Annotated in this window: 41 protein-coding genes and 1 pseudogene; 24 read left to right on the top strand and 18 right to left on the bottom strand. The window is 40.8% G+C overall.

Annotation, left to right across the window (positions count from 1 at the left end):
• The first annotated feature begins 316 nt into the window (after positions 1-316).
• The 10 genes and pseudogenes from pdhR (at position 317) to ON073_RS09225 (ending at position 15,691) form a co-directional block, all read left to right on the top strand.
• Positions 317-1,063 (top strand): pyruvate dehydrogenase complex transcriptional repressor PdhR, encoded by a 747-nt coding sequence (gene pdhR / locus ON073_RS09180; RefSeq protein ID WP_274761587.1) that lies wholly within the window; start codon positions 317-319, stop codon positions 1,061-1,063.
• Positions 1,064-1,132: 69 nt separating this feature from the next.
• Positions 1,133-3,799, top strand: a complete 2,667-nt coding sequence (gene aceE, locus ON073_RS09185; RefSeq protein ID WP_274761588.1) for a pyruvate dehydrogenase (acetyl-transferring), homodimeric type — start codon at positions 1,133-1,135, stop codon at positions 3,797-3,799.
• A 12-nt stretch (positions 3,800-3,811) separates the two neighbouring features.
• Positions 3,812-5,701 carry a pyruvate dehydrogenase complex dihydrolipoyllysine-residue acetyltransferase gene (gene aceF / locus ON073_RS09190; protein WP_274761589.1) on the top strand — a complete coding sequence of 630 codons (1,890 nt, stop codon included), beginning with the start codon at positions 3,812-3,814 and terminating at the stop codon, positions 5,699-5,701.
• 232 nt (positions 5,702-5,933) lie between these two features.
• Positions 5,934-7,358, top strand: coding sequence for a dihydrolipoyl dehydrogenase (lpdA, locus tag ON073_RS09195; protein WP_010561735.1), 1,425 nt, complete (start codon positions 5,934-5,936; stop codon positions 7,356-7,358).
• A gap of 75 nt (positions 7,359-7,433) precedes the next feature.
• Positions 7,434-9,482, top strand: coding sequence for a TonB-dependent receptor plug domain-containing protein (locus ON073_RS09200; RefSeq protein ID WP_274761590.1), 2,049 nt, complete (start codon positions 7,434-7,436; stop codon positions 9,480-9,482).
• Between the two features lie 58 nt (positions 9,483-9,540).
• The gene (locus ON073_RS09205) at positions 9,541-10,212 is read left to right on the top strand and encodes a tRNA-uridine aminocarboxypropyltransferase (RefSeq protein ID WP_274761591.1); all 672 of its coding nucleotides are present in this window, start codon (positions 9,541-9,543) and stop codon (positions 10,210-10,212) included.
• Positions 10,213-11,010: 798 nt separating this feature from the next.
• Positions 11,011-12,012 carry a Fe(3+) ABC transporter substrate-binding protein gene (locus ON073_RS09210; RefSeq protein ID WP_274761592.1) on the top strand — a complete coding sequence of 334 codons (1,002 nt, stop codon included), beginning with the start codon at positions 11,011-11,013 and terminating at the stop codon, positions 12,010-12,012.
• Positions 12,012-13,719: pseudogene (locus ON073_RS09215) on the top strand (ABC transporter permease). Before ON073_RS09210 ends, ON073_RS09215 begins: the two are co-directional and overlap by 1 nt.
• Positions 13,712-14,770: an ABC transporter ATP-binding protein gene (locus tag ON073_RS09220; RefSeq protein WP_274761593.1), complete on the top strand. Its 1,059-nt coding sequence runs from the start codon at positions 13,712-13,714 to the stop codon at positions 14,768-14,770. Before ON073_RS09215 ends, ON073_RS09220 begins: the two are co-directional and overlap by 8 nt.
• A 15-nt stretch (positions 14,771-14,785) precedes the next feature.
• Positions 14,786-15,691 carry a Dyp-type peroxidase gene (locus tag ON073_RS09225; RefSeq protein WP_274761594.1) on the top strand — a complete coding sequence of 302 codons (906 nt, stop codon included), beginning with the start codon at positions 14,786-14,788 and terminating at the stop codon, positions 15,689-15,691.
• Positions 15,692-15,735: 44 nt separating this feature from the next.
• On the opposite strand, the gene ON073_RS09230 is transcribed toward ON073_RS09225, so the two are convergent.
• From ON073_RS09230 to argR, 3 genes are all read right to left on the bottom strand, one after another.
• Positions 15,736-17,031 (bottom strand): NosD domain-containing protein, encoded by a 1,296-nt coding sequence (locus tag ON073_RS09230; RefSeq protein WP_274761595.1) that lies wholly within the window; start codon positions 17,029-17,031, stop codon positions 15,736-15,738.
• On the bottom strand, positions 16,976-17,371 hold the full coding sequence (locus tag ON073_RS09235; protein WP_274761596.1) for a hypothetical protein: 396 nt from the start codon (positions 17,369-17,371) through the stop codon (positions 16,976-16,978). Before ON073_RS09235 ends, ON073_RS09230 begins: the two co-directional genes overlap by 56 nt.
• A gap of 201 nt (positions 17,372-17,572) precedes the next feature.
• On the bottom strand, positions 17,573-18,040 hold the full coding sequence (gene argR / locus ON073_RS09240) for a transcriptional regulator ArgR (protein ID WP_274761597.1): 468 nt from the start codon (positions 18,038-18,040) through the stop codon (positions 17,573-17,575).
• Between the two features lie 287 nt (positions 18,041-18,327).
• Between argR and mdh the strand changes: the two genes are divergently transcribed.
• Entirely contained in the window at positions 18,328-19,266 is a 939-nt protein-coding gene (gene mdh, locus ON073_RS09245) for a malate dehydrogenase (RefSeq protein ID WP_274761598.1), read from the top strand.
• A 108-nt stretch (positions 19,267-19,374) separates the two neighbouring features.
• On the opposite strand, the gene ON073_RS09250 is transcribed toward mdh, so the two are convergent.
• The 3 genes from ON073_RS09250 to rdgB all read right to left on the bottom strand — a co-directional run bounded on the left by ON073_RS09250 (position 19,375) and on the right by rdgB (position 23,020).
• On the bottom strand, positions 19,375-21,201 hold the full coding sequence (locus ON073_RS09250; protein ID WP_274761599.1) for a DUF885 domain-containing protein: 1,827 nt from the start codon (positions 21,199-21,201) through the stop codon (positions 19,375-19,377).
• 83 nt (positions 21,202-21,284) lie between these two features.
• Positions 21,285-22,421, bottom strand: coding sequence for a radical SAM family heme chaperone HemW (gene hemW, locus ON073_RS09255; RefSeq protein WP_274761600.1), 1,137 nt, complete (start codon positions 22,419-22,421; stop codon positions 21,285-21,287).
• Entirely contained in the window at positions 22,421-23,020 is a 600-nt protein-coding gene (gene rdgB / locus ON073_RS09260; RefSeq protein WP_446728521.1) for an RdgB/HAM1 family non-canonical purine NTP pyrophosphatase, read from the bottom strand. Before rdgB ends, hemW begins: the two co-directional genes overlap by 1 nt.
• 196 nt (positions 23,021-23,216) lie before the next feature.
• On the opposite strand from rdgB, the gene ON073_RS09265 reads away from it, so the two are divergent.
• Positions 23,217-24,896 (top strand): alkaline phosphatase, encoded by a 1,680-nt coding sequence (locus ON073_RS09265; protein ID WP_274761602.1) that lies wholly within the window; start codon positions 23,217-23,219, stop codon positions 24,894-24,896.
• Positions 24,897-24,953: 57 nt separating this feature from the next.
• On the opposite strand, the gene ON073_RS09270 is transcribed toward ON073_RS09265, so the two are convergent.
• The 4 genes from ON073_RS09270 to ON073_RS09285 all read right to left on the bottom strand — a co-directional run bounded on the left by ON073_RS09270 (position 24,954) and on the right by ON073_RS09285 (position 27,555).
• Positions 24,954-25,394, bottom strand: coding sequence for a DUF4426 domain-containing protein (locus ON073_RS09270; protein WP_274761604.1), 441 nt, complete (start codon positions 25,392-25,394; stop codon positions 24,954-24,956).
• A gap of 93 nt (positions 25,395-25,487) precedes the next feature.
• A complete protein-coding gene (locus ON073_RS09275; RefSeq protein ID WP_274761605.1) occupies positions 25,488-26,024 on the bottom strand; it encodes a YggT family protein in 537 nt (178 codons plus the stop codon).
• Positions 26,024-26,845: a pyrroline-5-carboxylate reductase gene (proC, locus tag ON073_RS09280; protein WP_274761607.1), complete on the bottom strand. Its 822-nt coding sequence runs from the start codon at positions 26,843-26,845 to the stop codon at positions 26,024-26,026. Before proC ends, ON073_RS09275 begins: the two co-directional genes overlap by 1 nt.
• A 23-nt stretch (positions 26,846-26,868) precedes the next feature.
• Positions 26,869-27,555 (bottom strand): YggS family pyridoxal phosphate-dependent enzyme, encoded by a 687-nt coding sequence (locus ON073_RS09285; RefSeq protein ID WP_274761609.1) that lies wholly within the window; start codon positions 27,553-27,555, stop codon positions 26,869-26,871.
• Between the two features lie 37 nt (positions 27,556-27,592).
• Between ON073_RS09285 and ON073_RS09290 the strand changes: the two genes are divergently transcribed.
• The 3 genes from ON073_RS09290 to ON073_RS09300 are packed head-to-tail and all read left to right on the top strand — an operon-like array spanning position 27,593 to position 30,699.
• Positions 27,593-28,642 (top strand): type IV pilus twitching motility protein PilT, encoded by a 1,050-nt coding sequence (locus ON073_RS09290; RefSeq protein WP_274761610.1) that lies wholly within the window; start codon positions 27,593-27,595, stop codon positions 28,640-28,642.
• A 15-nt stretch (positions 28,643-28,657) separates the two neighbouring features.
• A complete protein-coding gene (locus ON073_RS09295) occupies positions 28,658-29,788 on the top strand; it encodes a PilT/PilU family type 4a pilus ATPase (RefSeq protein WP_274761612.1) in 1,131 nt (376 codons plus the stop codon).
• 14 nt (positions 29,789-29,802) lie between these two features.
• On the top strand, positions 29,803-30,699 hold the full coding sequence (locus ON073_RS09300; RefSeq protein ID WP_274761613.1) for a hypothetical protein: 897 nt from the start codon (positions 29,803-29,805) through the stop codon (positions 30,697-30,699).
• Between the two features lie 8 nt (positions 30,700-30,707).
• Here ON073_RS09300 and ruvX read toward each other — a convergent pair whose 3' ends face one another.
• The 4 genes from ruvX to rsmE are packed head-to-tail and all read right to left on the bottom strand — an operon-like array spanning position 30,708 to position 33,499.
• Entirely contained in the window at positions 30,708-31,148 is a 441-nt protein-coding gene (gene ruvX / locus ON073_RS09305) for a Holliday junction resolvase RuvX (protein WP_274761615.1), read from the bottom strand.
• A complete protein-coding gene (locus tag ON073_RS09310; protein ID WP_274761616.1) occupies positions 31,148-31,717 on the bottom strand; it encodes a YqgE/AlgH family protein in 570 nt (189 codons plus the stop codon). Before ON073_RS09310 ends, ruvX begins: the two co-directional genes overlap by 1 nt.
• Positions 31,718-31,741: 24 nt before the next feature.
• Positions 31,742-32,701: a glutathione synthase gene (gshB, locus tag ON073_RS09315; protein WP_274761617.1), complete on the bottom strand. Its 960-nt coding sequence runs from the start codon at positions 32,699-32,701 to the stop codon at positions 31,742-31,744.
• A 54-nt stretch (positions 32,702-32,755) separates the two neighbouring features.
• Complete coding sequence (gene rsmE, locus ON073_RS09320) at positions 32,756-33,499, bottom strand: 16S rRNA (uracil(1498)-N(3))-methyltransferase (protein ID WP_274761618.1); 744 nt, start codon at positions 33,497-33,499, stop codon at positions 32,756-32,758.
• A 73-nt stretch (positions 33,500-33,572) separates the two neighbouring features.
• On the opposite strand from rsmE, the gene ON073_RS09325 reads away from it, so the two are divergent.
• From ON073_RS09325 to ON073_RS09335, 3 genes are all read left to right on the top strand, one after another.
• Positions 33,573-34,472: an ABC transporter ATP-binding protein gene (locus ON073_RS09325; protein WP_274761619.1), complete on the top strand. Its 900-nt coding sequence runs from the start codon at positions 33,573-33,575 to the stop codon at positions 34,470-34,472.
• Positions 34,465-35,481: an ABC transporter permease gene (locus tag ON073_RS09330; RefSeq protein ID WP_274761620.1), complete on the top strand. Its 1,017-nt coding sequence runs from the start codon at positions 34,465-34,467 to the stop codon at positions 35,479-35,481. Before ON073_RS09325 ends, ON073_RS09330 begins: the two co-directional genes overlap by 8 nt.
• Positions 35,482-35,564: 83 nt before the next feature.
• Positions 35,565-36,011 (top strand): globin family protein, encoded by a 447-nt coding sequence (locus ON073_RS09335; RefSeq protein ID WP_274761621.1) that lies wholly within the window; start codon positions 35,565-35,567, stop codon positions 36,009-36,011.
• Here ON073_RS09335 and ON073_RS09340 read toward each other — a convergent pair.
• A complete protein-coding gene (locus tag ON073_RS09340; RefSeq protein ID WP_274761622.1) occupies positions 36,008-36,904 on the bottom strand; it encodes a DUF350 domain-containing protein in 897 nt (298 codons plus the stop codon). The genes ON073_RS09335 and ON073_RS09340 overlap by 4 nt on opposite strands.
• Positions 36,905-36,976: 72 nt before the next feature.
• Between ON073_RS09340 and glnE the strand changes: the two genes are divergently transcribed.
• A complete protein-coding gene (gene glnE, locus ON073_RS09345; protein WP_274761623.1) occupies positions 36,977-39,766 on the top strand; it encodes a bifunctional [glutamate--ammonia ligase]-adenylyl-L-tyrosine phosphorylase/[glutamate--ammonia-ligase] adenylyltransferase in 2,790 nt (929 codons plus the stop codon).
• A 23-nt stretch (positions 39,767-39,789) separates the two neighbouring features.
• Here the strand turns inward: glnE and ON073_RS09350 are convergent, their stop codons facing one another.
• The 3 genes from ON073_RS09350 to tolC all read right to left on the bottom strand — a co-directional run bounded on the left by ON073_RS09350 (position 39,790) and on the right by tolC (position 42,885).
• Positions 39,790-40,359, bottom strand: a complete 570-nt coding sequence (locus tag ON073_RS09350; RefSeq protein ID WP_274761624.1) for a TcpQ domain-containing protein — start codon at positions 40,357-40,359, stop codon at positions 39,790-39,792.
• Positions 40,360-40,578: 219 nt separating this feature from the next.
• Positions 40,579-41,505 carry an LpxL/LpxP family Kdo(2)-lipid IV(A) lauroyl/palmitoleoyl acyltransferase gene (lpxL, locus tag ON073_RS09355; RefSeq protein WP_274761625.1) on the bottom strand — a complete coding sequence of 309 codons (927 nt, stop codon included), beginning with the start codon at positions 41,503-41,505 and terminating at the stop codon, positions 40,579-40,581.
• Between the two features lie 99 nt (positions 41,506-41,604).
• On the bottom strand, positions 41,605-42,885 hold the full coding sequence (gene tolC, locus ON073_RS09360) for an outer membrane channel protein TolC (RefSeq protein ID WP_274761626.1): 1,281 nt from the start codon (positions 42,883-42,885) through the stop codon (positions 41,605-41,607).
• A gap of 193 nt (positions 42,886-43,078) precedes the next feature.
• On the opposite strand from tolC, the gene ON073_RS09365 reads away from it, so the two are divergent.
• The 5 genes from ON073_RS09365 to ON073_RS09385 form a co-directional block, all read left to right on the top strand.
• Complete coding sequence (locus tag ON073_RS09365) at positions 43,079-43,702, top strand: NUDIX domain-containing protein (protein WP_274761627.1); 624 nt, start codon at positions 43,079-43,081, stop codon at positions 43,700-43,702.
• A complete protein-coding gene (locus ON073_RS09370) occupies positions 43,696-44,142 on the top strand; it encodes a DUF1249 domain-containing protein (RefSeq protein WP_274761629.1) in 447 nt (148 codons plus the stop codon). The genes ON073_RS09365 and ON073_RS09370 overlap by 7 nt, the downstream gene beginning before the upstream one ends.
• Positions 44,129-44,911 (top strand): metallophosphoesterase, encoded by a 783-nt coding sequence (locus ON073_RS09375; protein WP_274761631.1) that lies wholly within the window; start codon positions 44,129-44,131, stop codon positions 44,909-44,911. The genes ON073_RS09370 and ON073_RS09375 overlap by 14 nt, the downstream gene beginning before the upstream one ends.
• On the top strand, positions 44,893-45,459 hold the full coding sequence (locus tag ON073_RS09380) for a YqiA/YcfP family alpha/beta fold hydrolase (RefSeq protein ID WP_274761632.1): 567 nt from the start codon (positions 44,893-44,895) through the stop codon (positions 45,457-45,459). Before ON073_RS09375 ends, ON073_RS09380 begins: the two co-directional genes overlap by 19 nt.
• Before the next feature lie 101 nt (positions 45,460-45,560).
• On the top strand, positions 45,561-46,135 hold a 575-nt coding region (locus ON073_RS09385), incomplete at its 3' end, for an ATP-binding protein (RefSeq protein ID WP_274761633.1).

The raw sequence follows: 46,135 nt of genomic DNA on the forward strand, positions 1-46,135 counted from the left end.
TCACACTTCCATCTGGTCTGACCATTTTACTTTTTTATTCTTTTACCCTTTCTTCTGGTAAATTTTGTCTACCTTTATATTTGTTTTGCCATTAATACAAAGGCCAGTAACGCTTTTTACCTTACATTAACAATTAAAAATCTAGTCAAAATTGTGGCTTTGAATAGTTATGCCATTAATCTTGATAATTTTGACTATTCACCGTATTTCTGATAATTTGATCGCTAATTTTGGTATGACCAATTTACCTTTCGCAAATTTAACACTATATTTGTTTGATTAGGAACAGGAAAACAGAAGGTTACCTTATAAGCCTATGTCATTTAAGATAAAAGCAGCTAAGCTGTCGGATGTTATTTTAGAGCAACTTGAGAATATGATTCTTGAGGGCTCGCTTGCGCCTGGTCAAAAGCTACCGCCTGAACGCGAATTAGCAAAGCAATTCGAAGTCTCTCGTCCTTCTTTACGTGAAGCAATTCAAAAGCTTGAAGCAAGGGGCTTAGTTACCCGTCGTCAAGGTGGTGGTACTTATGTAAAAAATCAGCTCGAAGGTGGCATGACAGATCCGCTCTTTGATTTGATTTCGAAACACCCTGAATCACAATTTGATCTGCTTGAGTTTCGTCATGCATTAGAAGGCATAGCTGCATATTATGCAGCACTGCGCGGAACAGACACAGATTTTGAATATATTTCTAAATGTTTTGATGCCATTGCAACAGCTGATGATATTGAAACACAAGCTAAAATGATCAATGCCTTTCACTTTGCCGTAGCAGAAGCATCACATAACGTGGTGTTATTGCATTTGATCCGCGGTATGAAATCATTACTTGAGCAAAATATTCAGCAGAATTTAATGGTGTTAGTGCAAAAATCAGATGTTAAAACGCAGCTGGCAGAACACCGAAAAGCCTTATTTGATGCTGTGATTACAGGTGAACCAGATAAAGCACGTGATGCAAGTAATGCACACTTAGCCTTTATTGAAGAAGCTTTATTGCAAGCGGGTAAAGAGCACTCTCGTATTGAGCGCAGTTTACGTCGTTCGCAAAAAAATTAAACGATTTGAAACATAACTCGATTTATCTGTTAGGGATAAATTTGAATTTAAACATAAGGAACACTCCATATGTCTGAAGTCAATAAAATTGACGTTGACGCGTTAGAAACCCAAGAGTGGTTGCAGGCGCTTGAGTCAGTAGTAAAAGAAGAAGGCGTTGAACGCGCACAATTTTTACTTGAACAAGTTCTAGAGCAAGCACGTCTTGATGGCGTAGATATGCCAACAGGTATCACGACTAACTATGTGAATACTATCCCTGCAGATCAAGAACCTGCATACCCAGGTGACACTACAATTGAACGTCGTATTCGTTCAATCGTGCGCTGGAATGCGATCATGATCGTATTACGTGCATCTAAAAAAGACCTAGAGTTAGGCGGCCACATGGCGTCTTACCAGTCTTCAGCTGCATTTTACGAAATGTGTTTTAACCACTTTTTCCGTGCTCCAAACGAGAAAGACGGTGGTGATTTAGTTTATTACCAAGGTCACATTTCACCGGGTATCTACGCACGTGCTTTCCTAGAAGGTCGTTTAACAGAAGAGCAACTGGATAACTTCCGTCAGGAAGTAGATGGCAACGGTATCTCTTCATACCCACACCCTAAATTAATGCCTGAATTCTGGCAGTTCCCAACAGTTTCTATGGGTTTAGGTCCAATTGCATCAATCTACCAAGCGCGTTTCCTTAAATACCTAGAAGGTCGTGGCCTGAAAGAGACGAATGAGCAACGCGTTTATGCGTTCTTAGGTGACGGTGAGATGGATGAGCCAGAATCACGTGGTGCAATTTCTTTCGCTGCGCGTGAGAAGCTAGATAACCTATGTTACCTAATTAACTGTAACTTACAGCGTCTAGATGGCCCAGTAATGGGTAACGGTAAGATCATTCAAGAACTGGAAGGTCTATTCAAAGGTGCTGGCTGGAACGTAATTAAAGTTGTTTGGGGTGCTGGTTGGGATGCATTACTAGCGAAAGATACCTCTGGTAAGCTTTTACAGCTTATGAACGAGACAATCGACGGTGACTACCAAACATATAAAGCGAAAGATGGCGCATATGTTCGTGAGCACTTCTTCGGTCGTTACCCAGAAACAGCAGCACTTGTTGCTGATATGACTGATGATGAAATCTTCGCGCTTAAACGTGGTGGTCACGATACATCTAAGCTTTTCGCAGCTTACAAAGCAGCGCAAGAGACAAAAGGCCGCCCAACTGTAATCCTAGCTAAAACTGTTAAAGGTTACGGTATGGGTGAAGCAGCTGAAGGTAAAAACATTGCGCACCAAGTTAAGAAAATGGACATGACGCACGTTGAACATCTTCGTTCACGTCTTGGTCTTGAAGATTTGGTATCTGATGAGCAAATCAAAGATTTACCATACCTGAAGCTTGAAGAAGGCTCTGCTGAGTATGAGTACCTTCACTCACGTCGTAAAGCGCTTCACGGGTATACACCTCAGCGTTTACCTAACTTCACGCAAGCACTTGAGCTACCAACTTTAGAGCAGTTCAAACCACTACTTGAAGAGCAAAAGCGTGATATATCTACAACAATGGGTTATGTACGTGCGCTAAATATCTTATTAAAAGATAAAGGCGTAGGTAAAAACATTGTACCTATCATTGCGGATGAAGCACGTACCTTTGGTATGGAAGGTTTATTCCGTCAAATCGGTATTTACAACCCGCATGGTCAGAACTACACACCTCAAGACCGTGACATCGTTTCTTACTACAAAGAAGCAACATCAGGTCAGGTACTTCAAGAAGGTATCAACGAGCTAGGTGCAATGTCGTCATGGGTTGCTGCTGCAACATCATACTCGACAAATGATCTGCCGATGATCCCATTCTACATCTACTACTCTATGTTCGGTTTCCAGCGTGTTGGCGACATGGCGTGGATGGCGGGTGACCAACAAGCGCGTGGTTTCTTACTAGGTGCAACAGCTGGTCGTACAACGCTTAATGGTGAAGGTTTACAGCACGAAGACGGTCACTCGCACATTCAAGCGGGTACTATTCCTAACTGTATTTCTTATGACCCAACGTTTGTATTTGAAGTAGCAGTAATCCTACAGGACGGTATTCGTCGTATGTACGGTCCTGAGCAAGAAAACGTGTTCTACTACCTAACCCTAATGAACGAAAACTACGCACAACCTGCTATGCCAGAAGGTGCGGAAGAAGGTATTCGTAAGGGTATCTACAAGCTTGAAGAAAACGCTGGCGACAAAGCACACGTTCAGCTAATGGGTTCAGGTACTATCTTAAACGAAGTACGTAAAGCAGGTCAGATCTTAAGCGAAGAGTACGGCATTGGTTCAGATGTATTCTCTGTAACGTCATTCAACGAACTTGCTCGTGACGGTCAAGATGTTGAGCGTTTCAACATGCTTAACCCAACAAGCGATGCAAAAGTACCTTACATCACATCTGTATTAGGTGAGTCTCCGGCAATTGCTGCAACTGACTACATGAAGAACTATGCAGAGCAAGTACGTGCATACATGCCAAGCGCATCGTACAAAGTACTTGGTACTGATGGTTATGGCCGTTCAGACAGCCGTGAAAACTTACGTCGTCACTTTGAAGTAAATGCAGGTTACGTAGTTGTCGCTGCACTTACAGAGCTTGTTAAGCAAGGTAAAGTTGACGCATCAGTTGTTGCTGACGCTATCAAGAAATTTGATATCGACACAACGAAAACTAACCCACTATACGCATAAGAGGCAGATATAATGGCAATCGAAATTCATGTTCCAGACATTGGTGCAGATGAGGTTGAAGTAACTGAGATCCTAGTTAACGTAGGTGACACAGTTGAAGTTGATCAATCTCTTATCACTGTTGAAGGTGACAAAGCTTCAATGGAAGTGCCAGCTGCACAAGCGGGTACAGTGAAAGAAATTAAAGTAGCTGAAGGCGACACTGTTGCAACTGGTTCTTTAATTATGATTTTTGATGCTGCGGGTGATGCACCTGCAGCAGCCGAGCCTGAAGCACCAGCAGCCCCTGCGGCTGCACCTGCTCCAGCAGCGGCATCTGAATTAGTTGAGGTTCACGTACCTGACATTGGTGGTGATGAAGTTGAAGTAACTGAGATCATGGTTGCAGTAGGCGACGTGGTTGAAGCTGACCAATCAATCTTAAACGTAGAAGGCGACAAGGCTTCTATGGAAGTACCAGCACCATTTGCAGGTACTGTTAAAGAAGTGAAGGTTGAAGTTGGCGGCAAAGTATCAACGGGCTCGCTAGTATTCGTATTTGAAACAGGTGCATCAGCGCCAACAGCTGTTGAAGTGGCTCCTGCGGCAGCGCCTGCTCCAGCAGCGGCAGAAATTAAAGAAGTTCATGTACCAGACATCGGCGGTGACGAAGTTGAAGTAACTGAAGTCATGGTTGCGGTAGGCGATGTAGTTGAAGCTGACCAATCAATCTTAAACGTAGAAGGTGATAAGGCCTCTATGGAAGTACCAGCACCATTTGCAGGTACTGTTAAAGAAGTGAAGGTTGAAGTTGGCGGTAAAGTATCGACTGGTTCATTGGTATTTGTATTTGAAACGCAAGGTTCTGCACCTGCTCCTGTAGCAGCGGCTGCACCAGCTCAAGCGGCACCGGCAGCACCTGCGGCAAAACCAGCGCCAGCAGCGGCACCTGCAGCTTCAGCACAAAAAGATGAGTTTGTAGCGAACGATCAATACGCACATGCATCACCAGTTGTTCGCCGTCTAGCGCGTGAGTTTGGTGTAAACCTAGCACGTGTTAAAGGCACGGGTCGCAAGAACCGTGTACTTAAAGAAGACGTACAAAACTACGTGAAAGAGTTAGTGAAGCAAGTTGAATCAGGTCAGCTATCTAAAGGTAGCAATACTGGCGGTGGCGAGCTAAACCTAATTCCTTGGCCGAAAGTCGACTTTAGCAAGTTTGGTGAAGTTGAAGAGAAGAAACTTTCTCGTATTCAAAAGCTTTCTGGTGCAAACCTTCACCGTAACTGGGTACAGATCCCACATGTTACGCAATTTGACGAAGCTGACATCACCACGCTAGAAGCATTCCGTAAAGAGCAGAATGTACTGGCTGAGAAGAAGAAAATGGGCGTGAAGATCACTCCACTAGTATTCGTAATGAAAGCAGCGGCTAAAGCACTAGAAGAGTTCCCAACGTTTAATTCATCACTGTCTGAAGATGGCGAAAGCTTAATCCTTAAGAAGTATGTAAATATTGGTATTGCAGTAGATACGCCAAATGGTCTAGTTGTTCCTGTTGTTCGCGACGTGAACAAGAAAGGCATCATTGAGCTATCTCGCGAGTTAATGGAAATCTCTGGCAAAGCACGTGAAGGCAAACTAACAGCATCTGATATGCAGGGCGGTTGTTTCACTATTTCTAGCCTAGGTGGCATCGGTGGTACTGCGTTTACCCCAATCGTGAATGCACCAGAAGTTGCTATCTTAGGTGTGTCTAAGTCAGACATGAAGCCGAAGTGGAATGGTAAAGATTTTGAGCCGCGCCTAATGGTGCCGCTAAGCTGTTCATACGACCACCGTGTAATTGACGGTGCGTTAGCAGCACGCTTTACTGCAACACTTGCAGCTTACCTGAGCGACATTCGCCAGTTAGTAATGTAAAAATTGCAGCGAACGTAAACGCATAACTTCGGTTATGCGTTTTGTTTATAGCAAATAGTATTAATTGAACGAAATCTCTTGAAAATTGCACGACATATGTAAACGGCAATGCTAGAATTTCGCGCAATATTAATTTATCTGCCCAAAGTCTTGTTAATTGAGATAAATAGGCAGGAGTTTGGGTGATACAATTCTCGTATTATCCCGTTCGAATAACAGTTAAGGTAATAACATGAGCAACGAAATCAAAACTCAAGTTGTTGTACTAGGCGGTGGTCCTGGTGGTTACTCTGCAGCATTCCGTGCTGCTGATTTAGGTTTAGATGTAACATTAATCGAATCACGCAATACTTTAGGTGGTGTGTGCTTAAACGTAGGTTGTATTCCTTCAAAAGCACTTTTACACGTAGCTAAAGTAATTGATGACGCAGCTGAAATGGCGTCTCACGGTGTTACTTTCGGTGCTCCTCAAATCGACCTAGACAAAATCCGTTCATGGAAAGAGTCTGTAATTGGTCAACTTACTGGTGGCCTAGACGGCATGGCGAAAATGCGTAAAGTTAACGTTGTTAACGGTTACGGTAAATTCACAGGTTCTAACACAATTGCTGTTGAAGGCGAAAACGGTACAACTACGGTTACTTTCGATAATGCAATTATCGCAGCAGGCTCTCAGCCAGTTAACTTACCTTTCATCCCAGAAGATGATCGTGTAATTGACTCAACAGGCGCGCTTGAACTTAAAGACGTTCCTGAAAAGCTACTTGTATTAGGTGGTGGTATCATCGGTCTTGAGATGGGTACTGTTTACCGTGCACTAGGTTCACAAATCGACGTTGTTGAATTTGCTGACCAACTAGTACCAGCAGCTGATAAAGACGTTATCAAGATTTACCAAAAGTACGTTAAGAACAAGTTCAACGTAATGCTTTCTACTAAAGTGGTTGCAGTTGAAGCGAAAGAAGACGGTCTATACGTTTCATTTGAAGGTAAAAACGCACCAGCTGAAGCTGTTCGTTACGACAAAGTACTTGTTGCTGTTGGCCGTACACCGAACGGTAAACTACTTGACGCTGAAAAGGCGGGCGTAGCAGTTGATGAGCGTGGCTTTATCAACACTGATAAGCAAATGAAGACAAACGTAAACCACATCTTCGCGATAGGTGATATCGTTGGTCAACCAATGCTTGCACACAAAGCGGTTCATGAAGCGCACGTAGCTGCTGAAGTTATCTCTGGTAAGAAGCATTACTTCGATCCTAAGTGTATTCCTTCAATTGCATACACAGATCCAGAAATTGCGTGGGTTGGTGTAACTGAGAAAGAAGCAAAAGAACAAGGTCTTAAAATTGAAACTGCGGTATTCCCGTGGGCAGCATCTGGCCGTGCAATCGCTTCAGCACGTACTGAAGGTTCAACAAAGCTTATCTTCGATAAAGACTCAGGTCGCGTTATCGGTGGTGCTATGGTTGGTATCAACGCAGGCGAAATGCTTGGTGAAATCGGCCTAGCGGTTGAAATGGGCGCAGATGGTGAAGACCTAGCGTTAACAATTCACGCTCACCCAACACTGAACGAGTCAATCGGTCTTGCTGCTGAAATTTTTGAAGGTTCAATTACTGACCTTCCAAATAAAAAAGCAGTTAAAAAGAAGTAATCTAGTGCTTCTTTAGAAAAACCCAGCCAATGTGCTGGGTTTTTTATTGTCTATAATTAACTAAAAGCGCTTATTTTGGGTTTTAGTATGCGAGGCTTACCTAGTTTATCGTTAGTACTTTTTTGTTCTGTGGTGAATGGGGATGAAATTGATTTATATGATTTAAGTATTGATGAGTTATTGGTTGTTAAAGTTACAACCGCAACAAAAACTGAAACACCTCTCTACTTGGCTCCAGGCACTGTTAATGTATTTAACCAGCAGGACATTAGCGCGTTAGCTATACCAACAATTGCTGAGCTAGCTGATATTTCACCTAGTTATTCAACTTATAGTTTATATGGCGAGCGAATACTCACTACGCGCGGGCAAAAAGCAGGAAGTTTTGAAAATAATAAGCACTTAATGTTATTGGATGGTATTGAAATTAATCATGCCAGAGCGAATAAGGCACCTATTGAATATGAGCTGCCACTTTTCTTTGTTGACCAAGTTGAAATGCTCACAGGGCCTGCATCCTCGCTATACGGAGACGGTGCGTTTTATGGTGTTGTATCGCTAGTCTCTAAACCCAAAAGTAACTCAGCAAATATACTGCTACGCCATAATAGCCAAGATGGCGTTTTAGCAGGATTTCAGGCAACAACAGATTCCAAACTAGGGCAATCGAGTATCACCGTTAGTCGCTCTCATAAAGAATCGTCAGAACAATATGTAGGGCCTAACTTTTCTGAATTACAGCGTTATTATGATGAGCAGTCAGCCAGTATGGTTTATTTTCGCCATCAGGTGAATGATGAAAAATTTGGGAAATTGCGTTATGCATTCATAAGGTTAGCAAGAGATTCTGGTTTAGGTGAACATTGGCAAAATGATTATTCTGTTCCTGAAAACCAAATTAAATGGCGCACTCAAGTCAACTACTTACAATGGGTGTTGTCAATTAATGAGCAATTAAATCTGGACCTGAATTATAGTGAAAATAAATCGCTGGAATCTGGTTTGGCCGTCAATCTCAATCGAGCGCAAAAAATTGCAGGCAGTTCAGATACATTTGATCAGTATCATGTTGATGTTAAATCAAAAAAGGTGGAGTTAAACCTTAACTGGCAAATCAATTATAGTGATAACTTAATTGTTGGAGTTAACTCAGATTGGCGAGTTGATAGAGGTGGCTATTTTGCCTCAAATATCGCCCTTTCAAATGTAGATGAGAGTGCATTTAAGAAAGCGCGAGAAGCCTCCGAAGATGTAAAACTCTTAAGTTATTTAGCGCAGTATCAATTTACGCTTGAGGCACTGAAAAATAACTATTTTACATTGGGAGGACGATACGACAGTGGCGAATACAAAGAAGATAGTTTTGCGGTGTTTTCACCTCGAGCAAGTTGGGTGTGGTCTATTTCTGAAAGATTAACAAGCAAATTACTCTACAACACAGCATTACGTGCACCAGGACTAAAAGAGTATTTATTAAATGATGAGACCCGCAACTTTGTAGAAGCGCAAGCATTTGATGTTGATGGGGTATTATCAGAGATTTCAGCAAGTTTATCTCCCGAAGAATTTAGCTCAATTGAGCTTGCTCTCAATTATCAGCAAGATACATGGCAAGTAGGTGCGAACCTATTTTCAAACTTAACTGAGAAAGCGTTAGACGGGAAGCCAGTTGAATATCAAAATATGCAAGGTGAGATAATTAGGCGGAATTTGTTTAGTAACCGTTCCGATGAGTTAAGAATAAATGGTTTGGAGTTGAATTTTTCCTATCTTCTATTTGAAAACGTCTCGCTTTCAGCGTACGCGACCCAATTATTTTCTTCAGATACGCCGCAGGAAATAATTCAGGATTTACCAAAAAGGACATGGCAAATTAATGCAAATTGGTCTTTGGGTGTATTTAACTCAGTAATTATTTATCGCCACCAGTCGGATTATGAACACAGTGAATTCAACAACGCACAATTAGATTATGCATTAAAGGCGCAGCTAAGCAGTGATAGTTCTATCACATTTAAGGCGACTAATTTACTTGATGAAGAAACATTTTATCCTGTGTCGGGGGTAGCTAAAATACCTATGATGCAAAGAGCGTTTTCCGTGAATTTCAATTTTAATTTTTAACTAGAGTTTAATTGAAATTGCCTATAGACTGCCGCTTTTTATTTTTAATGGTATTGGTTTGAATAACTCCGTTTTAGCCTTAAGACAGAAACAAATTGCCGCAGCGAAGCGTGAATATAAGGCGCGTGGTTCAAAGTTATCGCGCTGTGAACATTGTTTGTTATCTGAAACTTTATGTATTTGCCATGGTATTGAAAAGGCAAATTGCGATGCTGCTGTTTGTTTGTTGATGTATCACAATGAGAGTTTCAAGCCATCAAATACCGGCCGTTTAATTGCGGATGTTGTGCCAGAAAACTATGCGTTTCGCTGGGATAGAACCGAGCCGGACTATGCACTTTTAAGTTTATTACAAAGTGATATTTACCAGCCTTTTATTGTTTTTCCTGAAGAGAATATGCCTGCTGAGCGAGTTGTAAAACAGGTTGAACGAGTCGCAGGCAAAAAGCCATTATTTGTTTTTCTTGATGGTACTTGGCGTGAAGCTAAGAAAATGATCCGAAAGAGTCCCTATCTTGACGGTTTCCCAATATTATCTATAAGCCCTGAAAAGCTTTCAGAATATCATTTGCGTGTTGCTGCGTTTGAACATCAATTGGGTACTGCTGAGGTTGCAATAATGGTGTTAGAGCTTGCAGGTGAGCTTGATGCATCACAAAAACTAGAGCGTCATTTTATAGATTTTAGAAATGCGTATTTAAAAGGTAAGCGCAGTAAATTAGTGCCGTAACAACACGATTAAAACTTGCGTGATAAACTTGGGCCATTGCAGAACCTAGCATGTTATTTTGCTGATTTTAGAAATGAGTAATTTCTTAAAAGGGAAGTGAGTTAAGTAATGCCTTAAATTAGCAACATTAGCTTGTTTAATTTATGTGAGTTAAATTTTAGACAAATAAAAAGCGCAGCTTAAAGCTGCGCCTTAACGGAATCTTTTTAGCATCCTGCTATGCAAATATGCGTTGTTTGTATAATTGCAATCCTTGATATCCTTATTTTGACGTGACTCGTCAATGAGCTAATTCCTTGCTCAGTCCATCAATCCAAATTACAGTCCTGTAAGAAAATCCTTTTAAGGTTCACATCCTGTAAACCATCAATTCCCTTGGCATCCTAGCCCAAATTCCATCTAGTAAATCCTACCAGCTCCTGCCGCTTACTAATCCTAAGTAAGGTCAATTCAGTCCATTTCCTTTTGACAGTGTTAATTTTAGAGAATTCGTTGTTGAAGAAAACTAGATAAATCACTTAAGGAATTTGTTTTATTACTGAAATACACTGAATTTAGAGGTTTAATCTATATAAAACAAACGCTTGGTGTTTTTGTGTGGGGTGGTGCAGAGATGTTTTTGAGAAAAGGATGACAGTTCTGTGAGATATATCTCACGAAAAAATTAGGCGATGTCGTTTTTGGTATTTTGTTTTAGTTAATTGACCTAATTTTAAATCAGCTCAATTTATTACTGTACATTCAACATCAGATAGATACAATTCAAGTGATAATACTTCTTATTTATGGTTCTTCAATATGAAAAAAGCAATCGCATTACTCGCGTTACTTGCAGCTGGTGAAGTTGCAGCAAAAGATGTTGTTAATATTTACTCGTATCGTCAGGGTTTTTTAATTGAGCCGATATTACAAGAGTTCACAAAAGAAACCGGTATTGAAACCAAAGTTGTATTTGCCAAAAAAGGCTTAATTGAAAAGCTTAAAAAAGAGGGTAAGTACACTAAAGCTGATATGGTGCTTACATCTAACTTCAGTGCGTTACTGCAATTAGAAGATGAAGGCTTAGTACAGCCAATTACCAGCGAAGTTGTTGAAAAGAATGTTCCAGCACAATTTAGAGATGACGAAGGCAGTTGGGTTGCGTTAACTAAGCGTGTTCGCAATGTTTACTCGTCTAAAGACCGTGTGGGCAAGCTGGACTCTCTAACATATGAAGATTTAGCAAAACCAGAATTCAAAGGCAAAATCTGCATGCGCTCAGGTAAGCACCCTTATAATTTAGGGCTGGTAGCTTCTATGATTGCCCACCACGGCGAAGCCGAGGCGCGTGAATGGCTGAAAGGGTTAAAAGCTAACTTAGCACGTAAGCCACAAGGTAATGACCGCGCACAAGTAAAAGCCGTTAAAGAAGGTCTTTGTGATATCGCGCTAGGTAACAGCTACTATTTTGGCAAAATGCTTAATGACCCAAAACAGGTGCCATGGGCTGAATCTGTATACATTAACTTCCCGAATCAGACGAATCGTGGTTCACATATTAACGTTTCTGGTGCGGTTTTAACCAAACACGGTAAAAACACGGCTAACGCGTTAAAATTAATCGAATTTATGACTGACAATAAAGCTCAGAATATGTATGCTTCTGTGAATATGGAATATCCGGTAAAACCGGATGTTGAAGTTTCTGAGTTAGTGGCGTCTTGGGGCAAATTTAAGGAAGATGCGCTGCCATTAACAAAGGTAAGTGAATACCGTCCATTGGCATTGAAGCTGATCGACGAGGTGAAATTTGATCTTTAATGCGCTTTAACTTCTCACTGTCTAAATGGCAGTTAATTGCTTATGCGACAGGCTTTTGCCTGTCGCTTCCGTTATTGTTCCTGATTTTTGAATCGTTTCAACCTGATACCGAGGTATTTGAGCATTTAAAACAGACCGTTTTGTGGGACTATACCTACAATACCGTGGTGCTTATTTTTGGTGTTTGTCTGCTCAGTAGCATCATTGCGCTGCCGCTTGCGTGGCTTTGTGCCTACAGTGATTTTCCAGGTAAAAAGCATTTCGAATGGGCGCTGATGTTACCATTAGCTATGCCTACCTACATTATTGCCTACGTTTATACTGATTTATTTGATTATGCTGGCCCTGTGCAATCATGGCTGCGTGCGGTATTTGGCTGGCAATCACCAGACGATTATTGGTTTTTCGATATTCGCACACTGGGCGGTGCAATGGTGATGATTGCGCTGGTGTTATATCCATATCTCTTTCTCATCTTTAAAACCGCGTTAAAAGAACAGTCATACAAACTTGTGCAAGCTAGCCAGGTGATGGGTTATTCGCCCGTAAAGAGCTTTTTTAAGGTGTCTATACCGCTTGGTCGAGGGGCTATAGCGGCTGCGCTCGCTTTAATCAGTATGGAAACTATGGCTGATTTTGCGACCGTTAATTATTTTGCTGTAAGCACCCTCACAACAGCCGTTTACGATACTTGGCTTGGTTACTACTCATTAACTGCTGCGGCTAAAATTTCTGGCATAAGTTTACGATACTTGGCTTGGTTACTACTCATTAACTGCTGCGGCTAAAATTTCTGGCATAATGTTACTGTTTTTATTTGTTGTGATTGGCGTAGAAAAGTTTAGTCGTCGTAATCAAGCTGTCTTTGAGCGTTCAGCTGGTGAAAATAATGGGCCATTGTATTACCTTTCAGGTACATCGGCTTGGGCTGCAACACTTTATTGTTGTTTAGTTTTATTTGCTGGTTTTTTGTTACCTATCTTAATTCTCGTTAATTATGCTGTGAGTTACTTTAGCCAAGCATGGAATAGTGATGCATTTTTGTATGCATGGCAAAGCCTTAAAATAGCGCTAATTGTAAGTGTAATTTGTGTTGCCTTAAGTGTGCTTATTAATTTTTATCAGCGCATTTCAAATTCTCGATGGGCTGCAATCCCAGGTAAAGTCTCGAGTACAGGCTATGCATTACCCGGTACAGTACTTGCCATTGCCGTGTTGTTACCGCTTACTGTGTTTGATGAAAAATTAAATATATTTGCTGAGTCAACGGGGTGGTTTGAAGAGCCTGGTTTAATTTTCAGTGGTACGCTGTTTGCGCTTATGTTTGCCTATGTTGTGCGTTTTTATGCCATCTCACAAGGTGCAATAGAATCGAGTTATGCGCGCATTTCGCCATCGCTTGATATGGCCAGCCACTCGATGGGGGTCAGTGAAGGAAAAACATTAAGACGTGTGCACTTACCGCTTTTAAAGCGAGGGATGTTAACTGCGGGCTTAATCGTATTTATCGAATGCATGAAAGAGTTGCCCGCGGCATTGTTACTTCGCCCATTTGACTTTGAAACACTGGCAACTTACGTCTATCAATATGTCAGTGACGAGCAATTAGAGCTGGCCTCGGTGTCGGCATTATTTATTGTTTTAGTTGGGTTAATCCCTTTATATTTAGTTAATAACACAATGGAAGCCAAAGCGTCTCATGAGTAATTTGTCGATTAACAATTTGGATTATAGCTACAATGGCAAACCTATTTTGAAGGATTTGTCATTGCAGGTGAAAGACAATGAAATTGTGTGCTTACTGGGTGCCAGTGGTTGCGGTAAAACAACCACACTTAAAGCTATTGCTGGGCTTTTAAAACCTAGCAAAGGAGATATTTCAATTGCACAAGTTGCGGTTAATGGTGAAGGGCTGTATGTGCCTCCACAAAAGCGCAATATTGGTATGATGTTTCAAGATTATGCGCTGTTTCCACATTTAACTGTTGAGCAAAATATTGCCTTTGGTCTTCATCAAGAAGGTACAGCCGTTCGAAAAGAGCGTGTTAAAGAGATGCTTTCGTTAATTAAACTGGATGAATTTGCAGAGCGTTACCCGCATCAACTATCTGGTGGTCAGCAGCAACGAGTTGCGATTGCCCGCGCTCTTGCATACAAGCCAAGTTTGTTATTACTCGATGAGCCATTTTCGAATATTGACCATCAAGTTCGCTTTCAATTAATTGATGATATTCGCCGTATCATTAAAGATCAGCAAGTCTCCGCTATTTTCGTTACCCATTCCAAAGAAGAAGCCTTCGCTTTCGCTGATAAATTAGCAATTATGGAAGAAGGTAAAATTGCCCAATTGGGCACGCCAGAGGCACTTTATCGCAAACCTGCAACCAAAGGCGTAGCGGCCTTTTTAAGTGCAGGTATATTTATTGACGCTGATGCACAGTCGGGCACGGAATTTAATACTAATTTCGGTACTATCAATTCACTGGAGCCGGTGATGAACGGACAGGGGGCGGTGTCAGGTAAAGGCTGCATTTATTTAAAACCTCAGTACCTATCTCTTAGTGCTGATGAGCAAGGGCAGGGCGAATTTGTTGCCAGCCGTTTTGTAGGCAATCGCTACTTGTGCCGTGTGAAATTAGATCAGCAAGAGCTCGAAGTACCGTGTGCGGAACATCAAAGTTATCAGCCTGGTCAGCGATTAGCTATTGATGTTAAGCCACATTTAGTTAATTATTTCGCCTATACTAATAAAAATTAAAATAGGAAGCTAAGTATGCCACAAGCGCAATCAGGAGTTTGTGCTGAAGCTAACTTGCATGGTGTTCATCTGTTTTTAAACGTATTAGATGGGCAAGAACTCAGTATTTCAGGCAAACTCGCGCGTATTCTTGATATTCAAGAACGCTTTGATCATGAGTTTTCTGAAGCACTTGTTTCATGTGTTGTAGCAATAGGCTCGCAATTTTGGCCGCATATTTATCCGAGTAAAATGCCTAAAACGCTCGCTGGCTTTCCCCAATTTGAACACCTTGAACACGCCACACCGTCAAGGCCGATTGATTTAATGATCCAAATTCGTGCTGACCGCCTTGATGTAGTGCATCTATTTGTGATGGAAGTGATTGAGCTACTCAGTGGCGATATTGAACTGATTGAGCAAGTTAAGTGCTTTCATTACTTAGATGGTCGTGACTTAAATGGTTTTATTTATGGTGTTGCTAATCCCCATGGCCGTAAAAAACAAACTGTGGCGCTGGTAGGCGATGAAGATTTAGCGTTTGCTGCAGGAAGTTATATTCATGTCCAGCGTTATCGATACGATTTAAAAGCGTGGCAAGAAATTTCTAAAGCAGAGCAAGAAGTGGTAATGGGACGTACTGCAAGTGCTAATCAAAAGGTGAGTTGTGCCCCTGAAAACAGCCACAGTCAACGTACAGAGCTTTATGACGAGCATGGCAATGCGCTATTTTTAAATCAAGGTATGCCCTTTGCTGATATTAACCAGCAGGGATTTTTATTTATTAGTTGCGCTAATAACGGTTATGCATTTCAAACGCTGTTAAAGCATCGTTTAGGCTATATTGATGATAATGGTCCTGATATGTGGCTGGAGTTTGCCAAAAGTGATTTTGGCGCAGCGTTTTTTGCACCTTCGGTGAATATGTTAAGAGAATTATAATTGAAAGATAAAGGAGCCTAATGGCTCCTTTCGAAATTTATTGCTTAGTCGCAGTTTAAGCTATTCAACAAGCCATCTGCGTATGTGAGTAGAATATCAGCATAACCTTCAGTTACTTTCTTACCTTTTTGCGCTTTAAGATGGGCGTTAAATGAGATTATTTTTTCTTTCGCGTCACAAAACGCTTGATCCTCAATTAAACGCATTGCGTGTTGAAGTTTTTTAGTGAATGGCGTTTGCATTTGTTTAGCAATATCGCCAGTTTCAACGCCTAAGTTCACCATATTAATTAGCTCATTCACATTATCTAAGCAGCCATCTTGATTCGCATCTGCACTACTAGCATCTTCTGAAGGGCAATTATCTAGTGAGTCTGCGATTCCATCACCATCAGAGTCGTTAGCAAATGCAACTCCATACGTCGAGAAATGTGCAATTGAAGCTTGGCAAGTGGCACTCATCAATAGATTGTCATTTACGCAGCTGCTATCAGGTAGTAATTGAAAAGTTTGCGAAAGCTCGTCATAAAGATAAATACCGAGTGCGGCAATTTGGTTCTCAGATAAGCTAGTTGTATCAACTACCAGAGTTAATGTGGCAGCTGGAGTGAAAGTTGTTCCTTCTGGGCCAAATGAATAGAGCACGACGGCTGTTCCGGCGCCATTACCAATCATGATCTCGGCATCTTCAATTGCTGAAGACTCTACGATAATGGTGGTGTCTTGTGCTAATGAGTTTGCTGGTACATTAAAGACTAATGTATTTTCTGAATTAGCGACTGTGCCACCTGTATTTGCAATAATTTCTTGCTCTGCTTCAGGTGGGGGTGTGGGTGTAACCCAAGCATTTTCATCCACCCAAGGAAGAAGGTCATATGGAGCATATGAGTTATCACAGATTAAATCTTTATTGGTATCATTGCAGCCTTCAGTAGTCTCATCAAAAGAGGAGTAGTAATTCCCAGCAAGTGGTAATGGTTTGCCTAATTCAAAGCTGCCATCAGAGAAGTAAAGCTCAATAAAATCTTTAAAGTTATTTCTATAAATAGCATTGTCGATACTACTAACAGAATAAAGTGGCATACCGATACTTTCAAAGGTGTTGTGCATCACTTCGTTGTTATCTGATTGTGCGTTGAAAAGTATTCCTTTTTCATTGAGCGCATTGTTTTGAGGTGTGAAATAATTTGCACTTATAACATTCTGAGTGCTAAAGCGCATAGTAATACCAGAACCATTTTCAGGAATATTAAGCGTATTATTTTCAATTAGGTTAGCGTGTGAATTAGATAGATTTAAGGCGCCATGAAATGCATTCGAAATGGTGACGTTTGTTGCCATAATTTTGATTGTCTGTTGATAAGATGTTTAAGTTTTCAATAGTGACATTGGTCGTTTGGTCTAGCGTGATGAGGCTTAACCAGAATGCATCTGGTGGCGATATTAGATTAAAGTTACTGCCATCGAGTGTGAAGTCATTAATATTTTGAATGTTGATATGTCCTTCAAAGCTTTGTGTCATGGTACAAGTGTTTGTCTCACTGCTCCATAGTCCGTTTAATTCTGCACACCCAGATACTTTTTCAGTGATGTTGACAGTTGTTGCAGATAGGTGCCAAGAACAGATTAATGAGAATATGAGGAACATTTGATATAACTTATTTTGACTCGCTGTATTCATTACTACCCCCTTATAAAAAGCCATGATGAATCGCGTGAAGGTGCAAGTTTAGTCGTAAATGATAATTTTTTAAGACTGACTTGGACTAACTAGAATGTGGTTATAAGCTGTGAACTTATGGCATGAATATACGGAGGTTTATTAGCAATAAATCGAAGAGATATTTGGTTTCAGTTGGGGTAACTGAAACCACGGGGGGGCTTATACAGTTTCAAATAAGTTTTTAACTTTCTCAAGCGTGACGTCAATTTCTGATATTTTGGCTGGTGCGATAAAAATCGTGTCATCACCTGCAATAGTACCAAGTACGCCGTCTGCTTTACCTAGCGAATCAAGTAAACGGGCAATAAGCTGCGCCGCACCTGGGCTGGTACGAATGATGATCATCATTTCGTTATGCATGATATCAATGACTAGTTGGCGTAGAGGGCTTTTTGCGGTTGGTACGCCCATTTCAGCAGGTAAACAATACACCATCTCTTGCTTAGCATTACGAGTGCGCACAGCACCAAACTTGCTCAACATGCGAGACACTTTACTCTGACTAATATTGTCAAAACCCATGTCTTTTAAGGCATCAACAATTTCACCTTGTGAACCAAAATTTTCTTCTTTTAAAAGGGCTTTGAATGCTTTAACCAGCGCTTCTTGTTTGTCTTGTATTTGCATGTGAACGGGCAGTTTAACCAATTGATGAACGTTATGCTAAATTCTACACAAGTTAAGGTGAATTGCATTAATAAAATCGTAATCTTAATTTAATTAGGGTTGAATAAATCTCAAGAAAAACCGGATTTTTTTAATTGATAGCGTTGTCAACTAATCGGGCTGTATAAAGTTTACAACTATGGTCGCTATTTATATAAAAAATGGCTGTTTTATTTGTTTTTATGCGCACTTTTCATTATCTTTATGGCACTTTTTTAAATACCTACCTCTAATCACGGAGAATTCACATGAAAGTTGCAGTTTTAGGCGCAGCTGGTGGTATCGGCCAGGCCCTTTCTTTATTACTTAAAACACAATTACCAGCTGGTTCTGATCTATCGTTATACGATGTTGCACCAGTTGTTCCAGGTGTTGCTGTTGACCTATCACATATCCCAACTGCAGTTAAAGTTGAAGGTTTTGGTAAAGACGATTTAGATGCAGCGTTAGTTGGTGCTGATATCGTAATCATTCCAGCTGGTATGCCACGTAAGCCAGGTATGGACCGTGCTGACTTATTCAATGTAAATGCAAGCATTGTTAAAACACTTGCTGAAGGCATTGTTAAAAACTGTCCTAAGGCGCTTGTAGGTGTTATCACTAACCCTGTAAACGGCACTGTACCAATCGTTGCTGAAGTATTCAAAAAAGCAGGTACTTATGAAGCTAACCGTGTATTCGGTGTGACTACACTAGACGTTATCCGTTCAGAAGCGTTCATCGCTGAACTTAAAGGCGTAGACGTTGCTTCTGTTAAAGTTCCTGTAATTGGTGGTCACTCAGGCACAACTATTCTGCCACTTCTATCACAAGTTGAAGGTGTTGAGTTCACTGCAGAAGAAGTTGAAGCACTTACTCCACGTATCCAAAATGCAGGTACTGAAGTTGTTAACGCGAAAGCGGGTGGCGGTTCAGCAACACTTTCAATGGGTGCAGCAGCTGCACGTTTCACTCAGTCTTTAGTTAAAGGCTTACAAGGTGAAGAAGGTGTTATCGATTACGCATACGTTGCTGTTGAAGGCGGTGACGCAGCTTACTTCGCACACCCTGTACGTTTAGGTAAAAACGGTGTGGAAGAAATCCTTTCTTACGGTGAGCTTAGCGCATTCGAAGAGAAAGCGAAAAACGATATGCTTGAAACGCTTAACAAAGACATTCAAGAAGGTATTGACTTCATCAACGGTTAATTCCGAGATAAGTTGTTACAGTAAAAAAGGCCGCAATTGCGGCCTTTTTTGTATCTTAATTGATAACAAATAAAAGGCGTTTTATACGCCTTTTATTTTTATCGCTTATTAACCTTGTTTGCTAGCAACCCAATCGTTTACAAAGCCTTCAAGAGTATTGAGTGGCACAGGGCCGCTCTTAAGCACAACATCGTGGAATTCACGAATATCGAACTTTTCGCCAAGTTGTTTCTTCGCGTTTTCACGTAGTTCAACAATCTTAATCATACCAATTTTGTATGCCGTTGCTTGTGATGGCATTACAATGTGACGCTCTACCATTTTAACGCCGTCTGATGTTGCATTTGGCGTGTTATTTACGTAGTAGTCGATACCTTGTTGGCGTGTCCATTTCATTGCGTGAATACCTGTATCCACAACTAAACGACATGCACGCCATAATTCCATTGCAAGACGACCAAAATCTGAATAAGGGTCTTCATACAAGCCCATTTCTTTTGGTACTAACTCTGAGTATAAGCCCCAGCCTTCAACGTATGCTGTGTAACCGCCAAATTTACGGAACTTAGGAATGCCTTCTAATTCTTGTGCAATAGCAATTTGCATATGGTGACCTGGAATACCTTCATGGTAAGCAAGTGCTTCCATTTGGTAAGTTGGCATCGCTTCCATATCGTATAGGTTGGCATAGTAAATACCTGGGCGCGAACCATCTGGTGCAGGTTGCTGATAAAATGCTTTACCTGCTGCTTTTTCACGGAATGCTTCTACACGTTTAACAATCATGTCTGCTTTTGGCTTAACGATAAATAGCTCATCAAGACGTTCTTTCATGTTGTCGATCATCGCTGTAGCATCAGCAAGGTACTTCGCTTTACCTTCTTCAGTGTTTGGCAAGTAGAACTGCTTATCCGTTTTCATGAATTCCATGAATGCTTTTAAGTCGCCTTTAAAGCCAACTTTATCTTTAATTTCACGCATTTCATCATGAATACGTGCAACTTCAGATAAACCAATTGCATGGATCTCTTTAGCTGTTAATTCAGTGGTTGTTGTGCGCGCTAATGCGTTGTTGTAGTAAGCTTCGCCTTCAGGGAACTTCCATGCACCATCGCGATTGTCTGCGCGAGATTCTAAACCAATTAAATAGCTAATAAGCGATTCATAAGCTGGACCTACTGATGCTTTTAGTGCTTTTGTAGCATCAGTTACAAGTGCATCTTTTTCATCTTGTGCGATTTCAAGCTTTGCCACTTTACGTTTGAAGTCAGCAAGTAAAGTTGAGTCTTCACCTGTGGTAAATGGTGCACCTTTTAAGATGTTTTTGCTTGAGTCAATTACATGCGGGAATACAAACTTAGGAGCAATAATGCCTTTTTCAGCACGTGTTTCTAAGTCTTTTTCAAGCTGTGTAAATACCGTTGGCACACCATTTAAACGTGAAATATACGCTTTAGCATCAGATACATCTGTAATTTGATGTTGGTTAATTAAAAATGCCGGGATCATCGAGTGTGTGCCGTACATCTGATTAACAGGGTAGGTGTGATGGCGCCATTTAAAGTCGCTAATAGTTTGCTCTAAGCCTTGTTCCATTAGGTCGTAGCTTACTTGTGTTGTCGCATCTAGTTTGCTGCGGTCAAATGCACGAAGCGTGATAAGGTCTTGCTTTGCAAGGGCTAAATTTTCTAGTGCACGTGCTTCAGAGCCATCATCCCATTTATCGTAGTCTTTTTTGATGCCCATATAGGTTTGATAAACTGGGCTGCGCATTACACCACGCATAAATACTTCTTCAAAGAACGCGTTAGCACGTTCACTTTCAGATTGTTGTTTAACTACTTCAGCAGTTGTATCTTGTGTTGTTGCTGGTGATTGACAACCAACTAAAAAAACAGAGCTGATTGCTGCTGCAATTAATGAGCGCTTAAGCATTGTGTTTTACCTTTATAGTTATGAAGTTTATAACGAAGTGATTAAACAAACGTTACTGTTTTGCATGGGTCGCTGCAACGACGTTACACAAATAATTGTAACAAGTCATTTAAAAAGCGGTGACCTTTTGCGGTAACTTGCCAGATATTGTCGTTTTGTTGCATTAATCCTGCATTTATTGCTTGATTTAAATTAGAACGCACCTGCTCAATAGGCAAGCCGGTTAACTCAACAAATTCGTTGATATTGAATGCCTCTTGCAAACGAAGACGATTCATAAAATATTCAAAAGGCAGTTCGTCAGCGTCAACTTGCCAACTATCAAACAGATACGGGCGGGTTAAATCCATATAACCTTTAGGGTGCTTAACCTTTACGGTGCGAGTAATTTGATTGCTGGCTAAGTCGGTTATTTTGCCATGAGCACCACAGCCAATGCCTAAATAGTCGCCAAAGCGCCAATAATTCAAGTTATGCTGACATTGAAATCCTGGTTTGGCATAACCTGATATTTCATATTGCTGGTAACCAGCATCGCTTAGTAATTGATGGCCTTGCTCTTGAATTTGCCATAAAGTTTCATCTTCTGGCAGCACCGGTGGTTTCGAGGCAAATTGCGTATTTGGCTCTATGGTGAGTTGATACCAAGAAATATGGGGAGGATTTAGTGCAATCACTTGCTTTAAATCACTAAGTGCATCATCAATGGATTGATCGGGCAAACCGTGCATTAAGTCCATATTGAAACTATTTAAACCAATTGTTTTAGCAAGTTTGGCAGCGTTAATAGCTTCATCAGCATCATGAATTCGACCAAGGCTTTTCAGTTTGTCTTGCTGCAGTGATTGCACGCCAATTGAAATACGGTTTACGCCAGCAGCACGATAGCCAATAAATCGCTCGGCCTCTACGGTACCAGGGTTGGCTTCTAAGGTAATTTCAATATTGTTGGCAAAAGGGATAAGGCGTTCGATGCCAGTAAGTAAATCTGAAATCGCTTTTTCAGTAAATAAACTGGGAGTGCCACCACCGATAAAAATACTTGTCAGCTTGCGCCCTTGCACATAACTTAAGTCAGTTTTTAAATCATCAAGTAGGTGCTGTACATAGGCAGATTCGGGAATATCCGATTTTAAACCATGACTATTAAAGTCGCAGTAGGGGCATTTTTGCACACACCAAGGAATATGGACGTAAAGGCTAAGCGGTGGCAGTTTCATTACAACGCCTTTAATTGTTCAAGTAATAGACTAAGTGCTTTTCCACGATGACTTAAGCTATTTTTGGTAGCTTTATCTAGCATTGCAGCGCTGCAGTTCATTTCTTTACTAAAAAACACAGGGTCATAGCCAAAGCCTTGCTCGCCTTGACGCTTAGTTAAAATCTCTCCTTGCCATACACCTTGGCAAATAATAGGGGTTGGGTCATCAGCGTGGCGCATAAGCACTAGTACACACCAAAAACGCGCAGTGCGGTTTGAGTTGTCACCAAGTTCGGCTAATAGTTTGTCGATATTGTCGGAGTCATTGGCATTTTCACCTGCAAAACGTGCGGAATAAATACCGGGTGCACCGCCTAGGGCTTCTACTTCAAGACCTGAATCATCTGCAATTGCTGGTAGGCCAGTTACTTTTGCGGCATGCCTTGCTTTAATAATCGCGTTTTCAATGAAGGTTGTGCCAGTCTCTGCAACTTCGGGTACATCAAATTCTGACTGTGCAATAACGTCAATATTTAAGCTTGCAAGTTTGTCGGCAAGTTCAGCTACTTTACCTTTGTTGCCAGTTGCCAACACAATTTTTTCAAATGTCATATTCATATCTGTATAGGGTGACTATTTACTTATTATACCAATTGCAAAGAGTGAATGCTTAGTAGATTTTTGAAATGTTATATAGTTACTTTTCAATGGGTTAGGTGCTGAGTGATTATTCTAAATGCCATAAATATGAAATCTTAGTTTAACAATTGGTGAGTAGGCTATCGCAAAATTTAATTCAAATGGGTACAAAATAATGAAAAAAACATGTGTCGCCCTAGCAATTGCTAGCTTATTCATGACGGGTTGTGGTTCAGACGACAAGGAAATTGTTGAAGTAATCAAAGAAGTTGAAGTGATTAAAGAGGTTGAAGTACCACCGGCCGTTGTTACTGAAGTAAAGAATGTAATTCTAATGATTGGTGACGGCATGGGTCCTCAGCAAGTGGGTCTGCTTGAAGAGTATGCACGCCGCGCACCAAACTCAACATATCAGAGCAAAAATGGTGTAACAGCACTGTCAAAATTTGCTAACCAAGGTGTTATGGGGTTATCACTCAATGCCCCTCACGGTGCTAATGGCAAGCTAGTTGTTGACTCAGCATGTTCTGCAACACAGCTAGCCACGGGTATGGCTGCAGGTTCCGAAATGGTTGGTCTTGACGACCAAGGTAACATTGTTGAAACCATCTTAGAAAAAGCGAAAAAAGCGGGCAAAGCGACAGGTTTAGTGTCTGATACACGTATTACTCACGCAACACCAGCGGCATTTGCTGCGCACCAACCTCACCGTTCACTTGAGCCTGAAATTGCAGAAGAGCTAATTGCTAGTGGCAGTGTTGATGTATTACTGTCAGGTGGAGCACGTGTATTTTTACCGTCTGATATTAAAACGGATACTGCCGATCGTGATGTAATGAAAGCGTTAGGTGCGCCTGAATCAGTTTATAAAAAATCAAAGCGTAGTGATGACCGCAACCTAGTAGTTGAAGCAAAAGAGCAATTTGGCTATGAAGTTGCGTTTGATAAAGCACAATTAGATGCAACTGAAACAACCAAGCTGTTAGGCTTATTTGCTAACTCAGGTATGGCAGATGGAATTGCATACTCTGCGTGTAAAGAAGCAAATAGCTGTTCGCAACCGTCGTTAAAAGAGATGACAATGAAAGCCCTTGATGTGCTTTCAAAAGACGAAGACGGTTTCTTCCTTATGATTGAAGGCGGTCAAATTGACTGGGCAGGTCACGCAAATGATGCAGGTTGGATGCTACATGAATTACTTAAGTTTGATGAAGCTGTTGAAGCTGTGCATGAGTGGGTAAAAGACCGTAATGATACATTAGTCGTTGTAACCGCTGACCATGAAACGGGCAGCTTTGGTTTTAGTTATTCTCGCTACAATATGCCTGAAGCGACAACACTTCCTGGCGATGGCATGCAAGGCCGTGACTATAAACCAAACTTCAACTTTGGTGATTTAAGTCATCTTGAAATGTTGTATAAGCAGTCAGGTACTTTCTACAACATGCTTGATATGGCTAATGCAGATTGGAATTTTGATGCGGCAACAGCAAATGATTGGATGACAGCTATCAATAATTACAGCGAATATAAAGTGACATTAGAAGAAGCTGAGAAAGTGGGTGAGCGCGAAAATAACCCTTACTACGATCCAGACCATAAATATCAGAGCGCAGATGTTACGCCAAAATTTGATGACTTTAACGAGTTCTACGTTTATGCAGATGAAGATCACACTGCAAAAATTGGTCGTGCTTTAGCGCATCACCAAAACGTTGTTTGGGGTACTGGTACGCATACAGCAGCGCCAGTTCCAGTATACGCATTCGGTCCTGAAGGTGTAACAAAGCAATTTTCAACCATGCAACATCACGTTGATATTGGCCAAAAAATGATGGCAGCACTTGGTTTATAATCAATTGCATATTAAAAAACCTTTTTTAATATTTTAACTAAAGTGTTTTATTCAGACTTAATCAACATAGAATTTTTGTTGAAACTTCAACACTTCCGTTTTGTTTTGTCCTTTAATATCAAGCTTGAAGCGATAAAGCTCTTCATTACTATAGCCAAGCTCGGCAATGTAATAAATGGCTTCACCATCAACAATCTCTTTAAAAGAGAGCTTTTCGGTATGCCCCAATAAGTTTTTAGCAGTGCCGGAAATTGTCACTTTTTGCGCTGCTTTACTTTTTTTATTAAGCACTGAAATATTGATAACAGCATTATAATTGCTTCGTTCAATGCCGTAATGCTGAGCTATTTTAGGTTGTAATACAGTTGAAGGAAATGCGATATAGTGGACTTGCCAATTGCCAAGCTCTTTATATTGACCACCTTGTTCGGTATTGGCGAAAACAGTTGTGGTTATAAATACACAACATGCTAAACAAAGTGAAATGAGGGTTTTCATAATTCGCCCCTTATATGGAAAAATTAATATTAGTATAGATGACAAAAAAGCCGCACTTTGCGGCTTTTTTATTCTACCTCAATTTATTGGTTTTTATCTAAATAAATCAAGGAATAGGATTTGTAAGAATTGTAATCCGATAATCAAGATAAGAATCGATAAATCTAACCCGCCAATCGGTGGGATAATTTTACGAATAGGGCGTAGCATTGGCTCTGTAAGCTGATGGAAAATGGCCTCAATCGGATTATAGCCTTGGCTTACCCAGCTTAAAATAGCGCGGATAATTAATACCCAAAATACTAAATTCAAGCCTTCTTTAATCACCGTAATTACGCTGCCAATAAGAACCGTTAATGGTTCTAATCCACCAAAAAATAACAGTGAAATTGTGACAATTTTTAATGCTGCGACGATTAAGGCAAGCATTAAGGAGGCTAAATCAAAGCCGCCTAGTCCGGGTATTACTTTACGAATAGGGTTGAGTAACGGGCTGGTGGCTTTTACTACAAATTGACTGAGCGGGTTATAAAAATCGGCACGTGCTGTTTGCAGCCAAAAACGCAGTAATACTACCATTAAATACAAGTCAAAAATGACTTCGACTAAAAATCGAAATGCATCATTCATTAGAATTCTAGCTCCATTTGTTGTGCACGAGCGATACACGCATCCATCGCATCGGCGACAGTTTGTGCTAAGTTTTGCTGCTCTAAATGCGCAATGGCCGCAGCCGTTGTGCCACCTTTTGAAGTAACATTAGCACGTAACTGACTGATTGATAAGTCAGGAGATTTTGCCACCATATCGCTAGCACCTACAGCCACCTGCTGTACTAATTGACGGGCTTGCTCGGCATCAAAACCAAGTGACATGGCTTTTTGCTCTAACGCTTCTAGAAATAAGAAAACATAAGCAGGTGATGAGCCAGTTACTGCAATGATATCGTTAATTTGCTCTTCTTTATCAAGCCACATGACAATACCGGTTGCACTGAATACTTCAGTTGCAAACTGTCTTTCTTCATCGCTCGTATTGTCACTAAATAACCCGCTAACGCCTTTTCCTTGAAGGCTTGGCGTATTTGGCATGCAGCGTATCATTTTAACCGGGTGATCTAACATTTCTTGTAAACGTGCAACTTTAATACCCGCAGCAACGGAGATAAACACTTTGTCTTGGTAAGCGATGCCAGAATCTTTAATTGTTTGACATAACGCTTCCATCATCTGTGGTTTAACCGAGAGCACAACAAAATCTGCTTGATTAATGGCTTGAATATTATCGCTAGTAACTTGAATACCAAAGTCATCGCCAACTTTAGCCAATTTCTCAGCATTGCGGTTGGTTGCGATAATATGATCTGGGCTGAAGCCACTGTTAACAAGACCGCCAATAATGGCGTAACTCATATTCCCGGTTCCAATAAATGCAATGGTTTTTTGTGACATAAGGACTCTCTTTTAGTGTTAAATTAGTTTCTTGGGCCGAAGATATCAGTGCCAATTCGCACCATGGTACTGCCTTGACTGATTGCAGCTTCAACATCGTTACTCATGCCCATTGAAAGCGTATCTATAGTTGGATATTGGGATTTTAATTCTGTAAAACAACCGTGAAGTTTGGCAAAGCTGGCTTGCTGCTCGCTGGTTGTTTCGCTTTTCTTCGGTATTGCCATTACACCACGCAGTACTAAATTTTCAGCATTGGCAACGAAAGAAGCTATTTCAGGTAACTCGTCAATTGTACAGCCTGACTTGGTTTCTTCATCATCAATGTTAATCTGGATAAGGACATTTAATTTAGCGATATTGTGCGGGCGCTGCTCATTAAGCCGTCTGGCAATTTTGATACGGTCAACACTTTGTACCCAATCAAAATGAGTTGCTACAAGTGCGCTTTTATTTGATTGAATAGGGCCGATAAAATGCCATTCAATATCGTTTAATTCAGATAACTCATTGATCTTATCTACGGCTTCTTGCACATATGATTCGCCAAATTGGCGCTGACCTGCATGGTAGGCTTCTCGGATTAAAGTACTAGGCTTTGTTTTGCTGACCGCCAATAAAGCCACTTTTTGCCCTGAAATGTGAGAATTTTTTATCGCTTTTGCGATTCTGTCATAGGCTATTTTAAGTCGTTCTGCTATTGTAATCATATAATTATTCAAAAAAGTAACTTAGTGGAGCAATCCAATGGACATTACTGAATTACTGGCATTCAGTGTGCAACATAATGCATCAGATTTACACTTGTCATCAGGTGTTTCACCTATGATCCGCGTTGATGGCGACGTAAGACGAATTAATATCCCCGCACTTGGACCAAAAGACGTAAACGGCTTAGTGTATGATATTATGAATGATAAGCAGCGAAAAGAATACGAAGAAAACCTAGAATGTGACTTTTCTTTCGAAGTTCCTAACTTAGCGCGTTTCCGTGTTAATGCCTTTAATTCAAACCGTGGTCCAGCTGCTGTATTTCGTACTATCCCAAGCACGGTTTTAACCCTTGAAGACTTAGGGTGCCCTGAAATTTTCAAAGATATTTCAAACAACCCGCGTGGTTTGGTATTGGTAACAGGGCCGACGGGTTCTGGTAAGTCAACCACGCTTGCTGCAATGATTGATTACATTAACGCTCACAAGCATCACCACGTTCTGACTATCGAAGACCCTATCGAATTTGTTCATGACAACAAGCAAAGCTTAATTAACCAGCGTGAAGTGCATCGTGATACGCACAGCTTTAACAATGCGCTTCGTTCAGCGCTTCGTGAAGACCCAGATGTTATTCTGGTTGGTGAATTACGTGACCTTGAAACGATTCGTCTTGCAATGACTGCAGCAGAAACGGGTCACTTAGTATTTGGTACACTTCACACCACCTCAGCACCAAAAACCATCGACCGTATTATTGACGTATTCCCAGGTGAAGAAAAAGACATGGTACGTTCAATGCTCTCTGAATCACTGCGTGCAGTAATCTCACAAACTCTTGTGAAAAAAGTAGGTGGCGGACGAATCGCAGCACACGAGATCATGATAGGTACACCAGCAATTCGTAACCTTATTCGTGAAGACAAAATTGCACAAATGTACTCGTCACTTCAAACGGGTGCATCGCATGGTATGCAAACGATGGATCAGTGTTTAGCTAATCTACTTAACCGCGGCTTAATCACACAGCAAGATGCTTATGCAAAAGCGCATGATAAGAATAACTTCGGAGCAGGCGCCCGATAGTTTGTAGAGGTATTTATGTACAATCTTGATCATTTTTTAAGACAAATGGTAGAGAATGAAGCATCGGATTTATTTGTTTCAACACATCTACCGGTAAGTGCCAAAATAAATGGTGAGTTACGTCCTATTGGCCAAGCTGATTTATCTGAAGATGAAGCACTTGCAATGGTTGAGTCGGCTATGACGGAAAAGCAAATTAAAGAGTTCCACGAAACTAAAGAGTGTAACTTCGCGATTGCACGTGATTCAGGTCGTTTCCGTGTATCCGCTTTTTGGCAACGTGATAAAGCGGGTATGGTTATTCGTCGTATCGTAACCACTATTCCTGAAGTACAAGACCTTGGCTTGCCGACAGTACTAACTGACGTGATTATGTCAAAACGTGGTCTAGTGCTGTTTGTGGGTGGTACAGGTACCGGTAAGTCAACATCACTGGCTGCGCTTTTAGGCTATCGTAACCGTAATCAACGTGGGCATATTTTAACCATTGAAGATCCAATTGAATTCGTACACGAACACCAAAAGAGCATTGTAACTCAGCGAGAAGTGGGGCTTGATACTGATAGTTTTGAGTCTGCGCTGAAAAGCTCACTTCGTCAGGCACCTGATGTTATCTTGATTGGTGAGATCCGCTCTCAAGAAACCATGGAATATGCATTGTCATTTGCTGAAACAGGTCACTTATGTGTGGCAACACTGCACGCCAACAACGCGAACCAAGCAATTGACCGTATTATGCACTTAGTACCTAAAGAAAAGCACGACAAGTTAAAGTACGATTTAGCACTTAATTTACGCGCTATTGTGGCGCAGCAATTAGTGCCTACCAGTGATGGCCATGGACGTGCAGCTGCCATTGAAATATTACTTAATTCGCCAATGGTGGCAGAGCTTATTAAACGTGGTGAGGTGGGTGCAATTAAAGAAACCATGTCTAAATCACGTGAAATGGGCATGCAAACATTTGACCAAGCGCTCTTTGATCTCTATCAGCAACACCGTATTAATTACGCGGATGCACTGCATCATGCTGATTCGCCAAATGATTTACGTTTGATGATCAAGCTGCGTAATAATGAACAGCAGGGTGCCGGCTTCTTACAAGGGGTAACTGTTGATGGTCTTGATGGAGATAAAAATCAGTAGTAAGTGAAGCGCCTATGTTGAAGTTATGCCGTTTTAAAGTTTTAGTATTCATTTTATTTAATCTGTTAACAGGTTTTGCTGCATATGCTGCAAAATCACCCAATGAGATTGATATGTATATCAGAGATGATGTGTATGTTGATTTTCAGGCGTTTGTTGCAGGTCGTGATGTGCATGAAATTACCTCTTTTACAGGTTATCGCATGCGCCGTGATGTAGTGGACATGGTGCTTGCTTTGCAAGCACTTAAACTCGGTGGCTTTAACAAAGAGTTTAACTATCAAGTTGGTAAAGTCACGCTCAGAAATACCAATATTTTAGAGCGTGGCAAACAGCTGCTTAGTTTTGATACTTACTGGTATGCTGATGCTGAAAAAATTACTGAATATGCTTATATCTCCGAACCTGTGTTTCGCAAAGGTGAATATTTAGCAGGCATTTTTGCGCACCCTGAAAACCGAAAAGTGTTTGCTATTGATAGCCTTGACGACTTCAGAAAATTCTCTTCAATTTCAACACCGCGTTGGCATGCAGATTGGGAAACTCTTAAGAGCTTGAAGCTTAAAAAGCTATACCAAGATGATGAGTGGTTACAGCAAATTCGCGCAGTCGATAAAAAGTGGGCTGATTTTGTTTTACTGCCTTTTATGCCTGCAGTAAATAATCGCTATAAATTGCACTCTCTTGAGCTATTGGCAGTGCCTGGCATCGCGCTCACATTTAACGACAGTCGTCATTATGTAGTGAGTAAACAACACCCTGATGGAGAAGCTGCGTTTGCTGCACTGCAAAAAGGTTTGGCTATTCTTGCCGAGCAAAAGCGCATTAAATCTGCGTATATTGAGGCGGGTTTTATTCCTGAAAAAGGCAGTGTAAAAGTGTTAAATAGCGAGTTGATAAATAAAGACTAAGCAATTGCTTAGTCTCCATAAAGGCTTTCAAAATAGCTTTCTAAGATAATTTGTGCTGACATACTGTCAACTTTCCCTTTGGCGAGATTGCGATAACCTCCGTGGTCAAATAAGCGAGCTTTTGCGTCTGCTGTGGTTAAACGTTCGTCTTGAACTTCAACGTTGTAACCAAACATGCCATGTAAACGTTTAGCAAACTTTTTCGCTTTGAACGTAACTTCTTGATTGGTGCCGTCCATATTTAGTGGTAAACCAACAATTAATAGGTCGGGTTGCCATTCATCGAGTATCTTCTTTAAATTATCCCAGTTAGGAATACCGTCTTTCGCGGGCAGAGCATTGAGTGCCGTTGCAGTTCCTGATATCTCTTGCCCTACAGCAATACCAATACTTTTAGTACCAAAATCAAAGCCCATAAAAGTGCGTTGACCTATTGGATTTTTACTCATTAAGCATGTCCTGAATAAAGCGAAAGCTTGTTTAAATCAATACCTAAACTTTCTATCGCTTTTTGCCAACGCATATGCGCTGGGGTGTTAAAAATTATTTCTGGGTCAGCTGGCACAGTAAGCCAGGTATTTTCAATTAACTCGCGCTCAAGTTGGCCAGGATCCCAGCCTGCATAGCCTAAGGTAATGAGAAATTGATCAGGTGCATCATGGCTCGTTAACTCATGCAATACATCTTTAGATGTGGTTATCATGATTTCAGAGCTGATGGCAGAGCTTGAGCTGTAACCTGGTTTGCTGCTGTGTAATACAAAACCGCGGTCGGTATGAACGGGTCCTCCAGACAAAACCGCAATACTGCTATTACTTGCCATTTTGTTATTTTCAATATCAATCTGGTCGAGTAATTCACCAACGGTTAAATTAGTTGGCTGATTGATAACAAGCCCCATTGCGCCCGATTCATCGTGTTCACAAATGTATGTCACACTATGTTTAAAGCGCGGGTCGGGCATGTTTGGCATTGCAACTAAAAAGGTATTTCGTAATGACTCGGTTTGCTTACTCATCGATTAGCACCTTTTGCCTTATCTTTAGCTTTTAGTATGCGCTAGTTTTTGCTCAATTGCGTCGAATAACTTACCAGTAATTGAAATATCATAAGCCGCTTCAATTTCCTTCACACAAGTTGGCGCTGTTACATTAATTTCGGTGAGTTTGTCACCAATAATGTCTAGACCAACAAAAATAAGGCCTTTTTCAATTAATGTTGGTGCTACCGCTTCGGCAATTTTACGCTCAACCTCGGTGATTGGGCGCGCTTCGCCTCGGCCGCCGGCTGCTAAATTACCGCGGGTTTCACCACCTTGTGGAATACGCGCCAAGCAATAGGGAATAACTTCACCATTAACTACCAATACGCGCTTATCGCCATCTTTGATCGCTGGAATGTAATTTTGTGCCATTGCATATTGGCTGCCGTGTGCTGTTAGTGTTTCGCAAATAACACCAATATTTGGGTCATCTTGTTTAACGCGGAAAATTGACGCACCACCCATGCCATCGAGCGGTTTAAGAATAATGTCTTTGTGCTCTTCTAGAAATGCACGGATATGTGATTGCTCACGCGTTACTAATGTATCTGGGGTGTGTTCACTAAACCAAGCAGTAAATAATTTTTCGTTAGCATCGCGTAAGCTTTGAGGTTTATTAATAACCAGCGTACCTGCTTGCTCTGCACGTTCTAAAAGATACGTTGCATAAATATATTCGGTATCAAAAGGTGGATCTTTACGCATTAAAATCACGTCTAAATCAGCAAGGGCGATTGCTTGCTTCTCTTCAAGTTCATACCATTTTTCTGTGTTATCAAACACAGTGGCAACTGACGAGGTTGCGAAACTTTGCCCACCACGTAAAAACAGGTCATTCATTTCCATATAATGAATTTCAAAACCACGTTTTTGCGCTTCGAGCATCATGGCGAAGCCGGTGTCTTTTTTAATATTAAATCCTGCAATAGGATCTGAAATAATGCCAAGCTTAATCGTCATGTTAGTTTCCTTTATTTTCAACTCTCTATGTTATGGGGGTGCTTAAGGTTTAAATCAAGCCAAATCCCCATATGCAAGTTGCAATGCTGATAAAACAGTGAGCGCTGCGGTTTCAGTACGAAGTACACGTGGCCCAAGTTTAATGTCGATAAAATTGGCAGCTTTCGCTGCTTGGATTTCACCATCGGTAAAGCCTCCCTCAGGCCCAACGACAAAACGTATGCTGTGGCGATTGAAGTTGCTAATGCTATCAATGGTTTTGATGCTGTGCTCGGCACGTGGGTGTAACGTCAGTTTGGTTTCATCTGTTTGTTGTGCAAGCCATTGCTCAAGTTTAATGGGAGGATGAACAACGGGCACAAAATTGCGACCAGACTGCTCTGCTGCAGCAATTGCAATTTTTTGCCATTGCTGGTGCTTTTTATCAAGGCGTTCACCTTGCAGTTTAACACCACAGCGTACGCTAAAAAGCGGGGTGATTTCTGTAACGCCCAGCTCAACCGATTTTTGAATGGTGAAATCCATTTTTTCACCGCGAGAAATCCCTTGTCCTAAATGGATTTTTAGCGGTGATTCACAGCTTACATCGTGAAATTCATCTACGGTTACAAACACATTTTTCTTATTCGCTTGTGAGATGGTACAAAGGTATTCACCGCCTTCGCCATTAAATAGGCTAACCTGTTGTCCTTGCTGCATTCTTAAAACGCGGCCTATATGTCCAGCGGCATCGTCGCCAAGTTGCAGTTCGGTGCCGACAACAATTGGACCATCTTGATAAATATGGGGAATGCGCATAATGACTCTCGAAGATTAATATGCTTATATGGTATGAAAAGCCAATCAATAAAGGCAAGTATTAAAGGCGCTTATGACAACAATTCTTGAAGTAAAGCAGCTCTGCAAACAGTTTTCTGATTTCTGTGCGGTCGATAAAATCGATTTTAAAGTGGCGAAAGGGTCTTGCTTTGGTTTGCTTGGGCCAAATGGCGCAGGAAAAACTACCACAATTGAAATGCTCGAAGGAATATTAGCCCCGAGCTCAGGTGAAATTTTATTTAATGGTGAGCAGATCACCCGTGACGATTTCCAGAAATTAGGTATTCAGTTTCAACATACTGCGCTGCAAGATTATTTAACGGTGCGTGAGACACTTAATTTATTTTCCTCTTTTTATAGTAAAACTGTACCTATTGATACCTTAATAGCTCAATGTCAGCTGAGTGATTTTATTAATGTAGATCACCGAAAACTGTCTGGAGGGCAAAAACAGCGTTTATTGCTAGCACTTGCATTAATTAATGATCCAGAACTTATCTTTTTAGATGAGCCGACAACGGGACTTGACCCCCACAGTCGTCGCTTATTTTGGGATTTAGTGAATGACATTAAAGCACAAGGTAAAACGATTTTACTCACGACACATTATATGGATGAAGCCGAGTATTTATGTGATCAAATCGCGATTATGGATAAGGGAAAAGTGATAGCGATGAATAGCCCAGAGAATCTATTACGCGAACATTTTAAAGGTGCACTTATCTCTTTACCGAAAGAGAACCTGCCGCCATCGCATCAGATGAGCAATGTGCAGTTTAGTCAAGACAGTGCGCTTATTCATACCGACGATACCGAAGCCACTATTGCGAGCTTATTAGCGCAGCAAATTTCATTGCAAGGGCTGCAAATTAAATCTGCTAATTTGGATGATTTGTTCCTCAAATTAACGGGACATGCGCTACAAAATGAAGGAGAGCCGCAACATGTTTAAACGATTTTTAGCGGTACTTGTGGCGCGAAACTATGAGTTTTTTCGCGATCGCTCAGCGCTTGGTTGGAACCTTGCTTTCCCAATTTTGTTAGTGGTTGGCTTTGCGTTTATTTTTAAAAATGATAATCCAACCTTGTTTAAAATTGGCTATTTAGGCGATTTGCAACAGCACAGTATTAGCCAGTATAAACATTTAGAATTTATTGAATATAGCGATAAATCAAATGCGATTGATAAGCTTAGGCAGCATAAACTGGATTTATTGGTGAGTTTTCAAGATAGCCAATATTGGGTTAATGCAAGCTCAGCTAATGGCTATATTGCTGAAAAACTGCTGCTTGCAGAAACCACACAACATCACACCAGTGAGTTTATCAAAGAGACCATCGAAGGGCAGGAAATTCGTTATTTAGATTGGGTAGTGCCCGGTATTCTAGCGATGAATATGATGTTTTCATGCTTGTATGGTGTAGGTTATGTGATTGTACGCTATCGCAAAAATGCGGTGTTAAAGCGTTTAAGTGCAACACCATTAAAACCTGTTGAGTTTTTAGCGGCGCAAATTGTGTCGCGCTTACTGATAGTGGTTGCGCTTACCTCAGGCATTTTTGTGGCCTGTAATTTTATCTTTGATTTTTATTTGTTGGGTAATATGTGGTGGTTATTGCTGCTTTGCATATTAGGGGCGTTTGCACTTATTTCACTTTCGTTACTGATTGCCTGTCGCTCGGAATCTGAGGAATTTACGGGGGGTATTTTAAATTTAGTCTCGTGGCCGATGATGATGTTATCTGGGGTGTGGTTTTCCCTTGAAGGTAGCCCCGCGTTTGTACAAGCAATTTCTCAAATCTTCCCGCTTACACAAATGTTGATTGGGGCACGAGCGGTCATGCTTGAAGGCGCAGGCTTTGTTGAAATTGCACCGCAAATCTTTATTTTAGTTGGCCAGAGTATCTTATTTTTGCTGTTAGGTTCGCTGTTGTTCCGTTGGAAAGGGCAAACACGTTAGCTTATTTATTTTCGCCTAGTACAAGTTGGTATTCTTAGCTAACTGGACTAGGCTTTTGTTATCAAAAACAAAATAATAATGCTATGACGCCACAACAAATCGAACTTGTGCAATCGTCTTGGGAAAAAGTCGTGCCGATTGCCAGTGACGCAACCACCATGTTCTATCAGCGCTTGTTTACCATAGCGCCCCACCTAAAACCCTTGTTTAAAGGCGATATAGAAGAGCAGGGAAAGAAGCTTGCCACCATTTTAACCACTGTGGTGCGAGGGCTTAAGCAACTTGATAAGTTAGAGATGGCTGTATGGCAATTAGGACGACGTCATATTGCCTATGGCGTCTCGATGCCCGACTACCAGCCCGTTGCTGAAGCGTTGCTTTGGACTTTAGAGCAGGGCTTAGGTGCAGACTTCACTGTGCAAACAAAAGAAGCTTGGGTTGGCGCCTACACATTACTTGCAAGTGTAATGCAGGCTGGCGCCGATTATCCCTATGCGAATTTTTCGCTTTGGAAAGCAGAACAAGGCTAAATTGAGAATAAGCGGATAAGCAAAATACCAATTGCAAGATGCACTGCAAGTTCAATATTTGCAATGCCGATATTATCTTGTTGCTCAACCTCTATATTGGTTTGCACTTTTGGTAGCGCTAATTTAAGTACCAAAAATGCAGTAATCTGATGCAGTGCAACAAATACAATTACATTTAGCAAAATCATAATGATGTTGTCGATAAAGTTGCCTGGAATAAATTCAATGCTCGACAATGCAGCAAATATCGCCAGTGATAAGGCAATCATACGGGCCGCAAAGCGAAGCCCCAGTGAGGTGTTATCATAGGCAAAATAGGTTTGCAGTGATGCACCTTGGTTGGTTGCTGAAAAGCCACGTTCTTGCCAACGAGTGTGCAGTAAAATAACAATTTGAATCGCGCTAAAAGCAATAATATCGGTAAGAAAGGTATTTAAATTGGTTGCTTTTGACCATTTGTATAAACCTAATACCACGATTGAATTTGCCAGTAATACGCCAGTATCTATTAATGCAGCGCACATATTTCGTTTTTCAATTGCTCTAGCTTCATTGAAGTCTGCCAAAATAAGTTTGTTATGGATCCACTTACCTAACCAGATAAAACTCAATGCTAATGCGAGTGCTAAGGCAAGATGAGGTAGGCTTTCTTGCCACTGTGCAAGGTTAAATTCTCTTGCGATAAACCCCACTACTAAAATAATACTGAAAATTGATGAGGCATAGCTGATGCCCATCGCAAAGTTGTCTTTCTTGGCGAGTTCATTCATTAAGTCGTGATCAGAGCTTGAAGCGCGTAATTGCTTCTTTACCACCATAAGCACTAATAATACTAATAAGCCGGTAATGGCAAATGCGACTAAAAGATCGTTCGAGAGCGTGATATAAGACATAAAAATAGCGTTCTTTTTTGCTAAGATGCTAACCTAGCATGAAAAATTAATTGTTAAGAGTGTAAGTAAGTTATGGAGTTAGCACAAGGTTTGCAACAGCTCGGGCAGCAGCGTTTTGCTGAACTGTTTGATGAAGACAAGGTAGATCCTAAAATTATGACGCTATTGTCATTAAGTGACTTTGCTTTTCGTATTTTAGAGCAGCACCCAAACTTTATTAATTACTTACAAGACCAAACTTGGCTTGCAACGCGACATACGCCAGAGGTTTTTCAACAATCGCTTGAAACAATTGATGAAGGTGCTGCTTTTCAAGCTTTAAGAGAATACCGCAACTTATACTGGCTTAAATTAGCCTACTTAGACTTGGTTGATGGTAACGATATTCGCGACAGCATCAGTTATACCTCTCAGTTAAGTGAAACCCTGATTGATTCAGCTTATCGCTGGGCCTATGCGCAAGTAGCGAGTGTTTGGGGAAAACCCATCGATAGTGACGGCCTTGCAATGCCTATGTTGATCCTCGGCATGGGTAAACTTGGCGGGTTTGAACTGAATTATTCATCTGATATTGATTTGATTTTTACCTATCCCTACCAAGTTGAAACACAAGGCGGGCGAAAGTCGTGCGAGGCACAGGTTTTCTTTACTAAGGTTGCACAAAAAACCATTGCTGCACTTAATCAAGTAACTCCTGAAGGGCAAGTATTCCGGGTGGATATGCGTTTGCGTCCATTTGGCGACAGTGGTCCTTTAGTTATGAGCTTTAACGCCATGGAAGAGTATTACCAAGAGCAGGGCCGCGACTGGGAGCGCTACGCCATGTTGAAGGCGAGGTTATTGGGAAGTGAATCATCCTATTGGCAGCAATTTTATGACCTTTTAAGGCCGTTTGTATATCGCAAGTATATTGATTTTTCGGTGATTGAGTCACTTAGGAAAATGAAAGCGTTGATTGCTCAAGATGTAAGACGTAAGGGGTTAACGGAAAATATTAAGCTTGGTGCTGGTGGAATACGTGAAGCAGAGTTTGTGGTGCAAGCGCTACAAATGATCCGAGGTGGGCGTGAGCCAAGCCTACAAGTGCAATCGTTTTGCAGTGCACTTGAAGCACTTGCAGAGCTTAACGAAGTACCAGAAGATGTTGCCGCTACACTGACCGATGGTTATTTATTTTTACGCCGCATTGAACAATATTTACAGCAATTTGATGATAAGCAAACGCAAACTTTGCCACAAGATGAGCTTGGCCAGCAACGCTTAAGTGCCTTACTAGGTAAGCAGCAATATGCTGATACCATCGCCGAGATAAACGCTCAAATGGCAATTATTCACACTGAATTTAACGCCATGATTGGTTCAGAAGAGGATGATGAGCAAGAAGTTGACTCGCGCTATGAATTACTTTGGGAAAAACCCAGCATTGAGGTGATTTCATCGCACCAATTATTTGCTGGAGATACTGATTTTTATAGTGTATTGCATGATTTTAAAGTGCTTGGCAGTAAACGGAAACTGGGCGGTCGCGGCCGCGATGTGCTTGATAAACTTATGCCTAAATTATTGCAGCAAGCTGATAAATGCGGCTGTCAGCCAAGCATTTTGAAACGTGTTTTAGCTGTAATCGAGAAGGTAATTTCACGTACTGCCTATTTAGAATTATTGCTAGAAAACCCAGGTGCTCTGAATCAACTATTTAAACTGTGTGCGCATAGTAAATGGATTGGCGATCATTTAGCCTGCTATCCAATTTTGCTTGATGAATTAATCGATCCAGCTCAGCTTTATCGCACGCTGCCACTGACTGGGTATGAACAAGAAATCCGTCAGTATTTCTTAAGAATTGACGAAAATGACCTTGAAATGCAAATGGAGGCGTTGCGTCAATTTAAACAAACACATCAATTAAAAATTGCGGCAGCTGATGCCACAGGTGTACTTGATGTTATGAAAGTAAGTGATCACTTAACAGCGCTTTCAGAAGCCATTGTAAGTCAGTGCGTTAACCTAGCATGGCAGCAAATGGTAGCACGTTTTGGTTATCCGCCAGCTGCAAATGACGATGAAAAAGGCTTTGCAGTGATTGCCTATGGCAAAGCTGGTGGCATTGAGCTAGGTTATGATTCAGACCTTGATTTAGTCTTTGTGCATAATAGTGACGGTATTGGTCAAACAAATGGCGACAAGCAGATTGATGCACGTCAGTTTTATTTAAAGCTCGCTCAGCGTTTACTGCATTTATTTAATACACGCACAGCTTCCGGCATTCTTTATGAACTTGATACCCGTTTACGTCCTGAAGGAGCGTCTGGCTTATTAGCAATTAATATTGAGACTTATCGAGAGTATCAACTTAAACAAGCCTGGACTTGGGAGCATCAGGCCTTAGTGCGTGCCAGAATGACCTATGGTCAAACTCAATTACAAGAGCGCTTTAAATCCATTCGAAAAGAAGTACTGTCGCTGACACGCGAACAACAAAAGCTAAAAGATGACGTTGTTAATATGAGACAAAAAATGCGCGATCACTTGATGAAAGGGGATGAGGTATTTTTTGATATTAAACAGGGGCTAGGTGGCATGGCTGATATTGAATTTTTAGCCCAATATTTTGTACTAGCAAATGCCCATCAACAGCCGTTAATCTCAGAGTATTCGGATAACATTCGTATTTTTGAGCGCGCCGCGGAACTTGGTTTAATTGAACAAAATGAAAAATTGTCGCTTACATCGGCTTATTGTGAACTACGTGAGTTATACCACCAAGTCAGTTTACGCCAAGAGGCAAAACTTGTTAGCGTGGCAACTGTTCAAGATAAAACTCAAGCAATAATTGCTATTTGGCAAAAGTACTTAGCGTGAGTTTATGGTAAATGGTAACTGTGTTAAAGCGTTGCTTTAACACAGTTGTCGCGCACATATCGGGTAGGATTTTCGGTGATTACTGCAGTACCATGTTTATAGCAAAAAAAACCAAAGACATCATTTTCAAAGTCACTGTCGATGGCTTTTGAAACTTGGTAAAGTGTGGTGATAAACGTTTCATCGACACGGAAATTGTCTTTAATGATGTAGTCTTTATCGAGATACCATAAAAACTCAATACCTTCTTGCTCAGCAAACTCAGAAAGTACCTCTTTAAGGGTTTCACCTTTATCAAAGCGGCGCGCTTTTATTTCACCACGCCAGTTAGCAGGTACTTTATTTGAAGTGCTGCGTTGTTTTAGTTTTTCAGCCAGTGATATTTCAGGCTCCCCTAAAAGGATTACGTACTTTTCACGCTCGGTCATCGAGTTAAGAGTGCTGCGAAAACTATTATAAAAATTTGAAAGGCCTTCAGCCGCTGGGTTAGATTTTGTACTTGTATCAATCACCGGGCCTTTCCCCAGCAGTAAATACAGTGCAGCTGCAACTAAGATAATACCTAGGGATAAATGTTTAATCCAGAACCACACAACAACTCTCACAATGTTTAAAATTAAAGCAGGTCAATAATAGCTTTAACCTAATATCAATTTGCATAATACTAATTTCGTATTTTAAGTTGAAATTTAAATTAATATAAGAGCTTAGTTGGTTAATAGCAGCAGCTAAATAGCACAGTAACTAGTTGGTGTGAAATGAGTTGTACCCAAATAGTAAATAGTTTTACTATTTGGGCGAACTAAGACAAATTACTTTTTATAATGAGATTCAGCGTTTGGATCTTTTTGTGTTTTAAAGCGACGGTGCAACCACAAATACTGCTCAGGCGCTTTACGAATAGCATCTTCCATTGCTTTGTTTACACGGGTAACGTCATTTATATCATTGCCCGTTGGGAAATCATCAAACACAGGGCTGACATCTAAAAAATACTTACCGTCTTTACGGTAAGTTGAAAGTGCTACTGTTTCACTGTTTTTACTGCTAGCAAAAATTAACGTACCTGTTGTAGTACAGGTTTCTTCTACTGCAAAAAAAGGCACAAATTCGGAGCGTTTTCGGCCATAGTCTTGATCCGGTAAGTAGTAACAAAGTTTTTGTTTGCTAAGCGCTTTTAATAAGCTTTTTACATCACGTTTGGTCACTAACGCTTCACTAAAGCGCAGGCGGCCATTAACAATAATGTATTCCATTAACGGGTTATTGTGTGGGCGATAAAAACCCACACCGGTATTTTGAATGCCCATCATACGACCTGCAACTTCGAGGTGCATCATATGTGGCACTAACATCAGAACACCTTTACCACTGTTAATCGCATTTTCAATATGATGATAACCGGTAATGCCGCCAAAGTGTTTATTAGCACGCCACTGGGGCCACCACCACGCCATACCCGATTCAAAAATGGCAATGCCTGTATTTTCTAGGTTTTCTTTTACAAGTTTGGCTTGTGCTGTTTTATCTAATTCAGGAAATGCCAGTGCAATATTGACCTCGGCAATTTTGCGGCGCTTTTTGACAAAACGATAAACTAAACGACCAAGTACTTTACCAAGGCCAATTTGTAGTTTGTATGGTAACCATGAAAGCAAATAGAGAATAAGTACGCTTAACCAAGTAAGCCAATATTTAGGTGCGAGAAAAGAATATGAAAAAGGCGCTTTAGTTATCACAATATCATTTGCAAAAAGTAAAAAATTAGCGCGAGTATATCAAAAAGAAAGGAAAACGTGGGAATAGATTTATTCCCACGAAAAATTACATTACCGTGGTTAGTTTAAACCGCGGTTAATTGCTTCAATATCACTGCGAGACAGTGTACCTTCAGCAAGTTTTAAACCAAGAGTGGATACTACATAACGGTAACGCACCGCTGATAAGTTACGGCTTGCATCGTATAAGTTACGAGTACTAAGTAATACGTCAACAATAGTACGTGTGCCCACTTCAAAACCCGCTTCTGTTGCTTGCAAAGCACTTTCAGCAGATACCACTGCTTGTTCAAGTGCGCGATATGTTGCGATATCTGACACTACTTGGTTGTAAGATGTACGTACTTGCTTGTTTACATTACGGTATGCACTTTCAAATTCTTGGCTAGCAGCAACAAAATATTCCGTTGCTTGGTTTACCGCAGCTTGTGTACCACCACCTTGGTAAATAGGCACAGAGAAACCTAAGCCTACTTTAGTTTGGTCCATACGAGGGCCAGTTTCACCAAGGCTATCACCATAAGAAGCAGATAGTGTCAGCTTTGGATAGTGTCCTGCTTTTGCTTGTTCAATTTGCTCTTTCGCAATGTCTACAGATACGCGAGATACTTGCAGTGAAATATTATTTTCTTTTGCTGACTCAACAAACTCAGTGCTCTTACGTGCAGGCTTTACCGTTGAGAATTTATCCGTGTTAAGGGCATTAAGTTTTTCGTGGTATTTACCCGTGATTTCACCAAGTTCTTCGCGTGCTGTTTCAACATCATTGATTGCCACAATTTCGCGAGCAACGGCATTATCGTATTGTGCTTGCGCTTCATGTACATCAGTAATTGCAGTAAGACCTACCGCATGGCGTTGTTTTGTTTGCTCAAGCTGGCGTTCAATTGCACGCTTTTCTGCGCGAACAAACTCTAAATCGTCTTGGCGTGCAAGCACGTTAAAATAGGCATTTGAAACACGAACAATGAGATTTTGCTGTGCTAGCTGATAGCTTGCATCTGCTTGAAGAGCTTGCTTCTCTGCAATATTTAATGATTTCCATGAGCCTAAATTGAATAGGTCTTGGTCTAATCTAATACCGCGGCTAAATACATCCGAGTCACCCAGATCACCGTCTGTTTTTTCATAACCCATTGTTGCACCGATTTGCGGTAGTAAACGAGCCATTGCGATATCAGTACTGTATTCTTGAGCGTCGCGTGTTGCTTTCGCTTTTAATACCACAGGGTCGTTAGCAAGTGCGATTTCGTATACTTGCATTAAGTCTTCTGCATTTGCATGCGTTACTGAAAAGCCACATGTTAATGCAACAAGCGCAGATAATAGTTTCTTTTTCATAGTTGTTGTCATCCCCAGACAATTTTTGAAAGCATCTTAGCGTGTTTTTTTATTGATTAGAAAAACAATACAGTAAAACAAAGTATTCAAGTGTAACAGAATATGAAAAATTCGTTTTATTGACTTATTAAGCTAAAATACCGAAAAATCGATAGATTATCGAATAGATTTTAAACTAATTGATTCGTTTAATATGGCCAAAATTACAAAATTCAACCAATCAGATGTAGAAATAGTCGCTAAAAAACGTACATTTAACAGTTTCTTCAAAATAGACGAATACCATTTTCGTCATGCGTTATTTGCTGGCGGCCAGTCCGACATCGTTGTTCGTGAAATTTTTGAACGTGGCGATGCCGTTGCGGTCTTACCCTATGACCCAAAATTGGATGCGGTATTACTTATTGAGCAAATCCGTATTGGTGCACTGAGTGACAAGAAGTCGCCATGGCTATTGGAAGTGATTGCCGGGATGACAGATGGCAGTACCGATTACGAAAGCGTAGTCAAAAAAGAAGCGAAAGAAGAGTCTGGTATTGAGCTTAGTAACATTGAGTTTATGTTATCGTACCTTTCGAGCCCCGGCGGTACCTCTGAGCGTTTATACCTATATTATGCTGAAGCGGATTTATCACAAGCGGGTGGGCTTTTTGGTGTACCTGATGAAGGTGAAGATATTAAAGTGCATGTTTTACCGGTTAAGCGGGCGTTTCAGCTACTTGATGAAGGTGAAATGGATAACGCAGCCACTGTGATTTGTTTGCAATGGCTTAAACTGAATATTGAAGCAATAAGAGAGAAGTATCTTACGTGTTAGCACAGGCTTATCGACAAAATTTACCGAAATATATTCGATTATGTGAGCAAAATTATGCACGCATAAACCGCCTGTTGCCAAAACAAAATGATAAGGGCGCTGTAAATAAAGTATTAGTTGGCGGTTTTGAATTTACCTTAACCGTGTTAGAAGCATCGCCATATACAAATCTCGTATCGTTAAAGCAGACTGACAATCAAGTGATTGGGTTTACACGGCCAGACTTAAATGTGCGTGTGTATCATGATGCAAAAGTCGCTGAAGTAGTATGTAAATATTATCCAAAACGGGTTAAACCTGCATATGGTTACCCCAACCCAGATATGCACCAAAAAGATGAGAAATATCAACTTAATGCGTTTTTAAAAGATTGGCTGGAATACTGTATCAACCAAGGCAGAAGTACATTTCATTGGGATACCGACCATGGCGTGGTTTGAGCAAAAAGCGCAGATTGAGAGTAACCAATTAACACTGATTCATATCACCGATAGCCATGTTTTTGCGAATCACGAAGGTGAATATTTTAATGTTAATACGGCAAATTATCTCAATAAAACTCTCGAACGCATAACGTCTATTGACTGTGATGCGATTATTTTTGGCGGTGATTTAACGCAAGATCACAGTGAAGAATCGTATCACTTATTCGCGCAACTTGTGGTGGATGCAGGGCTTGCTGACAAGCTTTTTTGGTTGCCGGGCAATCATGATGAACTTGATGTCTATAACCGTGTCTTTAGCCAGTATGGTATTGGTAGTTGCAAGCTTTTGCAAAACTCTCATTGGCAAGTGTTATTGGCAAATTCCAAAGGACCAACACCTGCGGGGCTTATTTGTGAAACGCACTTCACTGAAATAGCATCTGAGCTTAACAATAGCGAAAAATTTACCTTAGTATTTACACATCATCACCCCATTGCCATTAATGGTTATCTCGACAAACACATCTTAGAAAATGGCGATGAGCTGCTTAGTTTACTGTCACATCATAGTTATGTGAAAGGCCTTGTTCATGGTCATGTGCACAATGAATACAGCTGGTTATTTGACGGTTTCGCTGTATTTGCAACGCCTGCCACATCAATTCAGTTTGAGAAAAATACCTCAGATTGGCAGCAAGTTGACTTAGGTCCGGCGTTTCGTGTGATACGATTACAACAAAATGGCAGTTTAAGCACACAGGTCGTATGGCTAAACAACGCGTAATTTACATTCATGGTTTTAATAGCTCACCAGAATCATTTAAAGCACAACAAATTGGTCAGTATTTAGCGAAACATCATGATGTTGAGTATTTAGTACCAAAATTAAACCACGAACCGAGAGAGATTTTGCTGACGCTCGAAGCGTTAATAACACCTAATACAAAATTAATAGGCAGTTCACTCGGTGGTTTTTTTGCTACTTTTTTATCTCAACGTCACCAGTTACGAGCGGTTGTTGTGAACCCAGCGGTTGCTCCATTCAATTTAATGAAGGATTATCTTGGTCAGCAATATAATCCTTACCAAGATTATTACTATGAAGTAACAACACAGCATGTCGCTGATTTACAGCAGCTGTATGTTAATTCACTTTCTTCACCACAATTATTATTCCTTTTACAACAGATGGGTGATGAAGTATTAGATTTTTCACAGGCGGTCGATTATTATAAAAACTGCCGTCAGCGTATTGAATTTGCTGGCGATCATAGTTTTATTGGGTTCGAACGTTATTTTCCAGATATTGTAGATTTCCTGAAAATATCGTAAAACAGTTATAACTTAAAAAAACGCGCTAAAACCTAGAATTTTTTTACCCACAAGGGAAACTAGGTCACCAAAGATAATTAATATAAAAAGAACCGCATTTCATGACGACACAAGATTACAATGCAGAAGCCATTGAGGTATTAAATGGACTTGAACCGGTAAAACGCCGCCCAGGCATGTATACCGATACCACCCGTCCTAACCACCTTGGTCAAGAAGTTATCGATAACAGTGTGGATGAAGCTTTAGCGGGGCATGCATCGAAAATAGATGTCATTCTCCATGAAGATAATTCACTGGAAGTAATCGATGATGGCCGTGGTATGCCAATTGATATTCACCCAGAAGAAGGTATTCCTGGGGTAGAGCTGATCCTTACTAAACTACACGCAGGTGGTAAGTTCTCTAATAAAAACTACCAATTTTCGGGTGGTTTACATGGGGTTGGTATCTCGGTAGTAAATGCCTTATCAACAAGGGTATTGGTTACAGTTCGTCGTGATGCCAAAGTGTATGAAATTGCCTTTGAAAACGGCGATAAAGTGCAAGACTTGACCGAAGTCGGTACTGTGGGTAAGCGCAACACAGGTACTTCTGTTCATTTTTGGCCTGATGCCAGTTATTTTGATTCTGCCAACTTCTCTCTTAGTAAGCTAAAGCATTTATTAAAAGCAAA

This window comes from Pseudoalteromonas sp. G4, assembly GCF_028875915.1.
Taxonomy (GTDB): domain Bacteria; phylum Pseudomonadota; class Gammaproteobacteria; order Enterobacterales; family Alteromonadaceae; genus Pseudoalteromonas.

Bases quoted from the DNA above. Each gene is read 5' to 3' on its own strand.
- pdhR (WP_274761587.1), top strand. From the start codon at position 317: ATGTCATTTAAGATAAAAGCAGCTAAGCTGTCGGATGTTATTTTAGAG.
- aceE (WP_274761588.1), top strand. From the start codon at position 1,133: ATGTCTGAAGTCAATAAAATTGACGTTGACGCGTTAGAAACCCAAGAG.
- aceF (WP_274761589.1), top strand. From the start codon at position 3,812: ATGGCAATCGAAATTCATGTTCCAGACATTGGTGCAGATGAGGTTGAA.
- lpdA (WP_010561735.1), top strand. From the start codon at position 5,934: ATGAGCAACGAAATCAAAACTCAAGTTGTTGTACTAGGCGGTGGTCCT.
- ON073_RS09210 (WP_274761592.1), top strand. From the start codon at position 11,011: ATGAAAAAAGCAATCGCATTACTCGCGTTACTTGCAGCTGGTGAAGTT.
- ON073_RS09220 (WP_274761593.1), top strand. From the start codon at position 13,712: ATGAGTAATTTGTCGATTAACAATTTGGATTATAGCTACAATGGCAAA.
- ON073_RS09225 (WP_274761594.1), top strand. From the start codon at position 14,786: ATGCCACAAGCGCAATCAGGAGTTTGTGCTGAAGCTAACTTGCATGGT.
- ON073_RS09230 (WP_274761595.1), bottom strand. From the start codon at position 17,031: ATGGCAACAAACGTCACCATTTCGAATGCATTTCATGGCGCCTTAAAT.
- ON073_RS09235 (WP_274761596.1), bottom strand. From the start codon at position 17,371: ATGAATACAGCGAGTCAAAATAAGTTATATCAAATGTTCCTCATATTC.
- argR (WP_274761597.1), bottom strand. From the start codon at position 18,040: ATGCAAATACAAGACAAACAAGAAGCGCTGGTTAAAGCATTCAAAGCC.
- mdh (WP_274761598.1), top strand. From the start codon at position 18,328: ATGAAAGTTGCAGTTTTAGGCGCAGCTGGTGGTATCGGCCAGGCCCTT.
- ON073_RS09250 (WP_274761599.1), bottom strand. From the start codon at position 21,201: ATGCTTAAGCGCTCATTAATTGCAGCAGCAATCAGCTCTGTTTTTTTA.
- hemW (WP_274761600.1), bottom strand. From the start codon at position 22,421: ATGAAACTGCCACCGCTTAGCCTTTACGTCCATATTCCTTGGTGTGTG.
- rdgB (WP_446728521.1), bottom strand. From the start codon at position 23,020: ATGAATATGACATTTGAAAAAATTGTGTTGGCAACTGGCAACAAAGGT.
- ON073_RS09265 (WP_274761602.1), top strand. From the start codon at position 23,217: ATGAAAAAAACATGTGTCGCCCTAGCAATTGCTAGCTTATTCATGACG.
- ON073_RS09270 (WP_274761604.1), bottom strand. From the start codon at position 25,394: ATGAAAACCCTCATTTCACTTTGTTTAGCATGTTGTGTATTTATAACC.
- ON073_RS09275 (WP_274761605.1), bottom strand. From the start codon at position 26,024: ATGAATGATGCATTTCGATTTTTAGTCGAAGTCATTTTTGACTTGTAT.
- proC (WP_274761607.1), bottom strand. From the start codon at position 26,845: ATGTCACAAAAAACCATTGCATTTATTGGAACCGGGAATATGAGTTAC.
- ON073_RS09285 (WP_274761609.1), bottom strand. From the start codon at position 27,555: ATGATTACAATAGCAGAACGACTTAAAATAGCCTATGACAGAATCGCA.
- ON073_RS09290 (WP_274761610.1), top strand. From the start codon at position 27,593: ATGGACATTACTGAATTACTGGCATTCAGTGTGCAACATAATGCATCA.
- ON073_RS09295 (WP_274761612.1), top strand. From the start codon at position 28,658: ATGTACAATCTTGATCATTTTTTAAGACAAATGGTAGAGAATGAAGCA.
- ON073_RS09300 (WP_274761613.1), top strand. From the start codon at position 29,803: ATGTTGAAGTTATGCCGTTTTAAAGTTTTAGTATTCATTTTATTTAAT.
- ruvX (WP_274761615.1), bottom strand. From the start codon at position 31,148: ATGAGTAAAAATCCAATAGGTCAACGCACTTTTATGGGCTTTGATTTT.
- ON073_RS09310 (WP_274761616.1), bottom strand. From the start codon at position 31,717: ATGAGTAAGCAAACCGAGTCATTACGAAATACCTTTTTAGTTGCAATG.
- gshB (WP_274761617.1), bottom strand. From the start codon at position 32,701: ATGACGATTAAGCTTGGCATTATTTCAGATCCTATTGCAGGATTTAAT.
- rsmE (WP_274761618.1), bottom strand. From the start codon at position 33,499: ATGCGCATTCCCCATATTTATCAAGATGGTCCAATTGTTGTCGGCACC.
- ON073_RS09325 (WP_274761619.1), top strand. From the start codon at position 33,573: ATGACAACAATTCTTGAAGTAAAGCAGCTCTGCAAACAGTTTTCTGAT.
- ON073_RS09330 (WP_274761620.1), top strand. From the start codon at position 34,465: ATGTTTAAACGATTTTTAGCGGTACTTGTGGCGCGAAACTATGAGTTT.
- ON073_RS09335 (WP_274761621.1), top strand. From the start codon at position 35,565: ATGACGCCACAACAAATCGAACTTGTGCAATCGTCTTGGGAAAAAGTC.
- ON073_RS09340 (WP_274761622.1), bottom strand. From the start codon at position 36,904: ATGTCTTATATCACGCTCTCGAACGATCTTTTAGTCGCATTTGCCATT.
- glnE (WP_274761623.1), top strand. From the start codon at position 36,977: ATGGAGTTAGCACAAGGTTTGCAACAGCTCGGGCAGCAGCGTTTTGCT.
- tolC (WP_274761626.1), bottom strand. From the start codon at position 42,885: ATGAAAAAGAAACTATTATCTGCGCTTGTTGCATTAACATGTGGCTTT.
- ON073_RS09365 (WP_274761627.1), top strand. From the start codon at position 43,079: ATGGCCAAAATTACAAAATTCAACCAATCAGATGTAGAAATAGTCGCT.
- ON073_RS09375 (WP_274761631.1), top strand. From the start codon at position 44,129: ATGGCGTGGTTTGAGCAAAAAGCGCAGATTGAGAGTAACCAATTAACA.
- ON073_RS09380 (WP_274761632.1), top strand. From the start codon at position 44,893: ATGGCTAAACAACGCGTAATTTACATTCATGGTTTTAATAGCTCACCA.